The sequence below is a fragment of the Pseudonocardia sp. N23 genome, assembly GCF_002583555.1.
Lineage (GTDB): Bacteria > Actinomycetota > Actinomycetes > Mycobacteriales > Pseudonocardiaceae > Pseudonocardia.
This window is the reverse complement of the sequence record NZ_BEGX01000128.1, coordinates 57,672-111,938: the sequence shown is the minus strand read 5'-3', so window position 1 is coordinate 111,938 and position 54,267 is coordinate 57,672. Positions and strand designations below refer to the sequence as shown.

General features: G+C 71.4%; 51 protein-coding genes and 1 tRNA gene (1 of these 52 cut by a window edge). 31 read left to right on the top strand and 21 right to left on the bottom strand.

What is annotated here, in order from left to right; all coding sequences use genetic code 11:
- Window positions 1-155 precede the first annotated feature (155 nt).
- From TOK_RS28580 to TOK_RS28560, 6 genes are all read right to left on the bottom strand, one after another.
- Complete coding sequence (locus TOK_RS28580; protein WP_098961096.1) at window positions 156-371, bottom strand: hypothetical protein; 216 nt, start codon at window positions 369-371, stop codon at window positions 156-158.
- On the bottom strand, window positions 371-1,819 hold the full coding sequence (locus TOK_RS28575; protein WP_141566597.1) for an FtsK/SpoIIIE domain-containing protein: 1,449 nt from the start codon (window positions 1,817-1,819) through the stop codon (window positions 371-373). The genes TOK_RS28580 and TOK_RS28575 overlap by 1 nt, the downstream gene beginning before the upstream one ends.
- 3 nt (window positions 1,820-1,822) lie before the next feature.
- On the bottom strand, window positions 1,823-2,026 hold the full coding sequence (locus TOK_RS28570) for a hypothetical protein (RefSeq protein WP_098961095.1): 204 nt from the start codon (window positions 2,024-2,026) through the stop codon (window positions 1,823-1,825).
- A complete protein-coding gene (locus tag TOK_RS32120) occupies window positions 2,023-2,220 on the bottom strand; it encodes a hypothetical protein (RefSeq protein WP_141566596.1) in 198 nt (65 codons plus the stop codon). Before TOK_RS32120 ends, TOK_RS28570 begins: the two co-directional genes overlap by 4 nt.
- A 135-nt stretch (window positions 2,221-2,355) precedes the next feature.
- On the bottom strand, window positions 2,356-2,592 hold the full coding sequence (locus tag TOK_RS28565) for a hypothetical protein (RefSeq protein WP_098961094.1): 237 nt from the start codon (window positions 2,590-2,592) through the stop codon (window positions 2,356-2,358).
- Complete coding sequence (locus tag TOK_RS28560) at window positions 2,589-2,966, bottom strand: hypothetical protein (protein ID WP_098961093.1); 378 nt, start codon at window positions 2,964-2,966, stop codon at window positions 2,589-2,591. Before TOK_RS28560 ends, TOK_RS28565 begins: the two co-directional genes overlap by 4 nt.
- A gap of 113 nt (window positions 2,967-3,079) precedes the next feature.
- Here TOK_RS28560 and TOK_RS28555 point away from each other — a divergent pair, with 113 nt between their 5' ends.
- From TOK_RS28555 to TOK_RS28535, 5 genes are all read left to right on the top strand, one after another.
- Window positions 3,080-3,424, top strand: a complete 345-nt coding sequence (locus TOK_RS28555) for a GntR family transcriptional regulator (protein ID WP_098961092.1) — start codon at window positions 3,080-3,082, stop codon at window positions 3,422-3,424.
- A gap of 198 nt (window positions 3,425-3,622) precedes the next feature.
- The gene (locus TOK_RS28550) at window positions 3,623-5,098 is read left to right on the top strand and encodes a peptide deformylase (RefSeq protein ID WP_253258700.1); all 1,476 of its coding nucleotides are present in this window, start codon (window positions 3,623-3,625) and stop codon (window positions 5,096-5,098) included.
- Window positions 5,099-5,347: 249 nt separating this feature from the next.
- Window positions 5,348-7,627: a histone-like nucleoid-structuring protein Lsr2 gene (locus tag TOK_RS33615; RefSeq protein ID WP_216362134.1), complete on the top strand. Its 2,280-nt coding sequence runs from the start codon at window positions 5,348-5,350 to the stop codon at window positions 7,625-7,627.
- A gap of 542 nt (window positions 7,628-8,169) precedes the next feature.
- Window positions 8,170-9,090: a light-mediated development protein DET1 gene (locus tag TOK_RS28540; protein WP_098961090.1), complete on the top strand. Its 921-nt coding sequence runs from the start codon at window positions 8,170-8,172 to the stop codon at window positions 9,088-9,090.
- 150 nt (window positions 9,091-9,240) lie between these two features.
- Window positions 9,241-9,525 carry a hypothetical protein gene (locus TOK_RS28535; protein WP_098961089.1) on the top strand — a complete coding sequence of 95 codons (285 nt, stop codon included), beginning with the start codon at window positions 9,241-9,243 and terminating at the stop codon, window positions 9,523-9,525.
- A 1,619-nt stretch (window positions 9,526-11,144) separates the two neighbouring features.
- Here TOK_RS28535 and TOK_RS32115 read toward each other — a convergent pair.
- Both TOK_RS32115 and TOK_RS34550 read right to left on the bottom strand, forming a co-directional pair.
- Window positions 11,145-12,101 carry a DUF4175 domain-containing protein gene (locus TOK_RS32115; RefSeq protein WP_141566595.1) on the bottom strand — a complete coding sequence of 319 codons (957 nt, stop codon included), beginning with the start codon at window positions 12,099-12,101 and terminating at the stop codon, window positions 11,145-11,147.
- A 449-nt stretch (window positions 12,102-12,550) separates the two neighbouring features.
- Window positions 12,551-13,195, bottom strand: coding sequence for an EamA family transporter (locus TOK_RS34550; protein WP_253258723.1), 645 nt, complete (start codon window positions 13,193-13,195; stop codon window positions 12,551-12,553).
- A gap of 157 nt (window positions 13,196-13,352) precedes the next feature.
- On the opposite strand from TOK_RS34550, the gene TOK_RS28525 reads away from it, so the two are divergent.
- Window positions 13,353-13,616 (top strand): helix-turn-helix domain-containing protein, encoded by a 264-nt coding sequence (locus tag TOK_RS28525; RefSeq protein ID WP_216362133.1) that lies wholly within the window; start codon window positions 13,353-13,355, stop codon window positions 13,614-13,616.
- Here TOK_RS28525 and TOK_RS28520 read toward each other — a convergent pair.
- Window positions 13,586-14,284 (bottom strand): SGNH/GDSL hydrolase family protein, encoded by a 699-nt coding sequence (locus TOK_RS28520; RefSeq protein WP_098961088.1) that lies wholly within the window; start codon window positions 14,282-14,284, stop codon window positions 13,586-13,588. The two genes, TOK_RS28525 and TOK_RS28520, sit on opposite strands and share 31 nt — an antisense overlap.
- A 4-nt stretch (window positions 14,285-14,288) precedes the next feature.
- Window positions 14,289-15,431, bottom strand: coding sequence for a metallophosphoesterase (locus TOK_RS28515; RefSeq protein WP_253258699.1), 1,143 nt, complete (start codon window positions 15,429-15,431; stop codon window positions 14,289-14,291).
- A gap of 139 nt (window positions 15,432-15,570) precedes the next feature.
- Here TOK_RS28515 and TOK_RS28510 point away from each other — a divergent pair, with 139 nt between their 5' ends.
- From TOK_RS28510 to TOK_RS28490, 5 genes are all read left to right on the top strand, one after another.
- Window positions 15,571-16,470 carry an NAD(P)-dependent oxidoreductase gene (locus TOK_RS28510; protein ID WP_098961086.1) on the top strand — a complete coding sequence of 300 codons (900 nt, stop codon included), beginning with the start codon at window positions 15,571-15,573 and terminating at the stop codon, window positions 16,468-16,470.
- Between the two features lie 64 nt (window positions 16,471-16,534).
- Window positions 16,535-17,236 carry a response regulator transcription factor gene (locus TOK_RS28505; RefSeq protein WP_098961085.1) on the top strand — a complete coding sequence of 234 codons (702 nt, stop codon included), beginning with the start codon at window positions 16,535-16,537 and terminating at the stop codon, window positions 17,234-17,236.
- 53 nt (window positions 17,237-17,289) lie between these two features.
- Window positions 17,290-18,696: a HAMP domain-containing sensor histidine kinase gene (locus tag TOK_RS28500; protein WP_253258722.1), complete on the top strand. Its 1,407-nt coding sequence runs from the start codon at window positions 17,290-17,292 to the stop codon at window positions 18,694-18,696.
- Window positions 18,697-18,792: 96 nt separating this feature from the next.
- The gene (locus TOK_RS28495; protein ID WP_216362132.1) at window positions 18,793-20,814 is read left to right on the top strand and encodes a S1C family serine protease; all 2,022 of its coding nucleotides are present in this window, start codon (window positions 18,793-18,795) and stop codon (window positions 20,812-20,814) included.
- A gap of 77 nt (window positions 20,815-20,891) precedes the next feature.
- Window positions 20,892-21,392 carry a molybdenum cofactor biosynthesis protein B gene (locus TOK_RS28490; RefSeq protein ID WP_098961252.1) on the top strand — a complete coding sequence of 167 codons (501 nt, stop codon included), beginning with the start codon at window positions 20,892-20,894 and terminating at the stop codon, window positions 21,390-21,392.
- 207 nt (window positions 21,393-21,599) lie between these two features.
- On the opposite strand, the gene TOK_RS28485 is transcribed toward TOK_RS28490, so the two are convergent.
- Window positions 21,600-22,271 carry an Rv0909 family putative TA system antitoxin gene (locus TOK_RS28485; RefSeq protein ID WP_172457841.1) on the bottom strand — a complete coding sequence of 224 codons (672 nt, stop codon included), beginning with the start codon at window positions 22,269-22,271 and terminating at the stop codon, window positions 21,600-21,602.
- A gap of 118 nt (window positions 22,272-22,389) precedes the next feature.
- On the opposite strand from TOK_RS28485, the gene TOK_RS33060 reads away from it, so the two are divergent.
- The gene (locus TOK_RS33060) at window positions 22,390-22,554 is read left to right on the top strand and encodes a hypothetical protein (RefSeq protein ID WP_172457840.1); all 165 of its coding nucleotides are present in this window, start codon (window positions 22,390-22,392) and stop codon (window positions 22,552-22,554) included.
- A 26-nt stretch (window positions 22,555-22,580) separates the two neighbouring features.
- Here the strand turns inward: TOK_RS33060 and mscL are convergent, their stop codons facing one another.
- From mscL to TOK_RS28465, 4 genes are all read right to left on the bottom strand, one after another.
- Window positions 22,581-23,030 (bottom strand): large-conductance mechanosensitive channel protein MscL, encoded by a 450-nt coding sequence (gene mscL / locus TOK_RS28480; RefSeq protein ID WP_098961082.1) that lies wholly within the window; start codon window positions 23,028-23,030, stop codon window positions 22,581-22,583.
- A gap of 16 nt (window positions 23,031-23,046) precedes the next feature.
- The gene (locus TOK_RS28475) at window positions 23,047-23,721 is read right to left on the bottom strand and encodes an SAF domain-containing protein (RefSeq protein WP_098961081.1); all 675 of its coding nucleotides are present in this window, start codon (window positions 23,719-23,721) and stop codon (window positions 23,047-23,049) included.
- A 125-nt stretch (window positions 23,722-23,846) separates the two neighbouring features.
- Window positions 23,847-24,236, bottom strand: coding sequence for an FmdB family zinc ribbon protein (locus tag TOK_RS28470; protein ID WP_098961080.1), 390 nt, complete (start codon window positions 24,234-24,236; stop codon window positions 23,847-23,849).
- Window positions 24,237-24,292: 56 nt separating this feature from the next.
- Complete coding sequence (locus tag TOK_RS28465) at window positions 24,293-24,943, bottom strand: 5-formyltetrahydrofolate cyclo-ligase (RefSeq protein WP_098961079.1); 651 nt, start codon at window positions 24,941-24,943, stop codon at window positions 24,293-24,295.
- A 36-nt stretch (window positions 24,944-24,979) separates the two neighbouring features.
- Between TOK_RS28465 and TOK_RS28460 the strand changes: the two genes are divergently transcribed.
- From TOK_RS28460 to TOK_RS28440, 5 genes are all read left to right on the top strand, one after another.
- Window positions 24,980-25,867 carry a UTP--glucose-1-phosphate uridylyltransferase gene (locus tag TOK_RS28460; protein WP_098961078.1) on the top strand — a complete coding sequence of 296 codons (888 nt, stop codon included), beginning with the start codon at window positions 24,980-24,982 and terminating at the stop codon, window positions 25,865-25,867.
- 6 nt (window positions 25,868-25,873) lie between these two features.
- Entirely contained in the window at window positions 25,874-27,100 is a 1,227-nt protein-coding gene (gene glp / locus TOK_RS28455) for a gephyrin-like molybdotransferase Glp (protein WP_098961077.1), read from the top strand.
- Between the two features lie 9 nt (window positions 27,101-27,109).
- Window positions 27,110-27,784, top strand: a complete 675-nt coding sequence (locus tag TOK_RS28450; RefSeq protein WP_098961076.1) for a GNAT family N-acetyltransferase — start codon at window positions 27,110-27,112, stop codon at window positions 27,782-27,784.
- A 200-nt stretch (window positions 27,785-27,984) separates the two neighbouring features.
- Window positions 27,985-29,082, top strand: a complete 1,098-nt coding sequence (gene glpR, locus TOK_RS28445; protein ID WP_216362131.1) for a gephyrin-like molybdotransferase receptor GlpR — start codon at window positions 27,985-27,987, stop codon at window positions 29,080-29,082.
- A 42-nt stretch (window positions 29,083-29,124) separates the two neighbouring features.
- Window positions 29,125-29,197, top strand: a tRNA-Ala gene (locus TOK_RS28440).
- A gap of 283 nt (window positions 29,198-29,480) precedes the next feature.
- Here the strand turns inward: TOK_RS28440 and TOK_RS28435 are convergent.
- The 3 genes from TOK_RS28435 to TOK_RS28425 all read right to left on the bottom strand — a co-directional run bounded on the left by TOK_RS28435 (window position 29,481) and on the right by TOK_RS28425 (window position 33,650).
- Complete coding sequence (locus TOK_RS28435; protein WP_216362130.1) at window positions 29,481-30,755, bottom strand: aspartate aminotransferase family protein; 1,275 nt, start codon at window positions 30,753-30,755, stop codon at window positions 29,481-29,483.
- A 78-nt stretch (window positions 30,756-30,833) separates the two neighbouring features.
- The gene (locus TOK_RS28430) at window positions 30,834-32,423 is read right to left on the bottom strand and encodes an MFS transporter (protein ID WP_098961074.1); all 1,590 of its coding nucleotides are present in this window, start codon (window positions 32,421-32,423) and stop codon (window positions 30,834-30,836) included.
- 204 nt (window positions 32,424-32,627) lie between these two features.
- Entirely contained in the window at window positions 32,628-33,650 is a 1,023-nt protein-coding gene (locus TOK_RS28425; RefSeq protein ID WP_098961073.1) for a tryptophan--tRNA ligase, read from the bottom strand.
- 177 nt (window positions 33,651-33,827) lie between these two features.
- On the opposite strand from TOK_RS28425, the gene aspS reads away from it, so the two are divergent.
- The 3 genes from aspS to TOK_RS28410 all read left to right on the top strand — a co-directional run bounded on the left by aspS (window position 33,828) and on the right by TOK_RS28410 (window position 37,345).
- Window positions 33,828-35,603 carry an aspartate--tRNA ligase gene (gene aspS / locus TOK_RS28420; RefSeq protein WP_098961072.1) on the top strand — a complete coding sequence of 592 codons (1,776 nt, stop codon included), beginning with the start codon at window positions 33,828-33,830 and terminating at the stop codon, window positions 35,601-35,603.
- A gap of 143 nt (window positions 35,604-35,746) precedes the next feature.
- Window positions 35,747-36,271 carry a hypothetical protein gene (locus tag TOK_RS28415; RefSeq protein ID WP_141566594.1) on the top strand — a complete coding sequence of 175 codons (525 nt, stop codon included), beginning with the start codon at window positions 35,747-35,749 and terminating at the stop codon, window positions 36,269-36,271.
- 108 nt (window positions 36,272-36,379) lie between these two features.
- A complete protein-coding gene (locus tag TOK_RS28410; RefSeq protein WP_172457839.1) occupies window positions 36,380-37,345 on the top strand; it encodes an Lrp/AsnC family transcriptional regulator in 966 nt (321 codons plus the stop codon).
- A 5-nt stretch (window positions 37,346-37,350) separates the two neighbouring features.
- Here the strand turns inward: TOK_RS28410 and TOK_RS28405 are convergent, their stop codons facing one another.
- Window positions 37,351-38,835 (bottom strand): dolichyl-phosphate-mannose--protein mannosyltransferase, encoded by a 1,485-nt coding sequence (locus TOK_RS28405; RefSeq protein WP_098961251.1) that lies wholly within the window; start codon window positions 38,833-38,835, stop codon window positions 37,351-37,353.
- Window positions 38,836-38,952: 117 nt separating this feature from the next.
- Here TOK_RS28405 and rsmI point away from each other — a divergent pair, with 117 nt between their 5' ends.
- Window positions 38,953-39,804 carry a 16S rRNA (cytidine(1402)-2'-O)-methyltransferase gene (rsmI, locus tag TOK_RS28400; protein WP_098961069.1) on the top strand — a complete coding sequence of 284 codons (852 nt, stop codon included), beginning with the start codon at window positions 38,953-38,955 and terminating at the stop codon, window positions 39,802-39,804.
- A 127-nt stretch (window positions 39,805-39,931) separates the two neighbouring features.
- On the opposite strand, the gene TOK_RS28395 is transcribed toward rsmI, so the two are convergent.
- Together TOK_RS28395 and TOK_RS28390 are read right to left on the bottom strand one after the other, a co-directional pair.
- Entirely contained in the window at window positions 39,932-41,110 is a 1,179-nt protein-coding gene (locus tag TOK_RS28395) for a cation:proton antiporter (RefSeq protein ID WP_098961068.1), read from the bottom strand.
- The gene (locus TOK_RS28390; RefSeq protein ID WP_098961067.1) at window positions 41,110-41,592 is read right to left on the bottom strand and encodes a cation:proton antiporter regulatory subunit; all 483 of its coding nucleotides are present in this window, start codon (window positions 41,590-41,592) and stop codon (window positions 41,110-41,112) included. The genes TOK_RS28395 and TOK_RS28390 overlap by 1 nt, the downstream gene beginning before the upstream one ends.
- Window positions 41,593-41,648: 56 nt before the next feature.
- Between TOK_RS28390 and metG the strand changes: the two genes are divergently transcribed.
- The 10 genes from metG to TOK_RS28340 form a co-directional block, all read left to right on the top strand.
- Complete coding sequence (metG, locus tag TOK_RS28385; protein ID WP_172457838.1) at window positions 41,649-43,439, top strand: methionine--tRNA ligase; 1,791 nt, start codon at window positions 41,649-41,651, stop codon at window positions 43,437-43,439.
- Window positions 43,440-43,509: 70 nt separating this feature from the next.
- Entirely contained in the window at window positions 43,510-44,400 is an 891-nt protein-coding gene (locus TOK_RS28380; protein ID WP_098961250.1) for a TatD family hydrolase, read from the top strand.
- Window positions 44,401-44,556: 156 nt separating this feature from the next.
- Window positions 44,557-46,638: a transglycosylase family protein gene (locus TOK_RS34990; protein WP_141566593.1), complete on the top strand. Its 2,082-nt coding sequence runs from the start codon at window positions 44,557-44,559 to the stop codon at window positions 46,636-46,638.
- 33 nt (window positions 46,639-46,671) lie between these two features.
- Entirely contained in the window at window positions 46,672-47,526 is an 855-nt protein-coding gene (gene rsmA, locus TOK_RS28370; protein WP_172457837.1) for a 16S rRNA (adenine(1518)-N(6)/adenine(1519)-N(6))-dimethyltransferase RsmA, read from the top strand.
- A gap of 286 nt (window positions 47,527-47,812) precedes the next feature.
- The gene (locus TOK_RS28365) at window positions 47,813-48,379 is read left to right on the top strand and encodes a PadR family transcriptional regulator (protein WP_253258698.1); all 567 of its coding nucleotides are present in this window, start codon (window positions 47,813-47,815) and stop codon (window positions 48,377-48,379) included.
- On the top strand, window positions 48,355-49,887 hold the full coding sequence (locus TOK_RS28360; RefSeq protein WP_098961064.1) for a DHA2 family efflux MFS transporter permease subunit: 1,533 nt from the start codon (window positions 48,355-48,357) through the stop codon (window positions 49,885-49,887). Before TOK_RS28365 ends, TOK_RS28360 begins: the two co-directional genes overlap by 25 nt.
- Before the next feature lie 130 nt (window positions 49,888-50,017).
- On the top strand, window positions 50,018-51,001 hold the full coding sequence (locus TOK_RS28355) for a 4-(cytidine 5'-diphospho)-2-C-methyl-D-erythritol kinase (RefSeq protein ID WP_098961063.1): 984 nt from the start codon (window positions 50,018-50,020) through the stop codon (window positions 50,999-51,001).
- A complete protein-coding gene (locus TOK_RS28350; RefSeq protein ID WP_098961062.1) occupies window positions 51,001-52,800 on the top strand; it encodes an ABC-F family ATP-binding cassette domain-containing protein in 1,800 nt (599 codons plus the stop codon). The genes TOK_RS28355 and TOK_RS28350 overlap by 1 nt, the downstream gene beginning before the upstream one ends.
- A 308-nt stretch (window positions 52,801-53,108) precedes the next feature.
- Window positions 53,109-54,089, top strand: a complete 981-nt coding sequence (locus tag TOK_RS28345) for an ATP-binding cassette domain-containing protein (RefSeq protein ID WP_098961061.1) — start codon at window positions 53,109-53,111, stop codon at window positions 54,087-54,089.
- A protein-coding gene (locus TOK_RS28340; RefSeq protein WP_098961060.1) for an ABC transporter permease crosses the window boundary here: on the top strand, window positions 54,086-54,267 show its 5' end (the start). Its footprint extends 655 nt past the window's final position; 182 of the gene's 837 nt are visible here — the first part of the coding sequence; its start codon is at window positions 54,086-54,088; its stop codon lies off the right edge, out of view. Before TOK_RS28345 ends, TOK_RS28340 begins: the two co-directional genes overlap by 4 nt.

The window sequence follows — 54,267 nt, the reverse complement described above, 5'->3', positions numbered from 1 at the left end:
GGCGAACTCGGCGGCGCGGGTGCCGATCGCGCGGGTGTGGACCTTCTCGGCGATGCCGACCAGGACGTAGCCGGGGTCGCGGGCGTCGCGCAGGACGCGGTCGGTCAGGTCGTCGTCGAAGAGGAGGGCTTGGCCGGCGGATTCGGGGTGTCGGGTCATCGCTGCCACCACCACGAGCTACGGGCCGCGTAGGTCCACTCAGCGGCCAAGGCTCGCACCGCCCACACCTCGATCACTGCGGCGGTGATGAGGATCAGCGGGAACCAGCCCGAGCCGGTCGGCAGCAGCCACCACGCGGCGCCGACCGCGACAGCCAGGACCAGGGTGAGCTTGAGCCAGACCGCGAGTGCCCAGCCAGTGACGGTCCACATCAGACAGCCCTCCCAGAGTCGTCGGTCTCGTCCTGATCGCTCGGGGCGAGGGCGCGGAGCCGGGGAACCGGGGCGCAGCGGTCGACCAGCTCGTCGATCTCGGTGTCGCTGACGTAGGCGGCGCGGAACCGCACGGGTAGCCGTGAGCCTTGGTCGATGACGAACCCGATCCCGGCGTGGCGGGGGTCGCCGGGAATCTCATCGGCCAGCGCCCCGCGCTCGCGGGCTCCTTCGCCGAGCACCATGTCGACGTGGGAGGCGGCGGTGACGCCCAGGCACACCCGGGTGGGGAACAGCTCGCGGACGTCCACGACGTCTTTGGAGGGCTCCTGGACGTAGCCCATCACCGAGATCAGGCAGGCCCGGCCCTGGGTGAGCAGCTCGGCGAGCAGGCGGAGGGCGTCGCGGACGTCGGAGCGTTCGCCGTAGGCGGTGAGCATGGCCATCTCGTCGATCACCACGACGTCGAGTGGCCAGTCGGCGGAGACGTCGAGGCGGCGGAGGTTGTTGGCGCGCATGTGTTCCTGCCGCTGCTTGAGGACGTCGCGGACGTCGTGCAGGACGCGTAGGGCGTCGGTCATGGTGGGGGCGTGGCGGTGGAACAGCGGGGCGCCGCGGGAGGTCTCGGCGCCGCCTTTGAGGTCGATGACCCACAGCCGGATGAGGCCGTCGCGGATCGCGGGTCCCATGGCGCGCATCGGCGCCCACAGCAGCGAGCCTTTCCCGGACCCGGATGCCCCGGCGACGAGGACGTGGGTGCCAAGGACGCGCAGGGTGAACGGCTGGCCGTGCTCGTTGTCCCCGACGTCGAGCGCGGACAGGTCGACGTCAGCTGAGTCGCTGGGGATGTCGGGGGCGGGGATGACGTGGTCGAACGGCATCTCCCGCTCGACGACGATGGCGAGGACGCCGGGGCGGGTGCGGGTGATCGCGACCCGGTGCGCGGTCAGGGCGTCGGCGAGGGCGTCGGCGCGGTCGGTCCAGGTCCGCAGGTCCTGCCCCCTGGCAGGGCGGACGTAGAGGGTGTCGATCGACGGGGAGGACGAGCGGACCCGCAGCAGCCGGGGGACGACGAGACGGCCGGTGCGGCGGTTCTCCCGGGCCAGCTCGCAGTCGGCGAGTACGGCGGCCCAGCGACGGCCCCGGTAGGCGGTCCAGCGTCGCCATGCCGGGCGCAGCAGCGGGGCGGCCCAACGGTCGAACGTAGCCGGGTGGCAACGCCCCCACAGCCCCCCAATGAGGAGCAGACCGCCGAGGACGCAGCCGGTGACGAGCGGACCGGCAAGGACCAGCGCGCCGATCAGGGCGGCGAGGGCGAGCAGGAACAGGGGATGGCGGGCCAGCCAGCCGAGGGCACGCCACTCGGCGCCTGCGGAGCGCGACGACAGGCGGTGGTTGTGGGCACGGGGGTAGACGCGGGTGAAGGACTTCGTCGACGTCGGGGCCATTGGTCACGCCCCCTTGCGGATCGCGAGGGCGGCCAGACGGAGTCCTTCGGCGATGCCGGCGCGCCATGCCTGTTCGGTGGGCAGCTCCGGTCCGTCGGGCGCGATCCACTGGCGCCGCTCGCGCTCCAACCGGCGGACCAGACGCCCGACACCGAACGTCGTGGGGCGGGTGCGACCGCCGGGATGGGTCGTGGTGATCACGTTCATGACAGAACCTCCTGAGTTGCGGCGGGCGGGGTCGTGCAGGGGAGGGTGGTGCCGTGGCAGGTCGGGCAGACGCCCGTGGTGTCGCAGGCCGGGCAGTCGGTGCCGTCGTCGGCGCCGGGGTAGGTGTCGGGGGTGGTGCCATAGCCCTGGCAGCAGTCACAGGCATCGCTCCCGGAGCAGTCCGTGCAGGCCATCGCCGGGTCTCCTTTCTGCTGGTGGTGGCCGGTTTTGGGCATGGGGTAGCCACAGCCGAATTCGGCGAATTGCGGAACGGGTGCGCGGAATCGCGCGAAGTGGTTCGGGGTGGCTACCCCGCAGGCGGGAGGCGGTCAGGCGGCCGGGTTGTGGCGGGCAGTGTCGAGCTGGGCCACGACGTCGGCGAGGACGTCGCGCAGGCGGGCGAGGCCGTCGCGGGTGGCGTAGCGGGTGACCGAGCCACCCGAGCCCTCGGCTCGCACGGTGGCGCGCGCTTCCTGGTCGTAGAGGTGAGGGATCAGCCGGGCGGTCTCGTGGACGTGCACGTTCACGTCCACCGAGGTCGAGGGCAGCCAGTCCGGGCGGTTCACTTGTCGCCACCACCGCGCGGGGCGGGGGCGTGCTTGATGCCCATCGCCTTGAACGACAGCCCCGACGTGACCCGGCCCGCGCCGTTGTCGATCTGGTACTGACTCACCCGGGCATCGACCAGCTCCACCCGCACGTCCTCCCCGAACCCGTCACCGGGATCGGTCGCCAGGGTCACCTTGATCTCCTCGCCCTTCTGCGTCCGCTCACCAGGGTTGGTCCGCAGCTTCGCGAACAACGCGACCACGAACTGGGTGGCACCCGCCTTGTCGGTCACCGGGACCTGCGCGCCGTTGGCGTCCTCGCGCATTTTCGGTGCCGGGGGCTCGACGATCACGAGCTTGTAGCCGCCGAGGTTGACCGGGATGTCACGCATGTTGTCCTCCTTTGCCGAACTGACATGTATCAATCTATATCAGTGTGAGTCAGTTGTGGTCATCCGATCGAGTGATCTATGTCGGTGTGGGTCAGGCGGCCTAGACTGCTGCCATGAGTGCGACACCGGCTGGCCTTGCCGCCTACCAGCGCGTGGTGGAGGCGATCAAGGCGCAGATTCGGGCCGGGCAGCTCAAGCCGGGGGACCAGCTACCCGGCAACCGCCGCGTTGCCGAGGAGTACGACGTCTCGCTCGGGACCGCGCAGAAGGCACTACGCGTCCTGCAGGACGAGGGCTGGTTGATCGCGACCCCAGCCGTCGGTGTGTTCGTCAACGACCCGCAGGATCGCGAGCCCGACACGATGTCGGGCATCACCCGGCAGCTTGACGAGCTGCAGGCGACGGTTGCGGACCTGTCTCGTCGGCTGGATCGGCTGGAGGGTTCCGACCGGCCCTGAGCGGGTCGGTGTCAAGCGCCGCTGCGCGATCGACGAGCGCGACTAAAGAGAGTCCCAGCGTTCGCAGTCGCAAACGGATCACCCTGGCTTCCTGCGGTGTCAGCTCCATGGGGTCTAAGAAACCGCGGACGGCGGGGGTGGGAACAGGGTGCCCACCACTCACTCACCGTTCACGTCTGATCACAGGGGGAGAGCAGGGTGACGTCGGGAGACCGCGAAGCGTTCGTCGGGGAGCTTAAGCGGTGGCGTGACGTCCGAGGACTCTCACAGGCCCGCCTCGCCCGCGAGATGGGCTACGACCGCTCGTACATCTCAAAGATCGAGAGTGGCGCGGACTGGCCGGCCATCGACTTCGCTCGCCGCGCGGACGAGGTGCTGGCCGCCGGGGGAGCGCTGCGCCGTGCCTACACGAGCCAGGCCCCGTCACCGCGCAACAGCGGGGGAACGGCCTCCGCAGGGGTGGACGCCACGGAGCCGGCGGCCCTGATCGTCGACCACGACGAGGCGACGCTTCGTTACGAGGACGGCGTGTACCGAGCCTCGCAGCACCGCCGCATCGTCAACCACGGCTCGGCGCCTGTGTCTCGGTACCTCATCCGTATTTCGGTCGACCGTTACCCGGGGGCACCGGAGCGCTCCAACGAGCTATACCGCGCGAACCCGCTCACCTGGGAGGAATTGCGCCTCGACGCGTTCTGCGGCGACGAGCCGATGCGCTGGGCCGTCCAGCACGACCGCGACGCCTTCAAAGAGCTGTGGTTGTTGTTCGAGAACGACGACGCCCGCTTCCCGCTCTACCCCGGCCAGAGCGCAGACCTGCGCTACTCCTACAGCGTCGGCGCCGACAAGTGGGGCCAGTGGTTCCAGCGAGCCGTCCGGCTCCCCACCCGACACCTTGCCGTCGGCCTGGACTTCCCCGACGAGCTGCAGCCCACGGTCTGGGGCATGGAGACCTCGATGACCGCCGAAGCGCTGCCGTTCCGGAGCCCGATCGAGTCGACCCACGACGACGGCCGCACCCGCTTCGCGTGGAGCACCGACGACCCGCCCCTGCACGCCCGGTACCGCCTCGAATGGCGCTTCCGCGGGCGCGGGGATACTGCCGCCGTGCCCGAGTCGACGCCCAAGCCCAGCGAGCAGATGGCCGCCATCGGCATCGTGCAAGACGGCGACCCACTCCTGCGTGAGCCCGCCCGCCGATTCGAGCTGCCCACCGAGGCCGAGGATGCCCGCCGGGTCGTCGCGGAGCTGCACTCGGCGATGGAGCGTGCCGCGGACGTTCACGTCTTCAGCAAGGGCATGGGCATCGCAGCCCCACAGATCGGCATCTCACGCTCTGCCGCTGTCGTGCGCACTCCCGACGGAGAGACGATCACACTGCTCAACCCGACCGTCGTCGAGTACGCCGCCGACACCGACGAGCAGTACGAAGGCTGTCTCAGCTTCTTCGACGTCAGAGGCAAGGTCGCGCGACCGTTGCAGATCGTCGTTGAGCACGTCGACATCGACGGATCACTGCGGCTCACGACGTTCGAACGCGGCATCAGCCGTCTGGTCAGCCACGAGATCGACCACCTCGAAGGCAAGCTCTACACCGACCGCATGCCCGACCCTGCCGCAGTCATCCCGGTCGAGCAGTACCGAGGCACGGGCCGCACCTGGAACTACAAGTAACCGCAGGTCAGACCCTCGCGACGGGCGTGGCCGAAGCGCACGTGTTCACAATTTCAATTCCGTATCAAGGGCGCCCTTCGGGCGCTTGACAGCCGTCGATAGGCAGCCCCACGTGCCTCGTGGGGCGTGCGGCCTCCGGCCGGTCCCCGCGAGGCACACGACTGGCACATCTGGTCTATAGAACGCACCGCGACACGCGCGCGTTGAATGTGCTGGCAATGGCCGACAGTAGGTCGCTAACTTGAGTGCATGCCTCTTGCACCCCAGGATCCGGAACCGGCTGACTCTGACGACGTGGTTCACGCGCCTTTGAAGGCTTGGAGCCTACGAAGCGCCGCGATGCCTTGGATCCCCGGGTCGCCCGATCTGGTCCTCCCCAATCTAGAATTGCTGCTCCGCCAAATCGCCAAGTCGCCGGCGATTGATGAACGCTTCCAATGGGCGGACAGTGGAAGCGAAACAACAGTGCGCGCCGCTGTCAGAGCGTTCGGCCGATCCGGCCTCCTGGTACGGGAAGCATCGGGTGCTCTGCGGTTGTCTTCGGAGGCCGAGCACTGGCTCTCTAAGCCCGACAGCAGCTATTTGATGGCACTATTTCACAACAACGTGCGCTTCTTCGGTGAACTTCTTGCCTCGATACAAGTCGGCACGACACATGAGGATCTCCGGCAAGTCGCGGTCCAGGAGTTCAGTTTGCCCTGGGAGACGCTCGACCAGGTGCGTCGGCGAACGACGTGGTTTCGCGCTGTTGGCTTTGTTGAACTATGGTCGTCAAACGAGCTTGTCGTTACTGATGCGGGCAGGGCCTTCCTCGAACAGATCGAGCTGGCTGTTCCGCAGATCATTGCGAACGTGGACGGGATCTCTACCGAACTCGCCATAAGTGAGCCGGGGCCAATCATCTTGAGGGAGATCGAAAAACTCGATCAGGCAAGTCTGCGCAACCGTAAACGGGCAATCAGTTACATGCCAGGTGGGGACCCGATCGACGTAATTCAGCAGCTGGTCGCTCTCGCGGAAACGCCTATTTCCAGGGAGAAGTTTGAGCAGCTATGCTCGCAAGAGTTCAACATCGCAGAGACATCCGCCGCCGGCAGCCTCTATTCGCTCCGAGCTGCGAACCTCCTCGAACAGGTGGGTCCCACCCAGTTCCGTGTTAGTGAAGCGGCCAAAGAGTGGCTGGAGACTGACGACCCACTTGACCTTGTCAGGCTCTTTCATGTGAGCTTCGTGGGGGTTGGGGAACTCCTGACGCTGATGGACGATGTCATCGGCGCGGGCGAGCTTGCGCGCCGATTGGAGGAAGAATACGGTATTGAGCGATTAGCTACAAATGAGATCGCCCGCCGTCTGAGAATTCTCGAAGCCGCTGGGCTTGTTCAGCGTGTAACTCAGAGCTCATATCGGGTGCTGCCACTAGGGAAAGCCTTCAGTCCAACCATTCCCCTATTGCAACTGTTGCAGGAGCAAGAGTCGCATGATCTTGCCGAGGCGGACGGAGATGTAGGCGTCAGCGAACGGGTCGCGTCCCGGTTGACTGAGCTTGAACATGAACTAATGAGCTCCTCAACTGACGTCGCTAGTACGGCGAGATTCGAGCGGGCTATCGCAGAAGTTCTTGCGCATCTCGGCTTTTCGGCGACGCACATCGGCGGCCCAGGGAAGACCGATGTCTTGGTCGAGGCTTGGCTCGCCCCGGGAAGCACGCGAACGGTTGCAGTTGATGCCAAGACGGCCGCTAACGGATCGAAGGACTCGCTCGAATTCAACGTACTCCGCGAGCATCGGAAATTGCATAAGGCCTCGGTTTCTGTCGTCGTTGCGCCAGGATTCGACGGACGCCTTGTCAATTGGGCCAAGGAGGAGCAGGTAGTGCTTATCGCGGCAAGGACACTGTCGCAGGTATTGACGCTCCAGGCCTCCTATCCGTTACCGATGTCTGAACTCGCGCAGATCTTTAGTATTGATGGCGTCGATGCTCTGCGTGACAAGTGGGCGGCGGTTAAGCGGCAGCAAGATATTATGGCCGAGGTTGTTGCCGCCCTGTGGCGAAGTGCAAACAATACAGGTCACGTGAAAGCCAGCGGTGGCGCACTCACTGCCCGTGACCTGTGGCTTATGACCATGAATAGTGAGGACGCAGCATCGCAGGAGGAGATTGCTGAGGTTCTGGATTTCCTTGCCTCTCCTCTAATTTCTGCGGTCGATGTTCGAAAGAACGAGTCCAAGGTCAATGCCTACAGTGCGTTGTCGTCTCCTTCAACTGTGGCTGCGCGACTCGCAGCTATGCACTTGGCCATCCGCGGTGGTTCGCGTCCGGCCCTTGACAGCCCGATACCTGAGCTGAGTGAGCCTCAGGCGGCCGCATCTAGGCCGCCGAAGAGGACGTCGGCTCCGGTCGACGGCCCTGATCCAGGCGCTGTTCGTCAGTGGGCCCAGACGCAGGGGATACAGGTATCGCTCCGAGGCCGGCTTCCGAGCCATCTAATTGAGAAGTACCGCCGGGCTCACCGAGATGAAGGCAGGTAGGGGAAGCGGCTCGTAGCCGCGCCCCGCCCAGCTCCACTGAGAAGGGGTAGCCGGGCAGTCCATTGGCAGTTGGGCCGAGCGGTGGCCGACAACCTCCACACGCCCTCGCCGGGCGGGCAGATCAACAGGATGGCGGCCCGTGCCATCCCGACGACCTCCTGAGGGCTACCACGCGGCCACCCGTGGGCGGAGCTTCTGTAGATCGGCCGGCGGTTGCGTCGAGGGCCGCCCACGAGCGTCCGCGCGGTCGGGCTGCGCCAGGTCGACGGGATGGCACTCAGGAACCGGGTGCGGCGTAGTCGGACAGTCGAGCATTCGCGCCGCGTGCAGGGATGAAAGTGGAGTGTAGACGAAAGCGGCAATTCGAGGATGTCGTCGCACGTAGCAGTGCCAGTTCTGAGTCTCTCCTACATTATCCGGGCGGAGATGTCGGGTCACTTGGCTACCTTCCGTCTACGACTCATGACCCGTCCCAGCCGTTGCCCGCACCCGAGCCTGTCTGCTGGCTTGGGCACGTGACCCTGGCGGGTACCGACGCACCGGTGGCCGTCGTCCTCGACGGCCGCGAGGGGAACCAGGTGTTTGTGCGGCAAGCCGATCCGGCGGACGGCGAACCGCCCCGAATCCCCATATTTGAGGGCGAGCAGCTCGTGATGATGACGGCCATCGCGGCCGTGAGTGTGAATCAGACCGCAGAGGTCGGCCGGGTCGATGACCTAGTGACGTGGGCGCGTGCCGTGCCAGTACGACGTGAGGGCAACACGGTCTTCGCCCGCACGCTGGCGCATGGGGAGCCTGACGAGGGCCATCGTGTGCATGTGCGACCAGGTGACCAGCTTTCGTTCGAGCAGGGGGCCATCGTCATCGAGCTAGATGCGATCGACGAGAAGGAAGCGGCCGGTGTCGCTGAGGGGGAATACGTGCCGATCACCCCAGTGCTGTGGACGTGGATGTCGGTGGGCGGAGGGCATGATCAAGCGAAGGTGCGGTACCTGCTGGCAGCTGCGCGCCGGCTCGATGCGGCCAACGTGCTCCTGGTCGATGTGGAGAAGCGGCGGCAGGAGCTCGCCCAGGAAGGCCTGACGGGCCCCGTCATTCGCCGCGGGCTGTTCGGACTTGTCGCGGCGGTCGAGCTCGCCGTGGTCGCCGTCGGACGAGTGTGCGACATGATCGATAAGGCGGGGACGTTGCTCGGATCAGTAGTGTCGGTGCCGCCGACGGTCGCCGCGAAGCGAGCAGCGGTGAACGACATCCGGAACGCCTACGAGCACATCGAAGACCGGGCGCTGGGAACGGTCTTCGGCAGGCCTCACCCTGACGCGCTGACGATCTTCAATCGCGCCGATCTCCTAGAGTGCGATCGCATCAGCTACGGGGCCTCGTCGCTCGACCTGAAGGTCGAAATGGCCAACTTGATCAGCGAGGCACGCCAATTTCTCAAGGACGTGGCGGCCAACGCCTGAGGGACCTCGCGACGGCCGGACGCTGAATGTGGCCTGGATACTAGTTCTCGGTGCCGTACGCGGCGGCCAGAGGGGGCGCGACGCTAGGTCCGTAGGGTCCACGGCTGCCTGTCCGCACGTAGAGCAACGATCCGAAGGGTTATCGGCGCGATGCAGCAAGAAGATGCCCGACGCTACAAGCGGGACCTGCGCTACAAGCGGGACCTGCGCTGGCCGACCGGGTGTTTCGTCACGGCCGTTGGCGCCGCCATCGTCCTACTTGTCCGCTGGGCTCGGGGTGACACCTGGAGCGAGTTCGGTGGTATCGCCGTGTACAGCGTCGGCTGGGCGCTGATCACATTCGCGATGCTCTACGTGTTGAGCGGTGTCCTCGACTCATGGAAGTGGGGACGAAAAGATCATGACCTCACCAAGAAGTTTGAGGACGGCCTCTAGCGTTCAGCCGTAGATCGCGGTCATGTCTTGCGCTGCGTCGGTGGTGGCTGCGGGTCCGTGGCGCGGAGCATTTCCGGAGCGAGGCCGGTGAGCGCTGCCGACACCGGACGGCACGGGGCGACACGAACGCCCAGCTCAGACAGCACACGGCGACACTGGATCGCTAGCGCGGACCGTCCACGTCCGGGTTCACACCGAAGCGCTCGCGTTGCCGCGCGGCACCCCCTGTGGCGGTCGAGTGGGGCGCTCTGCGCGCTCGGAATTACCGACTGCAGATGAATGGTCAGTCATCCAAGACTAGGGCGCGGGCTTCCAGCAGGGCTGGGTGAACCTCATCAAAGAACGCCTTCGTGGGACGAAACCATGATCGGGCGGGATGAATCACCGATACGAATCCTACGGGGCCATACGCGGTGTCAACGGCCGTACACGTTCCCCGACTCGGGGTCGGAATCCTCAGTGCCCGAGCCACTGACTGGGACGGCGACTGGCCCGATTTACTCCATCCCTGCGCGACTATGACTGTGGGTTCAAGGATTCGGATAACCTCACGAAGATGTACCACGCACATCTCGTACATCTCGCGGCTCCCGCCTCCTGCGGCGGATCCACTTAGGCGCGAACAGAGTGTTGCATTGCTCATCGCGAAACAGTCAAAGACATGTGCTAGTCGATTACCGATCATCAGATCATCGGGCGCGTCGACCCCGCGTCCAAGGAGCGACTTAAGTGCTAGCGCAGTGCCGTCCATATGCTGGGTTCTAGGCATCGGTCTGGCCGAAATCGGCTTACTGGCCTCAACTTGGGCGGCTCGCTGCTCGATTGTCACATGCTGATCAGGTCGCCCAGTCTGCATCGGTACCACTAAAATGCGGAGAGATTTGCCGGAATCTTGAAGCTCATAATGGGCGCCAATGTGCGAAAGCTGGCCCTCGGCTAAGTCCATACTTCCCGCGGATGACCGGCATCGATTAGCAAACATGCAAACAAGTTGACCACCATTGTCAACCGACTTTGAAAAGTAGGCTTGCAGTGTTGTCCGTCGGTCAACTCCGCGACTCAGATTGGATTGGAGGCCTTGCGTCAATGCCATCCGCCGAGCGTACTCCTGCGCCTGCGTTTTGCGCTGATAACAGGTGCCCTCTGTATCGAATGTCCACCCCATTCGGGGCTGGCGTGGCCCGCGCCATCGACACGATGCGGCAGGTTGATGAGCGTGGTTCGGAAGGCTCCTGCGCGCCGAAAGGGCATGGCTGTGGGCGATCGTTGGCGGACAGCCCTGAGTGACTAGCTGAGCGACAACCGCGGCGGGCGAGTAGACACGGTGCCGGACACTCGCGGACGCCGGGGGGCGTGGTCACGCGGGTCTCTAAGACGTGAGCGAGCCGCCGGAAGTGCCTGGGGGTCGAGTGCTCGGCCGCATGTCGATGCGCTTCGGCGTGCCGGTCGGCGGATGCCGCACAGTTCCCAGCGCAGAGACGGGCGCGGTGGCCCGTTGTGCAAATAGCGCCCGGCTAATCGGGGTCACCCCGGTTCACGTCGCGCCGGCCGCTTGGGTCAGAGCTCAGCTCAGGGTGGGAGCGACCCTCTGCATAGACGTCGAACTGGGGTTCCCGGCTTCAGTTCGTCAGCGCCCATTCCCATCCCGCGGTAGTGGCGACCGCCCGATAGATCAGCGCCCCGTCTTGCTCGGGGACGTCCACGACGACCCGGAACTCGTACACTCGGTTGGGCCCGAGGGTCGACGGTGCGTCGTACGAACAGCTAGCCGCCGCTGTGGTCGATGCCTTAACTGAGCGCCCGTCAGAGCCAACGAACTCCCAGCCAGCCCCGAAAGGGACAAAGGTGAGACGCTTTTCTGGATCGTCGTGCGTTGTGGCGACGATCGGCAGCTCGACGAACTTTCCGTTCGCAGGCTGCGAAGCGAAGGAGTTGCATTTTGCTGCCCGCGGTTCACTGACAATAAAGTCCAGCGGCGAGTGGTCGCCGACAACTCCATAGCTGGCCGTCTCGCCGAACTTCTTTGGGACGTTGCCGAGTGGGGTAAGTTTCTGGTCGGAGGTCGTGCTTGATCCGGTCGGCCGCTCCGCGCTCGATGCGGCAGGGGATGGGCTCTTTGGTGTGGTAGAGGCAGATGTCGGCGCCGCAACGAATAGGGCTCCGAGGGTCGCAAGCGCCGCGACGGCGCTCCCAAGAACGACCACGCCGGTCGAGCCGGGGCGAGGTGAAGCCGTAGCAAGGCTCTGCGCGCTGAGTCGCTGCACCTCCGCGCGCCAGTAGGCGGCTGAGGTCGGCATCCCCTCGATCTCAGCTTGCTTGGCGAACGCCTCCGCTTCGTCGACCTGTGCCTTGGTCTGCGCGACAGTCGACACCGTCGAGGACCTCCGCCTGTTGGTCGCTCGGTTGAGGAGCAACGCACCAACGGCGACCCAGAGAGTCACGGGCCAGAGCACACCGCCGATTGCTCCGACCGCGACGCCGACACCGAGGCGTCCTTCACGCCGGACGTTGATCCAGACCAGGGCGATGACTGCTGCGGTGAGGACCCATCCACAGACCAGCGCGAACCAGAACATCAGCTTCCTCGCGTACGTGCCGACCCTTTGGCGGTCGACGGTGCTGATCTTCCTTCGCTCCCATATGACCGATTGTTACCTGCGGCGTGCCAACGGGGTGCGTCCGTCCAGGCGGGGCACATTTGGGGCACATGACGGGCAGAACGGCCCGACACTAGGTGGCACGAGCGGCTACCAAGTGACCTGGTGATCATGGTCGTCGAGGTCGACGCGCAGGCAGTGATCATGCCTGGTTCGCGTTAGGAGAGCGGTGCTCTATCCCCTGAGCTACGAGGGCGTGCAGAAAGCCTACCCGGTGCTGTGGGCGGGTTCGACGGTGATCCGGTTGGCGTCGTCGACTGCACCAACGCAGCCCGAGGAGCAGGGTGGCGGCGCCGAGGAGCTGGGCGGCGCCGAGGGTCTGGCCCAGCAGTACTCACGCGAGTGCGGCGGCGACGACGGTGAGGACGCTAGCGGGGGCCGGCGGCAGGCCGCGCCGCGGATGCAGGCCGGCGAGGTAGGGCAGGACGGTGGCGAGCACGGTGAGGGCGAGGAGCACGACCCAGGTGGGGACGGGTGTGCCCGCGAGCGTCGTGGGGGCGTCGAGAGTCCGCAGGGGTGGCGTCCATGGCGGGCCGACGGCGAGTCCGGCGGCGGTGACGCCGCGGGTCCTGCCGGTGGGCGGCGTGTTCGCCGACCAGGAAGTACGCGGCGGAACAGGCTGCCGATCCGAGGCCGGCGGCGACGCCGAGCAGGTCGAGCCGAGTGCCCTGCCACACCTGCGCGACGACGGCGAGGCCCGCGACGGCGAGTCCGATGCCGAGCCACGCGGCGCGGGGGAGCTGGGCGTGGCGCACGACGCGCACCCAGAGCGCGACGAGGGCGGACGCGAGGTCGAGGAGCACCATCGCGCCGTCGACCGACACCCGGGCGACGGCGATGAGGAACAGCAGCTGCACCCCGGCGACGCCGAGGAGGCTGTAGGACAGCAGCAATGGCAGGTCGCGGCGGCGGAAGCGCAGGGCGTCCGGACGGATGGCGGCGACGGGGAGCAGCAGCACGGCGGCGAGGATGCGCGCGGACGTGACGGCTGCGGGGGACCAGCCGGCGTCCATGAGCGCGTTGCCGAGTGGCCCGGAGCACCGTCGCGGCGTACGGCGAGTACGACCTGCCTGGTCGGTGGCGACGGCGGCCGCGCGTTCCGCCGGATCCTCGATCGCATCGGCGACAAGTGGACCCTGCTCGTGGTCGCCAACCCTGCACGGCGAGCGCATGCGGTTCACCGAGCTGCTGCAGCGTGTTCCCGGTGTGTCACAACGGATGTTGAGGTTGACGCTACGTCATCTGGAGCGGGACGGGCTCGTCGAGCGCACCGTCCATGCGGAGGTGCGGCCGCGGGTGGAGTACGAGCTGACGTCCATGGGACGCACCCTGATCGGCCCGGCCGTGACGCTGGCGGAGTGGGCGGTCGAGCACGATGCGGAGATCGAGCGCAGCCAGGACGCCTACAACTCGCGCGACCCCCGGAGGGACTGATCGATCGCGTCGCCGAACACGGCGGCGATCGCCGCGTAGCCGGCCTCGTTGGGGTGGAAGTGGTCGGCGGCGAGCCGGCCGCGCCAGGACGCGGTGCGGGGGCCGCGCATGTCGGCGAGGACGAGGCCGCGGTCGCGGACGGCGTCGGCGATCAGCGTGTTGACCCCGAGCGCAGCGGGCGAGTTCCCCGGCTGGTCGGAGACGACGGACCCGGCAGGCAGGGCGTCGAGGAGCCTGCGCATGCCGTCGGGGAGCCGGAGCCGGTGCTCGCGGTTCATGAGGTCGTTTGAGCCGATCATCAACGTCACGAGCGCGGCCTCGCCGAGCGAGCGCAGGGCCGGGATCTGGCGTTCGAGGACGTCGGGGACGCGAGCACCGCTCATCGCGAGGTTGACCACACGCATCGGCAGGGTGGCGGCGACCTGCCCGACCCAGCCGCGGTCGTGGCTCGGCGCGCCGAGGCCGACGGTCATGGAGTCGCCGAGCGCCACCCACAGCGGGCCGTCGGCGGCGATCGCGGCGCGGTTGTGCTGCTGCCACGCCAGCGCGAACGGGACGGTCTGGTCCTGGACCTCGCGCACTCCCGGCAGGATCCGGGAGGCGACGGACACGAGCCTGCCGGGCGGTCGGCCGGTCAGGTTGTCGTACTCGAACTCCTGCAGCGCCACCCTGTCACGGTGCCACAGCCCGGGCCCGCAACGTCAGCAACGTGATCTCCGGCGGCGACCCGACACGCACCGGCGGCCCCCAGAACCCGACGCCGCGGGTGACGTAGAGCCAGGTCCCGCCGATGCGGGTGAGGCCGGCGAGGACGGGTTGATCGACGAGCGCGACGGTCGTCAGCGGCCAGAGCTGGCCGCCGTGGGTGTGCCCGGAGATCTGCAGGTCGACGTCGGCGCGGGAGGCCTCGTCGACCATGACGGGCTGGTGGGTGAGCAGCACGACGGGCTCGTCGGGGCCGCGGCCCGCCAGCGCTGCGTCCAGGTCGAAGCCGTGGCCGGGGACGCCGGAGCGGGCGGCGGTGCGGTCGTCGCAGCCCGCGAGGTGCAGGACGGCGTCGCCGCGTCGCATCGTCACGCGTTCGTTGCGCAGCACCCGGACGCCGAGCGTCGGCAGGTGCTCGACCCATTGCGCCGCACCGGAGTAGTACTCGTGGTTGCCGGTGACGAAGTAGGCGGGCGCGCGCAGGTCGCGCAGCGGTTCCGCGTACGGGCCGAGTGTCGCGACGTCGCCGTCGACGAGGTCGCCGACGACGGCGACGGCGTCGGGCGCGGCGTCGTTGATCGTCGCGACGAACCCGGCGAGGTCGGCCCGGTTCACCAGCGGCCCGAGGTGGATGTCGCTGATCGCGGCGACGGTCCAGCCGTCGAAGGCGGGGGCGAGGCGGTCGAGCAGTACCTCGCGGCGCTCGACGCGGATGTGGCGGGCGGCGACCGCGCCGTAGGTGACGGTGCCGGCCGCGGCGACGACGGCGGTCCCGGCGACCACCCGCGACAGGAATCGTCGCCGCTCGGGGTCGGCGGAGCGGCCGACCGCGCGCAGCCCGAGCCGGACCAGCTCACCGACGAGCAGCAGCAGCGACGAGTAGAGCGCGACGGCCAGCCACAGGTAGCCGGTGAGCGCGAGCGGCCGGGCGGTGTCGGGCGGCAGCATCCGCTGTGTGGTGAACGCGGCCGCGGCGACGAGCCCGAGCACGACGACCACCGCCGCTCCGGCGCGCCGGGCCCGCCTGGCGACGAACACGTCGTGCACCGCGCGCTTGTACAGATAGAGGTGCGTCACGAGCAGCAGGACCAGCGACAGCACGGCGAACACCCGACGATCATCACCTGCCGGGAACCGGTCGCGCGCGGCGGCCGGCGCCCGATCCGTCACACGTCGAGTGACAACCGGGGGATGACCTCGCGATCCGGGTGCCGGGCCGCGCCCGGAGGGCACGACTAGCCTCGGCGCCATGACGACAGTGGCGTTGCTGGGCACCGGGATCATGGGCGCGGGCATGGGGCACAACATGCTCGCCGCCGGACTCGACCTGCGGGTCTGGAACCGTACCGCCTCGAAGGCGGCACCACTCGTCGACGCCGGCGCCCACGGGGTCGACGACCCGGCCGACGCCGTACGCGGCGCGGACGTCGTCGTCACGATGCTCGGTGATGCCGGCGACGTGCTGGCCGTCATGGAGCGCGCGGCACCCGGGCTCGCCCGGGGCCAGGTGTGGGCGCAGATGACGACGGTCGGCGTCGCCCCGCTCGCGGATCTCGCCGCGCTGGCCCGCACCCACGGGCTCGTGTTCGTCGACGCACCCGTCCTCGGGACCCGCGCGCCCGCGGAGAGCGGGCAGCTGCAGGTCTTCGCGGCCGGCCCGGCCGACGTCCGCGAGCGGGTGGCGCCGGTGTTCGACGCGGTCGGCCGCGAGACGGTGTGGCTCGGTGAGGACGGCGCCGACGCGGCCGCGAGCCGGTTCAAGCTGGTCGCCAACAGCTGGGTGATGGCGGTGACCGCGGCCACCGGCGAGACCATGGCGCTCGCGAAGGGCCTGGGGGTGGACCCGGCGGTGTTCCTCGGCGCGATCGAGGGTGGCCCGCTCGACCTGCCCTACCTGCGGGTCAAGTCCACGGCGATCCTCGACGAGGACTGGACGCCCGCCTTCTCCGCTGCCAACGCCGCCAAGGACTGCGGGCTGATCGTCGACGCCGGGGCCGCCGCCGGGGTCCGCCTCGACGTCGCCGCCGCCGCCCGCGACCGGCTCCGCCGCGTCTGCGACGCCGGGCACGCCGACGACGACATGGCCGCCTCGTACCTCGCCTCCTTCCTGCGCGAGGACGCCTCCTTCCTGCGCGAGGACGAGGACTGAATACGAGGACCAGCGCACAGCGGCCTCTCAGGCGCCTCTCAGACGTCGGGGACAGACTGGGCACATGCGAATCCTCGTCGTGGACGACGACCGGGCGGTCCGCGAGTCGTTGCGGCGCTCGCTGGCGTTCAACGGCTACACCGTCGAGCTCGCCGGCGACGGCCAGGCCGCACTCGACGCGCTGGAGACGTCGCGTCCCGACGCGATGGTCCTCGACGTGATGATGCCTCGCCTCGACGGTCTCGAGGTGTGCCGACGCATGCGCGCCGCGGGCGACGACCTGCCGGTCCTCGTGCTCACCGCCCGCGACGCCGTGTCCGACCGGGTCGCCGGCCTCGACGCGGGCGCCGACGACTACCTGCCCAAGCCGTTCGCCCTCGAGGAGCTGCTGGCGCGGCTGCGCGCGCTCCTGCGGCGGCGCACCCCCGACGAGATCGCCGCCGCGGCGGCGGGGGCGAGCAAGCCGTTGGAGTTCGCCGACCTCTCACTCGACCCCGATACCCGTGACGTCCGCCGTGGCGAACGCCGGATCAGCCTGACCCGCACCGAGTTCTCGCTGCTGGAGCTGCTGATCGCGCACCCGCGCCGGGTGCTCACCCGCGCGCAGATCCTCGAACAGGTCTGGGGCTACGACTTCCCGACGACCGGCAACGCCCTCGAGGTCTACATCGGATATCTGCGTCGCAAGACCGAGGCCGACGGCGAGGCACGCCTCATCCACACGGTCCGCGGCGTCGGGTACGTCCTGCGCGAGTCGCCGCCGTGAGCCGCGCCGGGGTCACCGACAGGGTCGCCCCGGCCGCCAGGAATGCTGAGTCGGTGCGCTCCCGGCTGCCGGCGCTCCGACACATCTCGCTGCGTGCGCGCATCGGGATCCTCGCCGCGCTCGTCGCCGCCGTGGCCGTCGTCCTGGTGTCCGTCGCGGCGTTCGTCATCGTGCGCGCCAACATCCTCGCCACCCTCGACGACAACCTCCTGCAGCGCGCCTCGGCGGCTGCGCAGAGCGAGCTGTCCGATCCCGCGTCGCTGGCCGGCATCCCGCCGGAGGTGCTCGGCGCCGCCGACATCCGCATCGCCCTGCTCCAGGCCGGGCCCACCGGCCCGCCGCGCGCGTTGTCGGCAGAGGGTCCCGCGTCGGCACCCCCGCTCGGTGACGAGGAGGTCTCCGTCGCCCGCGGCACGCAGGACTACTCCGTGCGCACCGCCGGGTCCGCCGACGGCGCCTACCGCGTCGTCGCGGTGCAGGCCGGCGAGGGACGGGCCCTGGTCATCGGGCAACGGCTCGCGCCGACGCAGGAGGTCCTCACCAAGCTCGGCGTCGCGTTGCCGATCATCGGCGGCATCGGTGTGGCCCTCGCCGCGATCGCCGGGGTCGCCGTGGCCCGCGCCGGTCTGCGGCCCGTGCAGCGGCTCACCACCGCCACCGAACGCATCGCGACGACCGGGCAGCTCGACCCGATCCCCGTCTCCGGTTCCGACGAGCTCGCCCGCCTCACCCACAGCTTCAACGAGATGCTCGGCGGCCTCGCGGCCTCCCAGGAACAGCAACGCAGGCTCGTCGCCGACGCCGGCCACGAGCTGCGGACACCCCTGACCTCGTTGCGCACCAACCTCGAACTGCTCGCGGCCGCCGACCGGCCGGGCGCCCCGTTGCTGCCCGAGTCCGACCGCGCCGAGATCCTCGACGACGTCCGCGCGCAGGTCGAGGAGCTGTCCCAGCTGGTCGGCGACCTCGTCGAGCTGGCCCGCGACGACGCGCCCCGGATGATGGCCGAACCCGTCGAGCTGACCGACGTCGTCGACCGCGCGCTGGAACGGGCCCGCCGCCGGGCCGGGGACATCGAGTTCGAGGTGCACCTCGTGCCGTGGACGCTCGTCGGCGACTCGACCGCGCTCGAGCGTGCCGTGCTCAACCTGCTCGACAACGCCGCGAAGTGGAGCCCGCCGGACGGGCGCGTCCGCGTCGAGGCGAAGGTGCTCGACGAGTGGACCGTGGTCCTCGAGGTGGCCGACCAGGGCCCCGGCATCGCCGACGAGGACCTGCCGCACGTGTTCGACCGCTTCTACCGCGCCGACCAGGCCCGCACCATGCCCGGATCGGGGCTGGGCCTGGCGATCGTGCGGCAGGTAGCCGGGCGGCACGGTGGCGCGGTGTGGGCGCAGCGCGCCCCCGAGGGCGGTGCGCTGCTGGTCCTGCGGCTCCCCGGGCGTCGCCCGACCGAGTGAACTCCGGCGCCGTCGCGGAACCGGATGGTGACGGCGCGCGCCTGCACCATTGCTCCTAGGCTGTGCCGAGGGGTTCGCGACGTGGGGGCGGCAGACATGGCGAATGACGGGTCCGGCACGCCCGGGCGCGCCGACGACGGCACCGCGGTCGATCGGGCCGAACCCGATCGGTCGATGGTGTCGACGCCACCGGGCGGGCTGCAGACCGGCTCGCACGAGGCTGTCGAACCGGTTGTGGCGCAGCATGATCCGGCTGCTCAGCCGGCCGACGAGGGCGGGGCCGAGCACGCGCCCGCCCACGCGATGGGGGTGCCGCGGCCCGACACCGACCCGGTGACGCCGCCGTCGGGCACCTCGGTCGATCCGGTGGCGCCGTCCGTCCCGGGCCCGTCGGTCCCGGTCCTCTCGGAGGACGTTCCCGCGGCCGCTGCCGACACCGACCCGGCCGACACCGACCCGGCCGACACCGACCCGGCCGTCGTCGACCCGGCCGTCGTCGACCCGGCCGTCGTCGACCCGGCCGCCGTCGACCCGGCCGCCGTCGCCGAGACCGCACTCGACACGCCCGTCGACCTGCCCGCCCCGGCTGCCGCACCGGCCGGCCCGACGCTCCCCGCGACCGTGCATCCGGGCGACGGGCAGCGGGCCGAGGGCACGCCGGCAGGCGGCATTCCCGCCGCCGCGGCCGCCCAGGCGCCGCCGCACCAGCCCGGGCGGCACCAGCCGGGTCAGCAGTCCGGCCAGTGGCGGGTCCCACCGCCCCAGCAGCAGCCGCCCCAGACGCCGCCCGGGTGGCGTCCCGCGCCTCCCGGGCCGTGGGCAGGGGCGCGTGACACCGTCCACCTTCCCTCCGGCCCGCCGCAGCAGGCGCCTGCGGGCCGGCAGTCGACGGGGCAGCACGCCCTCGGCCCGCAACCGACCAGCCGGCAGCAGACGGCCCGGCAGCGGACGGCCCAGTACGGGGCCGGGCAGCAGGACTGGTCGCAGGCGGGCGGGCCGCCCGGCGACCACACCGCCGTCGCCGCCGGGGACGGGTCCGGGACGCCGCGCCGCCGCCGGGGGCTCGCCGCCGCCATGGTCGCGCTCGCGCTCGTCGCCGCACTCGTCGGTGGCGGCGTCGGCGGCTATCTCGGCTACCGGCTCGCCGACCGCGGCCAGACACCGGCGTCGCAAGGCAACGTGCTCGACCAGCCGCTACCCGACGTCGACCAGAACCCCGCCGCCCAGGGCCCGGTCGAGGCCGTCGCGACGCGGGTGCTCCCCAGCACCGTCCAGCTCCGCGTGACCGGCCCCCGCAGCGAGGGCGAGGGCTCCGGCATGATCCTGTCCGCCGACGGGCTCATCCTCACGAACAACCACGTCGTCGCCGACGCCGCGAACGGCGGCAACGTCACCGCCGTCTTCCAGGACGGGCGCAGCGTCCCGGCCACCATCGTCGGCCGCGATCCCAGCTCCGACCTCGCCGTCGTCCGTGCCTCCAACGTCACCGGCCTCGTCCCGATCGAGCTCGGCAACTCCGACGGCGTCCGCGTCGGCCAGCCCGTCGTCGCGTTCGGCTCGCCCCTCGGGCTCGGCGGCACCGTGACCACCGGCATCATCAGCGCACTCAACCGCGCCGTCGGCGTCGGCGACGAGCTCGCAGGCTCCGACCCCACCGTCTTCAGTGCCCTGCAGACCGACGCCGCGATCAACCCCGGCAACTCCGGCGGCCCGCTCGTCGACATGCAGGGCCGCGTCGTCGGCATCAACTCCGCGATCGCGACGACCGGCGCCCAGGGCGGGTCCATCGGCGTGGGCTTCGCCATCCCGATCAACTCGGCCAAGCGCATCGCCCAGGAGCTCGAGACGACGGGGCGCGCCACCCGGGCGGTGCTCGGAGTCGGTGTCGCCGACGACCAGACGATCACGGGTGCCCGCATCCAGAGCGTCATCCCCGGCGGGCCCGCCGACGTGGCGGGGATCAAGGCCAACGACGTCGTCCTCAAGTTCGGCGACAAGCAGATCACCACGGGTCTCGACCTGCAGGCACAGATCCGGTCCACAGCACCCGGGGCGACCATCCCGGTCCAGCTCGCCGACAGAACGGTGCAGGTCACACTGGGTTCGGCGACCGGATGACCGCCACCGGACCGCGTCCCAGGATCGTGCGCGCCGCCGGGTCCGGGGCGTCGCGGCCCCCCCGCTACGGTGACGGTATGGAGATGGCGCCACCCAAGATCGGCCGGGCCCTCGTCGTGATCGTCGACGACCGCGCGAGCCACGGTGAGCGGGCGGACGCGAGCGGGCCGCTCGTCACCGAGCTGCTCGAGGAAGCGAACTTCGTCGTCGACGCGGTCGTGATCGTTCCCGGCGAGTCCGTCGCCATCCGCAACGCGCTCAACACGGCGGTCATCGGTGGGGTCGATCTCGTCATCACCGTCGGTGGCACGGGTGTCTCACCGCGCGACGTCACCGCCGACGCGACGGCCGGCGTCCTCGACCGACCGATCCCGGGCATCGCAGAGGCCCTGCGCGCCTCCGGCCTCGCCGCCGGTGCCGTCGACGCGGGCCTGTCCCGCGGGCTGGTCGGTGTCTCGGGCAGCACGCTGGTCGTGAACCTTGCGTCGTCGCGGGCGGCGGTGCGCGACGGCATGGCGACGCTGACCCCGCTCGTCACCCACGTCATCTCGCAGCTCTCGGACCTCGACCCCGACTGAGCCTGCCCGACTGAGCACTCCGGGCCCGGCCGGACGCGGCCGCACCCGCCGAGTTCGACGTCAGGCGGGTTCAGGTCATGATCGAACCAGCCCCACGTCGAGTTCGGCGGAGTTGTTGCGGGCGCCGGCGCAGGTGTCGAGGACCGCCGCGGCGGAGTTCCGGGCCGCGGTCCGGCGTCCGCAACGGCACGCGGGGCCGCTCCGCGATCAGGCGCCCGAGGCGCCCGGATCCTTCCTGGTCGTGCTCGGCTCCCTGGGGCTGCTGCTCTCGCTCGCGCCGTGCGCCGGGCCCGGTTCGGCGGCAGCGCCGGGGCTCGTGGGCGCGGCTCCGGACGGGGTCCCGGTGGTCCCGGGCGTCGGCGCCGCCGAGCTCGTCGGCGTTGCCGTGCCTGTCGGCGTTGCCGTGCCTGTCGACGCCGGCGTGCCCGTCGGACCTGCGGGACCCGCCGGACCTGCGGTGGCCGTCGGCGCGGCCGGACCCGGCGTCGTCGTGACCGTCGGCGCATCGGCGGGGTGCAGGCCGGTGGTGTGAGTGCCGCCGCTGGGAGCGTCGTCTCCCGGGTCTCGGCGCGCGGCCGCTGCCGTCCGGTCGATCACGTCGCCGACGGCGCTGCTCACCGTGTCGAGCTGGTCGTGGAACCGGCCGCCGGTCGCCTTGTCGACCTTCTGCTTCGCCTGGTCCAGCACCGGGCCGGCCTTCTTGCTCGCCTGGTCGAGGTAGGGCGACGCCTTCTCCCGGGCCTGCTCCAGGTACGGCCCGGCCTTGCGCTTCGCGTTCTCGACGTGCGGTGCCGCCTTCTCGGCGGCCCCCTTCGCGTACGGTGTGGCGCGTTCGATGACGTCCTCGACGATCTCGACGGCCTTGTCCAGCAGTCCCATGTCGTCCCCCGATCCCTGACCGGGCGCGACCGACGCCCGGTCCGTCCATGGTGGCACTGCGGAGGCCGTTTCAGCAGGGGACGGCGTCGATCCACCGCTGCGGTGGCACGATGGAGGCATGGCGGAGCTGTCCGAGCAGATGCGGCGTCGGATCGAGGAGGTCTTCGGCGACGTCCTGCCCGTCACGACCAGTGACGAACGTGGGGACGACGAGCCGCGTACCGACGCGTCGGGCGACGAGTGGCTGCGCGCCAACCGCCCCCCGCACCACGACCAGGACTGAGCGGTCCCGGGCGTCGTCCCCGGGGACTACCTGTCGTCGGTCGGGGATTGCTTGCCGTCGGTCGGGGAGTGCTTGCCGTCGGAGGCGCCGGCCTGCGCGGCGAGCAGGTCGCGGATCTCCGAGAGCAGCTGGACGTCGGTGGGCTCGGCCGGACCGGCCTCCTCGCCACGCTTGCGACGCTCCTTGAGGGCCTTGAGCGGCAGCACGATGACGAAGTAGACGACTGCGGCGACGATCAGGAAGTTGATCGCCGCGGTGATGACGGCGGCGAAGTCGATGTAGGTGCTCGGCTTGTCGGCGATGATGTTGATACCGAGGCCGGTCGCGGTCGGTGGGGTGATCGCGTTGAGCAACGGCTTGATGATCTTCTCGGTGAACGACGTGACGATCGCACCGAATGCGGCACCGATGACGACGGCGACCGCGAGGTCGACGACGTTGCCGCGCAGAATGAAGTCCTTGAAGCCCTTGAGCATTGGTCCCCCCGTTGGATCACCGGTTCTGCTGCCGGAGGGTAACCGCGACCTGCTGCGTCAGCGCGGCGGCGGCGAGGCGCGTCGCCTGTGTCGGCGGCAACGCGACCAGCACGATCCGCCCCCGCGAACCGGTGGCGACCCCTCCCGAATCGGCCGGCAGCACAGCGGTGACGACCGCGCCCTCGGCGAGGACGACGGCCTCGTCGGCACCGGCTCCGGGGGTGACGACGTCGACGACGTTGCCCGCGACGAGCAGGCCCGCGACGCCGGGATCGGTCAGCCGGACGGGGACGGCGACGGCGTCGGGCAGGCCCGACGCGGCGGCGGCCAGGGCAGGCCCGGCCAGCCGGAGGTCGGTCACGGGTTCGCCGGCACGGACGGGGCCTGCGAGGACACGGCCGGTCGCGTCGGCAGTGGCGCGCAACACGCCCGTCGGCACCAGCGCGTCCGGCCACGGGCGGACGGCGAGGTCGGCGGGGCCGAGGACGACACCGGCGGGGAGGTCGCGGACGGCGACGAGGACGGGCTCGCCCGCGCCCGCCGCGGGGCGGAACGCCAGCACCGCGGCGGCGACGACGAGCGCACCCGCCAGGACGCGGCGCGCGAGGACGCCGCGCCGCCAGCGGGTGGCGGGCAGCCGGGCGAGCAGGACGTCCCACGGACGGGACGGTGCTGTGGAGGAGGCGGGCATGCGGACCTCTCGTCGGAACCGTGATCGGCTCCGACGCTAGGTGCGCGGACGGACGTGGGACCGGGTTCCCGGCGGGCCTGTGGACGGTTTCCGCGGGATGTGGACAACCCCGGAGGGACGGCCTGTCAGGCGGCGGGCGTCGATCCCGGGCTGGACGACCCCGACGACGAGGACGAGCTGCTGCTCGACGGGCCCGACGTCTTGACCAGCTCGCCGTGCTTCGGCGGTTTGCCGGACACGGTCTGCGGGGTGGACCCGGAGTCGGACGAGGTCGAGGAGTCGGACTTCGAGTCCGACGAGGACGACGACGAGTCGGTGGAGGCGGCCACACCGCTGCTGCCACGGCTGTCGGTGCGGTAGAACCCGCTGCCCTTGAAGACGATCCCCACCGAGGAGAAGACCTTGCGGAGGGCGCCGCCACATTCGGGGCACACCGTCAGCGAGTCGTCGGAGAAGGACTGCACTGCCTCGAACCGGTGGTCACAGGCGGTGCAGGCGTACTGGTAGGTCGGCAAGGGATCCTCCGGAGCTGGCACTCCCATACAGGGACTGCCAAGTTTAACCTGCGCGATCAACCCGCTGTTCCGAGCGTCGTCACACCGCTGCCCGGGCGCAGGGCTCCGGCGACGCGCATGTCGTGCGGGTCCACGGGAACGACATCGAGCAGCTCGTCGTCGTCGACCACGGCGATGACCAGTGCGTCCGCGCCGACGAGGGGCAGGGTCCGGTCGTAGTAGCCGCCGCCGCGGCCGAGGCGGTTCCCGGCCAGGTCGACGGCGAGCGCGGGGACGAGGACGACGTCGGCGGCAGTGATACCTGCCACACCGAGCCGTGGACCAGTGGGTTCACGCAGTCCGAGCGGTCCGTCGGCGAGCGAGCCCGGGCCGTCGTAGGCGGCCCAGTCGAGGCTGCCGGGCTCGTCCGGGACGACCGGGAGCCGGACGACGTGGCCGGCGGCGCGCAGTGCGTCGAGCATCGCGATCGACCCCGGCTCGCTCCCGACGGGCAGGTAGGCGCACACGACGAGCCCGGCACCGCGGCCCGCGGCGACCGCGACGACACCGTCGGCGAGAGCCGCGTCCCGCGCGACCCGGCGGTCCGGCGTGACGGCGCGGCGCGCGGCCAGCAGCCGCCGTCGCAACCCGGCCTTCCCGGAGCCGTCGGCGCCGGGATCGTCGGGATGTGCCCGCGGTGAAGCCTGATGTTCTCCGTGTGCCGTCACGCGGGCACGTTACCGGCGCCGATAGGCTCGCCGACCATGAGCGAGTCCCGCGCGTTCCGCTCCGCTGTCGTCCCCGCCGCCGGTCTCGGCACCAGGTTCCTGCCGACGACGAAGACGGTTCCCAAGGAGCTGCTGCCCGTCGTCGACACCCCTGGCATCGAGCTCGTGGCCGCCGAGGCGGCCGAAGCGGGCGCCGAGCGGCTCTTGATCGTCACCTCGCCGGGCAAGGACGCGATCGCCGCCCACTTCGCGCCGCAGCCCGAGCTGGAGGAGACGCTCAAGGAGCGCGGCAAGGACGCGTTGCTGGCCAAGGTGCGCAGGGCCGCCGAGCTGATCGCGGTGCAGACGGTCACCCAGCACCAGCCCAAGGGTCTCGGACACGCGGTGGGGTGCGTCGCCGACGTGCTCGGCGACGACGAGGACGCCGTCGCGGTGCTGCTGCCCGACGACATCGTGCTGCCCACCGGTGTGCTCGACCGGATGGCCGCCGTGCGTGCGCAGCACGGCGGAACCGTGCTGTGCGCCTTCGACATCCCGGGCCCGGAGATCTCCGCCTACGGCGTGTTCGACGTCGCCGACACCGCCGACGACGACGTGAAGCGCGTGCACGGGATGGTCGAGAAGCCGCCGGCCGACGAGGCGCCGTCGTCGTTCGCCGCCGCCGGCCGCTACCTGCTCGACCGGGCGATCTTCGACGCCCTGGGCCGCATCACCCCCGGCGCGGGCGGTGAGCTGCAGCTCACCGACGCCGTGGCGCTGCTGATCGCCGAGGGTCACCCCGTGCACGTGGTGGTGCACCGCGGCGGCCGGCACGACCTGGGCAACCCGGGTGGTTACGCGAAGGCGTTCGTCGACTTCGCGCTCCAGCACCCCGACTACGGCGACGACCTGCGCAGCTGGCTGGCCGCGCGGCTGGAGGGTTAGGCGACGGTGCGGTCGGTCGACGAGCAGCTCGAGAGGATCCTCGCGGCGGCGGTGCGCCCGGCGCCGGTCCGTGTCGCGATCGCCGACGCCCACGGGCTGCGGTCCGCGGAGTCGGTGAGCACGTCACGTCCGTTGCCCGGCTTCGACCAGGCGGCGATCGACGGCTACGCGGTCCGCAGCATCGACCTCGTCGGTGCGTCCGACGCGGGGCCGGTGTCGCTGCCGGTCGTGGGGGAGATCCCGGCCGGGTCGCGCCAGCCCTTGCGGCTGCAGCCCGGGCAGGCGGTGCGGGTGGTCGCCGGTGCGCCGTTGCCGACGCTGGCCGACGCAGTCCTGCCGTCGGACCACACCGATTCCGGGTCGGCCCGCATCTCGGTGCACCGCGCCGTGCCCTCGGCGGTGTTCGTGCGCCGCATCGGTGAGGACGTCCAGCCCGGCGACGTCGCCGTGAACCGCGACGAGATCGTCGGCACCGCGCAGGTCGCGATGCTCGCCGCGGCGGGTCGCGGGCAGGTCCTCGTGCACCCGAAGCCGCGGGTGTCGGTGCTCGCGGTCGGCGACGAGCTCGTCGACGTCTCGCGCGGTGCCGGCGCCGGGCAGGTTCCCGACGTCTGCACCCACGCCATCGCGGCGGCCGCCCGGGAGGCCGGTGCGGCGGTGTCGCGGCTGCGCCTGGTCCGGGCCGACGTCCGCGAGGTGCGGTCGGCGCTGGAGGACATGCTGCCGTTCACCGAGGTCCTCGTGGTGTGCGGTGCGGTCGCGGGACGCCCCGGCGCGGAGCTGCGATCGGCCTTCGACGGCATCGGCGAGATCGACGACACCCGCGTCGCCATGCATCCGGGCTCGTCGCAGGGCTTCGGGGTCGTCGGCCGCGACGCGGTGCCGACGTTCCTGTTCCCCTCGCACCCGGCCACCGCGCTGCTGCTGTTCGAGGTGCTCGCCCGCCCGCTCGTCCGGCTCGGGCTCGGCCTGGAGGACCCGCACCGCCGGGTGCTGCAGGCCCGGCTGACGTCGCCGGTCGTGTCGCGCAAGGGCCGCCGTGGGTACGTGCGCGGGCGGCTGCTGCGCGAGCAGGACAGCGGCGACTACCTGCTGCAGCCCCTGGGCCTCTCCGGCACCCACCTGCTGACCTCACTCGCCGAGGCCAACGGGATGCTGATCGTGCCCGAGGACCAGGAGGACCTGACCGTCGACGAGCACGTGTCGGTCGCGTTCCTGTCCAACCGGCGCTGACCGGCCGCGATGTCGCATGCGGTACCCGAGCGCCTCGGCCGCCATCCGGGCTGGCCCGCCCGGACGGGTGGGCTGCGCACCGGGGCGGGTGTCGTCGCGCTGCGCCCGGTCCGGCTGCGTGACGCCACCGCGTGGTCGGCGATCAGGGTTCGCGACGAGGAGCACCTCGCCCCCTGGGAGCCCACCGCCCCCGGCACGTGGGCGCAGCGCCACTCCGCCGCGGAGTGGCCGGCCCGCTGGATGCTGCTGCGGTCCGCGGCCCGGCGCGGGGCCGCGCTGCCGTTCGTGATCACCGTCGACGACCGGTTCGCGGGCCAGGTCATGGTGGGCAACGTCGTGCGGGAGCCGCTGCTGTCGGCCTACATCGGCTACTGGTGCGATGCCGCCGTCACCGGCAAGGGCGTCACGACGGCGGCCGTCGCGCTGGCACTGGACCACTGCTTCGACGCGGTCGGTCTGCACCGCGTGGAGGCCACGGTCCGGCCGGAGAACGTCGGGAGCCTGCGGGTGCTGGCCAAGCTCGGGTTCCGGCACGAGGGGCTGTTCCGTCGCTACCTCGACGTCGACGGCGACTGGCGTGACCACCTCTGCTTCGCCCTGACCGCCGAGGACCTTCCTGCGGGCGGGATGGCCGCCGCGCTCGTGCGGCACGGTCTGGCGCACCCCGTCGATCACATGGAGTGAACAGAGCACTGCACGCTGTGACCCTCCGAATTCACATTCGTCACACCCGCACCGGAGGAAACGTTCCTCGATATGGGTGGCGACGGCGCGTCGCTTCCGGGATCCCACGATCGCGCTGGATACCGTGATCGAGGGCGCGATCTTGCTCGGGGGAGTGGGAGCCGTGCCCGACTGCGCCGATCGGGGGAGAGGAGCGGCCGTTGCCCAGCTCGATGATCTTCGTGAGCCTGGTGGCCATCTGGCTGCTGATCCTCGTACCGACGGTCGCGCGGCGACGGCAGGAGGTGGCGCGGCCCTCGGCGGCATCGCTGTCCGGCCGGGTGCTCGCCCGACCGGGCCAGGACCGCCGTACCCAGGAGGTGGCACTGATGGACCGGACCGACGAACGCGTCACGACCACGGTCGAGGCGGCCGACGTGGAGGCCGAGGAGAGCGCCCCCGAGGCGCGGCCGTCGGAGGAGCCCGCCGACGTGCACGTCGACGACGACCCCGGCCGCCTCGCGGACTGGGCCGAGGAGGACGAGGAGGGCTGGGAGCGGCCGCCCGCGCGCTTCCGCCCCGGCCGCGGCGGGTTCGACGCCGAGGCCGCCGCGCTGTCCGCGCGCGCCCGCTACGCCGCCCGCCAGCGGATCGTCCTCGGCCTGCTCGGCGCCATCGTCGTGACGGCGGCGCTCGCGCTGTTCCTGTCCGCAGGGATCTGGTGGCTCACCGGGCTCGTCGCCGCCGGGCTGACCGGCTACCTCGTGTACCTGCGCCGCCAGGTCCGCCTCGAGGACGCCATCCGGGCCCGCCGCGCCGCCCGCGCCGCAGGCACCCGCCGCACCCCCGCCGCCGACGACCCCGCCCTCGACGAATGGGCTGCCCGCGGCCGCGAGGTCGGCCGCCGCGACGGCGAGGACCGGGACGGCGACCGCGACCTCGACGAGAACGACCACGATCTCGACGAGACCGGCGCTGCGCTGGACGGCCACGACGACGGTTGGGTCGACGCCTCCCGCGACGACGCCGACGGCGGCGCGTCGGGCAAGGGTCTCGACGACGACGGCGACCCCAGCCGGGTCAAGGGCGTCGGCGAGCCGCTGGGCATCCTGCCCGCCAAGCGCCGCACCGTCCGCGCCGACGATGAGGAGGCCGACGAGGACGCCGAGCCCGAGACGGCCCTGCCTCGCCTCACGCCCACTCCGCCGCCCCCGCTGCCTGCCGGGACCAGCCTCGTCGAGGTCGACGAGGAGGAGCTCGAACTGGGCGAGCTCGACCGCCGGGCCCGACCCGGGTACCGCCGTGCGGCGGGTCAGTGAGCCCCTGCTAGGGTTTTCACGTCCCGCCGGAGACGGCGGTACGGGGCTGTGGCGCAATTGGTAGCGCGTCTCGTTCGCATCGAGAAGGTCAGGGGTTCGATTCCCCTCAGCTCCACTCGCAGGTCATCCTTGCTCGCGGAATCCGCTCGCTTGGCGAGCTCCGGGTGTTTCCGGGGGCGCAGCCCCTGGGCCCCGCCCGGCGGGGATTCGCTCCCCGGACCCCCTCCGGTGGTCGGCTCGGTCGGTGGCGTCCGGTTGGTCACGGAGCTCGGACCCGGACTTTCGTCCTCGTCCTGCGTGGACCACGTCAGCGCGAGGCCCTCGGCCCTGTGGGCGACCGCCGATTCCGGGGACATGGGCGCCACCCGTGACGCTCGTGTCCCGCGAACCCCGCAGGGTCAGCCCGCTTCCTTCTCGGCCAGGACGTGGTCGATCGCGTCGACGAAGGCCACGAGCTCGGCGTCGGTGGTGATGAACGGCGGGCTGATCTGCAGGTTGTTGCCGCGCAGGGGGCGTGAGACGAACCCCAGGTCGAGCAGGCCGTCGACGACGTCCTCGGCCTTGATCTCGTCGACGACGGTCACGCCGCCCAGGAAACCGCCGACGCGGACGTCGGCCACGCTCGGGCGGTCGGCGGCCAGCTGCGCCAGCCGGGTGCCCAACAGTGTCTCGAGCTCGGCGGCGCGCGGCACCAGGCCGTCGGCCTCCAGCACGTCGATGTTGGCCTGGGCGACCGCACAGGCGGTCGCGTGCCCCGCGTAGGTGGCGCCGTGGCGGAAGATCGGCGTCGACGGGTCGTCGACGTAGAACGGCTGCCAGATCCGGGGTGCGACGAGGACGCCGCCGAGCGGTGCGTACCCGGAGGTGACGCCCTTGGCGAAGGTGATCATGTCGGGCCGGACGCCGTAGCGTTCGGCGGCGAACATGGTGCCGGTGCGGCCGAAGCCGGTGATGACCTCGTCGAGGACGAGCAGGATGTCGTTCTCGCGGCACAGCTGCTCGACGGCGGCCAGGTACCCCGGCTCGGGCGGGTTGACGCCGCCGGTGCCCTGGACGGGCTCGGTCACGAAGGCAGCGACCCGCTCGGCGCCGAGGTCGGCGATCGTCTTCGCGAGGGCGTCGGCGTCGTGGACCGGGACGCGCGCCGTCTCCGGGACGAGCGACTCGGTGCCGTAGCCCTCCCGGTTGAACTCCAGGCCCGCGATGCTGGTGCCGTAGGCGTGCAGGCCGTGGTAGGCGTGCTCGCGGCTGATGATCACGGTCTTCCCGGGCCTGCCGTCGCGCTGCCAGTGCCGGCGGGCGAGCTTGCAGGCCACGTCGATGGCGTCGGAGCCACCGGAGTTGAGGATGACCTTCGGGTCGGGGATCGGCGACAGGCTCGCGAGCCGCTCCGCCAGGGAGATCGCCTGGTCGTTCACGAACCGGGCGAAGATGTGGTAGGTCTCCAGCGTCAGCATCTGGGCGCGGGCGGCCTCGGCGAGCGCGGGGTGCGAGTGGCCGATGTTGGCGTGCCACAGACCCGCGGTGCCGTCGAAGAGCCGCTGTCCGTCGGCGGTGTGCAGGTAGGAGCCCTCGCCCCGTTCGATGACGAGCTGCCGTCCGAGGACGGAGGGCAGGTGCGCCTGGGCGGGCCACAGGGCGGGGCCGTCGAGGATCGTGGGAGTGCCGGACACGGGTGCCGTCCTTTCGTTCGGTGGCGCCCAGTGCAACAAGGACCGGACGATCCCGCACATCGTGGGCCCGGAGCAGGGTCAGGCCGCGGGTTCCGCCGCCGGCTCGGTGACGACCTCGTCGGTGACCCGGCCGCCGGGGTGCAGCAGCGCCGCCACCAGCGAGATCGCCAGGGCGATCGCCATGCCGACGAGGACGGCGCGCGTCGCGATCGCGAAGTCCGTCGCGACGGCGGCCTCGATCCGGCCGCGCAGCTGCGCGGGGACGTTCGCCAGTGCCGGGGACGAGTCCCCGCCACCCGACGCGGCCAGCGACGCCGCGGTCGACGGGGGCACCCCGAAGCCGGCGAGGGTCGTCTCCATGCGGGCGGCGAAGACGTTGCCCAGCACCGTGCCCAGCACGGCGAGGCCGAGCGCGGAGCCGTAGTTGCGGATGGTCTGGGTGATGCCGGTGACCTCGCCGTAGGAGGCGTCGATGGCGCGGTTGGTGGCGTCGGTGCTGGCCGGGCCGAGCAGCAGGCCGATCCCCGCGCCCGACAGGACGATGCACCACCACTGCGCGCCCAGGTCCAGGTCGGTGATCTTCCAGGCCCAGCACAGGAACCCCACCATGGCCAGGACACAGCCCGCGACGACCGACGGCTTCGCACCCCGCTTGTCGAGGATGCGCCCGCCGATCTGGGCGGCCGGGGCGAAGCCCGCGAAGAACACCAGCAGGTAGAGCCCTGCGCTGCTGGCGCTGTAGCCGAGCGAGACCTGCGAGTAGATGCTCGCGAAGAAGAACACCGGGACGAACGCGACCATGGAGAAGAACAGCACCAGGTTGTCGGACATGAATGCCCGCCCGCGGAAGATGCCGATCTTGATCAGCGGCATCTCGGTGCGCTGCTCCAGGAACACGAACAGCACCAGCGCCACGAGACCGCCGACGATGCACACCCAGGTCAGCGGGCTGTCCCAGCCCCAGCTCCGGGCCTGCTCGAAGCCCAGCACCGACAGCCCCATCCCGACGGCGACGACCGCGGCGCCCCGCCAGTCGATCCGTTCCCGCCGCATCGAGGGCGCGATGCCGGCCATGAGCGTGAGGACGACGGCGACGACCGCGACCGGGATGTTGATCCAGAAGATCGCCCGCCACGTCCACTGCGTGAGATAGCCGCCGGCGATCGGGCCGATCGCGGTCAGGCCCCCGCTGACACCGAAGAAGATCGCCAGCGCCTTGCCCCGCTCACGCAGCGGGAACGACGCCACGACGACGGCGAGCGCGGCCGGGATCATGAGCGCCGCGGACAGGCCCTGCATCGCCCGGAAGACGATGATCCAGGCCTCGGCGAGCGAGCTCTTCGGGGTGAACCCGCAGAGCGTGGACGACACGGCGAAGCCGATGATCCCGATCAGTACGATGCGCCGCGACCCCAGGACGTCGGCGAGCCGCCCGCCCAGCGCGAACCCGGCGGCGAGGGCGAGCAGGTAGCTGTTCACCGTCCACGTGACGCCGCTGCTCGACAGCGACAGCTCGGTCTGGATGTTCGGGGCGGCGATGGCGACGATCGTCTGGTCGATGAACGTCATCGCGACGGCGAACATCATCGCGGTGAGGGCGAGCCATTTCGACGTCGCAGCGAGGCGTGTCGTACCCGCCGGACCGCCCGCGACCGCTCTCTCCGACATACCGCTCTCCGATCGTCGTCGACGACGCGAGGTGCGCGTTCGGCGATGATGTCGCTCGGAGGAGCCGAGACGTGACACTCCGGGGCGCCCCGACTGCCGACGGCAGGCGCCCGATCGTCGCCAGGGATGCGCGCAGAGCCTCCCGCGCGACCCCACGGTCGTCGGAGTACCTCCGGAGAGCGACGAGGTTGCGGCCGGTCCGGGCTACTGGATGCCCGTCGCCTCGCGCACCCGGCCCAGCACCTCGCGGGCGCGGACGCGGGCCTTGTCCGCGCCGGTGGCCAGCAGCGCGGTGAGCTCGCTGTCGGGGGCCATCAGCTCGTCGTAGCGCGCGCGGAGCGGGCCGAGCTTCTCGTCGAGCACGTCGAACAGCGCGTTCTTCAGCTCGCCCCAGCCCGTCCCGCCGGCCTCGAGCCGCTTGCGCACGTCGGCCGTGACGTCGGCGGACGCGAACTGTTCCAGGATCTGGAACACCGACGAGCTGTCCGGGTCCTTCGGGTCCTCGACCGGCGTGCTGTCGGTCGGGATGCGCCGCACCAGTTTCTTGAGCTTCGCGCCCTCGAGGAAGAGCGGGATCGTGTTGTCGTAGCTCTTGCTCATCTTGCGGCCGTCGGTGCCGGGCAGGGTCTTGCCGGTGTCGGCTTCCGGGACGACCAGCTGCGGGACCTTGAGCACCGGCTTGCCGCCCCCGAAGAGGTGGTTGAAGGAGCCGGCGATGTCGGCGGCGTACTCGACGTGCTGGGACTGGTCCTTGCCGACGGGCACGACGTCGGAGTCCATCAGCAGGATGTCGGCGGCCATCAGCACCGGGTAGTTGTAGGTGCCCATGTTGATGCCGGCGTCGAGGTCGTCCTTGCCCGCCTCGGCGTTGCGGTCGCGCGCGGCCTTGTAGGCGTGCGCCCGGTTCATCATCCCCTTGGCGGTGACGCAGGACAGGATCCAGCTCAGCTCGAACGTCTCCGGCACGTCGGACTGCAGGTACATCGTGATGCGCTCGGGGTCGAGGCCCGCGGCGATCCAGGTGGCGGCGACCGAGCGCGAGTAGTGGCGCAGCAGCTCGGGATCGCGCACCGTCGTCAGCGCGTGGTAGTCGGCGATGAAGTACATCGCCTCGTACTGCTCGGCCAGCTCGAGGGCGGGCTTGATCGCACCGATGTAGTTGCCGATGTGCGGCTCGCCGGTCGGCTTGATGCCGGTGAGGGAGACCTTCCGCCCGGGCGTCGTCATCCGGCGATCCTAGGCCCGCAGGTGGAAGGCGCTTTTCCGGCCCCGAGGGGAGCGGAGAGCGCCCGGACCGTCGCGGTACGCTGCGGGAGCCCCTGGTCAGAGGGGGTTGGCGCCGCGATGGCGGCCGACGAGCGGCCCCGACCCGGGCCGACCCCCAGTCGACGACATGGACGGAAGATGCATCGATACCGGTCTCACACCTGCGGCGAGCTGCGCGCGACGGACGTCGACACCGACGTCCGGCTGTCGGGCTGGCTGCACAACCGGCGGGACCTGGGCGGTGTCGTCTTCGTCGACCTTCGGGACAACTCCGGGGTCGTCCAGCTCGTCGTCCGCTCCGACTCGCCCGCCTACGAGGCGCTCGGCAGCCTGCCGCGGGAGACGGTGCTGCGGGCCGACGGCCGTGTCCTGCGTCGTGACGCGGAGAACGTCAACCCCGACCTGCCGACCGGTGAGATCGAGGTCCAGGTCGGCGAGATCGAGGTGCTCGGCACCTGCGACCCGTTGCCGTTCAGCGTGTTCCCCGAGGAGAAGGTCAACGAGGAGACCCGGCTGACCTACCGCTTCCTCGACCTGCGCCGCGCCCGGATGCACCGCAACATCCAGCTGCGCTCCGCGGTCGTCGCGAGCATCCGCCGCAAGATGACCGAGCGTGGCTTCCTCGACCTGCAGACGCCGATCCTGTCGGCCACCAGCCCCGAGGGCGCGCGCGACTTCCTGGTCCCCTCGCGCATCCACGCCGGCAAGTTCTACGCGCTGCCGCAGGCGCCGCAGCAGTTCAAGCAGCTGCTGATGGTGTCGGGCTTCGACCGCTACTTCCAGATCGCGCCCTGCTTCCGCGACGAGGACAGCCGCGCCGACCGCTCGCCCGGCGAGTTCTACCAGCTCGACGTCGAGATGAGCTTCGCCGAGCAGGAGGACGTCTTCGGGGTCATCGAGGGCGTCATGACCGAGCTCTTCACCGAGTTCGCGCCCGAGCGGCAGACCACGTCGCCGTTCCCGCGCATCGCCTACCGCGACGCGCTGGCCCGTTACGGCACCGACAAGCCCGACCTGCGCTCGCCGCTCGAGCTCGTCGACGTCACACACCTGTTCGCCGACAGCGACTTCCGGGCGTTCGCGGGCAAGCACGTCCGCGCGCTGCCGGTTCCCGGCTGCGGCGGCCGGCCCCGTTCGTTCTTCGACCAGATGGGCGCCTTCGCCATCGAGAAGGGCGCGCAGGGCCTGGCCTGGGTGCGCATCGCCGACGACGGCACGCTCACCGGCCCGATCGCCAAGTTCCTCACCGAGGACGTCGTCTCCCGGCTCGTCGCCGACGTCAAGGGCGAGCCCGGCACCGCGATCTTCTTCGGCGCGGGCGAGGAGTCCGAGGTCGGCAAGATCATGGCCGAGGTCCGCGTCGAGGCGGCCAAGCGCGCCGACCTGTTCGAGGAGGCGCCGTTCCGGTTCTGCTGGATCGTCGACTTCCCGATGTACGAGCTCGACGACGACGGCAAGGTCGAGTTCAGCCACAACCCGTTCTCGATGCCGCAGGGCGGCATGGAGGCGCTGCAGACCAAGGACCCGCTCGACATCCTGGCCTGGCAGTACGACATCGTCTGCAACGGCGTGGAGCTGTCCTCGGGCGCGGTCCGGAACCACAGCCCGGAGGTCATGTACGAGGCCTTCCGGATCGCCGGCTACGCCAAGGAGCGCGTCGACGAGGAGTTCGGCGGCATGGTGCGCGCCTTCCACTACGGCGCCCCGCCGCACGCCGGGATCGCCCCCGGTGTCGACCGCATCGTGATGCTCCTGGCCGACGAGCCCAACATCCGCGAGACGATCGCGTTCCCGCTCAACGGCAACGCCCAGGACCTGCTCATGGGCGCGCCGTCAGAGGTCGACGAGGCGCGGCTGCGTGAGCTGCACCTGAGCGTCCGCAAGCCCCCGGCCAAGGCCCCGAAGACGAGCTGACGCCGGCCGGACCCGTTGCGTCGCAGCGGGTCCGGCCGGGTATACGGTCGCCGGGCGGCGCCGGGGGCGTCGTCAGCACGTGGGGGGTGTTCGCGGTCCGTCGGCGGTCTGTGGTGTGTGCGGCCTGCGCCCTCGTGGCGGCGGTGCTCGCTGCGTTCACGGCGCTCAACCCGTTCCACCTGGCGTGGGGCGGCCCCGCGACAGCGGTTCTCGTCGGTGTGACGATCGCGCTGATCACAGCGGCCGCGGCCGTCGTCCCGCGGCGGCGCGCCAACCGCGTCTTCACCGCCCTGCTGGGCGTGGTGCTGCTCGCGGGCTGGTGCGCGATCGCGATCGTCGGCCTGCGGTTCTCCGGCCCGCAACGCGACCTGACCGTCGTCGAGGGTGGGGCGTACCGGCTGGTCGTCGTCGAGGGACACGCGTTCGCCGACATCGCGTACTCGGTCCACCTGCGGCGCGGCTCCGGCCCGCTGGCCCAGGACACGCTGGTCTGGCAGGGGCTCGCCGAGGGCTCCCCGCCCACCCTGGTGCGGTTCCACGGCGACCCGGCCACCGACCGTCAGGTGGAGGTCGTCGCCGGTCCCGGGTGCGGCTACCGGTCGACCTTCGATTCCCTTACTCTCGGCGTCGATCCGGTACACAGACCGTTGCGGCTCGACGGCTGCTGACCCGTCGGGGCTACCCTGGGTGGGCGACACCGGCCAGGCAGTACCGACAGCCCGTGATCAGCCAGAATGATCACGGCGAACGGGCACGACGAACGGCGGGGTGTGCACGTGGGAGGCACCCTGACAGGGCTGGAACGCCGCATCGTCGGAGCGCTGCAGGTGGACGGCCGGGCCTCCTGGCCGCGGATCGCCGCCGCCCTCGGTGAGCCCGACGGCGTCGTCGAACGCCACGGCACCGAGCTCCTCGCCGGCGGGTCCGTCCGGGTGACGGGTGCCGCGGCCCCCTCGGCGGGCGCGATCGTCGCCCTGCGCTGTGAACCCGGCAAGGAACGCATCGGGGCGCTGGCCCTGGCCAACCGCCGCGACACGCGCAACGCCCACGTCCTCGCCGGCCCCTACGGATGCCTCGCCGAGATCGACTGCGACCCCGCCCGGCTCGCCGCCTTCACCCTCGACGAGCTGCCGCTGCTGCCCGCGCTCGCCGGCTCCGGGGTCTGGACGGTCCTGCGCTACGTCCGCACCTCCGCGCACTGGCGGCCCGGCCTGATCGGCGACGCCGAGCACGACGCCCTCGTCGACGTCGAGCCCCCACCCGAGTACGCGCCCTTCGGCGAGGCCAAGGACGTCAACCGGCCCGACGCCCTGCTCCTCGCCGCGCTGGCCCACGACGGCCGCCGCGACGTCGACGAGCTCGCGGGCGTCACCGGGCTGTCGGCGTCCGCGGTGCGCAGGCGCGTCGAACGGCTGCGCCGCGAGGGCGGCCTGCGGCTGCGCGTCGTCGTCGACCCGGCCCTGCTCGGTTTCACCGTCCGCGCCGTGGTCTCGGTGCGCTGCGCCCCGCGCGACGTGCCCGCCGTAGCCACCGCGCTCTCCCGCGAACCCTCGGTCCGCCACGCCGCGTGCGTCACCGGCGACCGGCAGATCGTCGCCGAGGTCGCGCTCCCGACCGTCGACGCCCTGCACGACCTGCTCACGTCCGCGGCCTGGCTCGACCGGGTCACCGAGGCCGAGGCGTCACCGGTCGTCGGCACCCTCAAACGCGACGGCCTGTTCACCCTCGCGTCGGAGCACTGAACGCGCTACCGCCACGACGGCAGCCACAGCTCCGCCTGCCAGTGCTGCTGCGTGATCGAGACGCCGTTGAGGACCGGCCACAACCAGGCGAAGTTCGCGACGATCAGCCCCACCCACAACGCCACGACCAGCAACCCCGTCTGCCTGCGCTCCGGATGCGCACGGGCCCGGCCCAGGATCTCGCCCATCACCAGCACCGTCCCGATCACCAGGAACGGCACCACCGGCGCCATGTAGAAGAAGTACATCTGCCGGTTCAGGTTCAGGAACCACGGCAGGAAGCCCGCCCCGTAGCCGACCAGCACGGCCGCATAGCGCCAGTCGAACCGCGTGCACGTCCGCCACAACGCCCAGCCCAGCACCAGCGGCGCCGGCCACCACAACGCGGGAGTGCCGACGAGCATCACCGCCGACACACAGTCACCCGTGCCGCAGCCGCTGACGTCGCTGCCACCCGCGTAGTAGTAGAGCATCGGGCGCAGCCCCATCGGCCACGTCCACGGCTTCGACTCCCACGGGTGCGGGTTGCCCGGCGGGGTGTCGAGCCCCTCGTGGAACGCCAGCACGTGGCCGCTGTAGTACCAGAGCGAGCGCACCGCGTCGGGCACGAACGAGAACGGTCCGCCCGACCCCACCATGATCCCCACGGCGTGCCGGTCCACCGACGTCTCGCTGCCGAACCACGCCCACCACGCCGACAGATAGGCCAGCACCGGGACCACGGCCAGCGCCCAGACCCCCGGCAGCAGGTCCCGCCTGACGGTCCCGGCCCAGGGCCGGCGGACGCCTGCCGCCCGGCGGGCCATCACGTCCCAGAGGATCGTCAACGCCGCGAACGCGACGACCCAGTAGATGCCCGACCACTTCACCGCACAGCCCAGGCCCAGCAGCACCCCGGTACCGAACCGCCACCAGCGGACACCCAGCCGCGGCCCGTACGGCGTGTCGTCGACGCGACCCTCCGCCATCACGACGGCCATCCGCTCCCGGACGTCGTCGCGGTCACGCACCAGCGTCGTGAACGCCGCCAGCACGAACAACGCCGCGAACACGTCGAGCATCCCGATCCGCGACTGCACGTGGGAGAGCCCGTCGCAGATCAGCACCAGCCCCGCGACCGCACCCAGCAGCGACGACCGCGTCAACCGCCGCGTCACCCGGATGATCAGGACGATGCACAACGTCCCCGCCGCTGCGGCCGCCACCCGCCAGCCGATGGCGTCGTAGCCGAACAGCCACTCGCCCAGCGCGATCAGCTGCTTGCCCAGCGGCGGGTGCACCACCAGCTCGTAGCCGGGGTTGTCCTCGACACCACCGTTGCGCAGCATCTGCCACGCCTGCGGGACGTAGTGCTTCTCGTCGAAGACGGGGGTGCCCTGGTCGGTGGGGAAGCGCAGCCCGGCGAACCGCAGCACCCCGCCCAGCAGGCCCACCACGATCGTGAGGACCCAGCCGCGGAGCCTGTCGTCGAGACCGGCGACGCCGAGCATGCGGCGCGGGTCGAGCGTCACGGGCGGGCGCAGCGGCGGCGGCGTGCCCACGACCTCCGCGCCGGGCGTCAACACTTCCCCGCGAACCCCCACGCGGGCCGATCGTAGGCTCCCGGCATGAGCACCGACTCCCCGGCGGGCCGACTGGTCCTCGCCGCGACCCCGCTGGGCGACGCCCGCGACGCCTCGGTGCGACTGCGCGAGGCGCTCGCCGAGGCCGACATCGTCGCCGCCGAGGACACCCGACGGCTGCGCTCCCTCGTCGCGGCGCTGGGCGTGACCGTGAGCGGGAAGGTCGTCAGCCACTACGACTCCGTCGAGGCCGCGCGGCTACCCGGCCTGCTCGATGCCATCCGGTCCGGGGCGACCGTCCTCGTCGTCACCGACGCCGGGATGCCCGCCGTCTCCGACCCCGGTTACCGCCTCGTCGCCGCCGCCGCGGCCGAGGAGCTGCCGATCACCTGCCTGCCCGGCCCCTCCGCGGTCACGACCGCCCTCGTCCTGTCGGGCCTGCCCTGCGAACGCTTCTGCTTCGAGGGCTTCCCGCCGCGGCGCTCCGGCGAGCGCAGGCGCTGGCTCGCCGAGCTGGCCACCGAACGCCGTGCCACCGTGTTCTTCGAGTCCCCGCACCGGCTGGTCGACACCCTGCGCGAGGCCGCCGAGGTGCTCGGCGGCGACCGCGCCGCCGCGGTCTGCCGGGAGCTCACCAAGAAGTACGAGGAGGTCGTCCGCGGCTCGCTCACCGAGCTGGCGGAGTGGGCCACCGGCGAGGTGCGCGGCGAGATCACCGTCGTCCTCGCGGGCGCCGCCCCCTCGGAGGCTCCGTCGATCGAGAGCCTGCTGCCGGAGGTGGAAGCGCGCGTGGCCGAGGGCGAACGCTTGAAGGACGCGGTGGCAGTGGTCGCCGGCGCGACGGGAGTCCCGAAACGCGACCTCTACAACGCCGCCCTCGCCGCCCGCCCCTCCTAGCGTCCCCCGCTCGAATGCACGCCCACCCCCTCGCCGAGCTCGACGTGAGACCGGTTCCGACCATGATCGAACCAGTCTGAGGTCGAACTCGGTCGAGGGTGGCGGTCGCATCTTGCTGGGCGGGCGGTCAGGTGGCAGGGGCCGCGGGGGTGCGGACGAGCCTTCTCGTGATCGGCTCCACGTAGCGGGCGGCGATCGGGCCGAGGACGGCCATGATCAGGACATAGGCGGTCGCCAGGGCGGCCAGTTCCGCCGGGACGGCCGCGTAGCCGACGGCCAGGCCCGCAATGACGATCGAGAACTCTCCGCGGGCGACGAGGGCGGCGCCCGCTCGGGCCCGGCCGAGCTTCCCGATGCCCTGGCGGCGTGCTGCCCACCAGCCGGTGGCGATCTTGGTCACCGTCGTCACCACGGCGAGCCCGACGGCGAAGGCGAGAACGGGCGGGACGGAGCGGGGATCGGTGTTGAGGCCGAACACGACGAAGAAGACCGCGGCGAACAGGTCGCGCAGCGGCTCGAGGAGCTTGGTGGCGTTCTCGGCGGTGGACCCGGAGATCGCGATGCCCAGCAGGAACGCGCCGACGGCGGCGGAGACCTGCATCGCGGAGGCGAACCCGGCGACCAGCAGCGCCGCGCCGAGGACCTTGAGCAGGAAGACCTCGCGGTCGGGGCTGTCGACGACCGCGGAGACGTAGCGTCCGAACCTCAGGGCGACCACGAGCACGACGGTGATCACCAGCAGCGAGATGCCGACCGCGGTGAGGCCGCCCAGGAAGCTCACCCCGGCCAGGAGCGCGGTGAGGATCGGCAGGTAGAGCGCCATGACGAGGTCCTCGAACACCAGGATCGACAGCACGACCGGTGTCTCGCGGTTACCGATGCGGCCGAGGTCGGACAGGACCTTGGCGACGATCCCCGACGAGCTGATGTAGGTCACGCCGGCCATCACGATGGCGCCGACGGGTCCCCAGCCGAGGATCAGCGCGACCGCGACCCCGGGGGCGGCGTTGAGGACGATGTCGAGCAGGCCCGCGGTCCAGGACCGTCGCAGCCCGGTGATGAGCTCGGAGGCGGAGTACTCCAGCCCGAGCAGCAGGAGCAGCAGGACGACGCCGACCTCGCTGGCGAGGGAGGTGAAGTCGCCGATGTCGCCGAGCGGGACGAGGCCGCCCTCGCCGAAGGCGAGGCCGCCGAGGAGGTAGAGGGGGATCGGGGAGAGGCCGATGCGTCCGGCGAGCCGGCCGAGCAGGCCGAGCCCGAAGAAGATCGCACCGAGTTCGAGCAGTTCGAGTGCGGTGTGGTTCATCAGCCCCGCTTGAGGATCTTGACCGCGTTCTCCAGTCCCTCGGAGGTCCCGACGGTGACGAGCAGGTCGCCGGCGGTGAGGGTGAAGTCGGGGGTGGGGGAGGCGTGGACCTGGCCGGCGCGCATGACGGCGACGACGGAGACGCCGGTGCGGGTGCGCAGTGCGGTGTCGCCGAGGGTGCGGCCGTCGAAGGGGCAGCCCTGGTTGATCGGGAGCTGGCGGGTGTGGATGCCCGGCATGTCGCGGTGCTCCTCGGTGAGCTGCGCGACGAGCTGCGGGGCGCCGAGGAGGTTGGAGAGCGCGCTGGCCTCCTCCATCGTCAGCGGCAGGGAGGCGAGGGCGGCGTCGGGGTCGTCGGACTTGGAGACGATCAGCTCGATCTTGCCGTCCCGGTGCGTGACGACGCCGATGCGCCGCCCGGCTCGCGTGGCGAAGTCCTTCCGGACACCGATTCCGGGCAAAGGGGTCACCTCGACGTTCACCCCGCCACCGTAACGCCGCGCACAGTCGGGATCCGGGCGGGGAATACGCTGGCCACATGAGCTCCCGCGTGCTGACCGCCGTTGCGTGGCCCTACGCCAACGGCCCGCGGCACATCGGCCACGTCTCCGGTTTCGGTGTGCCCTCCGACGTCTTCTCCCGCTACCGGCGAATGGTCGGCGACCAGGTGCTCATGGTGTCGGGCACCGACGAGCACGGCACCCCGATCCAGGTGCAGGCCGACGCGGAGGGGCTCACCCCGCGCCAGCTCGCGGACAAGTACAACGAGGTCATCACCGGCGACCTGCAGGGCCTCGGCCTGTCGTACGACCTGTTCACCAGGACGACGACGTCGAACCACTACGAGGTCGTGCAGAACCTGTTCCTGGCGCTGCACAAGAACGGCTACGTCGTCTCGAAGACGGCGATGGGCGCGATCAGCCCGTCGACGGGCCGGACGCTGCCCGACCGCTACGTGGAGGGCACCTGCCCGATCTGCGGGTACGACGGCGCGCGCGGCGACCAGTGCGACAACTGCGGCAACCAGCTCGACCCCGCCGACCTGATCAACCCGCGGTCGAAGATCAACGGCGAGGTCCCGAAGTTCGTCGAGACCGAGCACTTCTTCCTCGACCTGCCGGCGTTCGCGGAGTCGCTCGGGTCGTGGCTGTCCACGCGCACCGACTGGCGGCCCAACGTCCTGAAGTTCTCGGCCAACCTCGTCGAGGACCTCAAGCCGCGCGCCATCACCCGCGACCTCGACTGGGGCGTCCCGATCCCGCTCGACGGCTGGAGCGACCAGCCGATGAAGCGCCTCTACGTCTGGTTCGACGCGGTGATCGGCTACCTGTCCGCGTCGGTCGAGTGGGCGCGGCGCGGCCCGGACGCCGATGCCTGGAAGCAGTGGTGGACCGACCCGTCGGCCCAGGCCTACTACTTCATGGGCAAGGACAACATCGTCTTCCACTCCGTGATCTGGCCGGCGCTGCTGCTCGGCCAGAACGGGGCGGGCGACCGCGGGGGCGAGCCCGGCGTGTTCGGGACGCTGGACCTGCCGAGCGAGATCGTGTCGTCGGAGTACCTGACGATGAGCGGCTCCAAGTTCTCGACGAGCCGCGGCCGGGTCATCTACGTCGGTGACTTCCTGCGCGAGTTCGGCCCCGACGCGCTGCGCTACTTCATCGCCGTCGCGGGCCCGGAGAACCAGGACACCGACTTCACCTGGGACGAGTTCGTCCGCCGCACCAACTTCGAGCTGGCCAACGAGTGGGGCAACCTCGTCAACCGGTCGATCTCGATGGCGCACAAGAACGTCGGGGCCATCCCGAAGCCGCTCGCGCCGGCCGACGCCGACCACGAGCTGCTGGCGATCTCCAAGGCCGGCTTCGACACCGTCGGCGGGCTGCTGGCGCGCAACCGGTTCAAGCAGGCGGCGGGCGAGGCGATGCGCGTCGTCACCGCGGCGAACCGGTACCTGTCCGACCAGGAGCCGTGGAAGCGCAAGGACGACCCGGAGCGCCGGGACACGATCCTGCACACCGCGCTGCAGGTCGTGCAGGACGCCAACACGCTGCTGACGCCGTTCCTGCCGCACGCGGCGCAGCAGGTCCACGAGGCGCTGGGCGGTACGGGCGTGTGGGCCGCGCAGCCGGAGATCCGCGACGTCGACGACCTCGGCGACGGCCCGGCCTACAAGGTCCTGACCGGCGACTACGAGACGCAGTCGGCCCGCTGGGAGTCGACGCCCATCGAGGCCGGCAGGCCGCTGGCCAAGCCGTCGCCGATCTTCGCGAAGCTCGACCCGGAGCTCGGCGAGACCGGCCCGGAGTGGGCCCCGATCGAGAAGTGAGCACGTCCCCTGTGAGTGGCAACAGTCGCTGCAGCGACTGTTGCCACTCACGACCTCGGTGGGCGGCGCGATGACGGAGACGGGCGCGTACGGGCGCAGGCCCCGGCCAGAGCCGCCGGAGCCGTTGCCGGCGCCGACCGTGGACGCCCACACCCATCTCGACGCGTGCGGCTGCGTCACGGCCGACGACGTCGCCGCGGCGCTGGACCGGGCGGAGGCGGTCGGGGTCACGCGCGTCGTCACGATCGCCGACGACCTCGACGCCGCGCGCTGGGCCGTCGCCGCGGCGAACTCCGACCCGCGGGTCGCCGCGGCCGTCGCGTTGCACCCCACCCGCACGGCGTCGGTGGGCGAGGACGACTTCGCCGAGATCGAAAGCCTCGCCGCCGACCCGCGCGTCGTCGCGGTGGGGGAGACCGGCCTGGACTTCTACTGGGACCACTCGCCGCCCGCCGCGCAGGAGACCTGGTTCCGCCGCCACGTCGACCTGGCCAAACGCCTCGGCAAGCCGTTGATGATCCACGACCGCGACGCCCACGCCGACGTGCTCCGCGTGCTGCGGGAGGAGGGCGCGCCGGAGACGGTGGTCTTCCACTGCTTCTCCGGTGACGCCGCGATGGCGCGTGAGTGCGCCGACGCCGGGTACGTGCTGTCGTTCGCCGGACCGGTGACGTTCAAGAACTCCCACGACCTCCGCGAGGCCGCCGCGCTGGTCCCGGAGGAGCAGCTGCTCGTCGAGACCGACGCCCCGTTCCTCACCCCGCACCCGCACCGCGGCCGTGCGAACGAGTCCTACTGCCTGCCCTGGACCGTCCGCGCTCTGGCCGCCGTCCGGGGCGTGTCCGACGAACGGTTGGCCACCGTCGCCGGGCGCAACGCCGAACGGGTCTTCCGGCTCGGTGAACTGCCGCCGATCGTGCCGCGCCTCGCTCTCGACGCGAACGATCGTCGCTCGCCGTAGCCGGGAGGCCGTTCGGCGCTCACAGCGTGTCGTGACGCGAAGTGGATCACCTGTGCCCGTTACGGTTCCGTGATCGCCGGGATGGGGTGACGCTCCCCAGCACAAGCGGTAACGGTGGCTCGGGGCGCTCCCTGAACCATTCGCCCTCGGGCCACCGTGACCGCAGCAGCTCCTGCCCGGTCCGTCGAGGTCTGGATCGCAGTGGTCGACGTCTCCTCGCATCTGCAACGGCGCGCCGCCCGCGCGCGTCTCGGGTACGCCTCCGACGACGCCGTCGTCGACCGTTTCCCCGCCCCCGACGGTCCGTTCGACGACGAGCTGGACCCACGCGCCCGCGCCGACGCGCTGTTGGCGCGCCTGACCGCGACCGATTCCCCGGCCACCGGTGGCTGGTTCGCCGAGCCGCGCCGCGAGCCCTACCTGGGCTACCTCGACGACGAGGACGACGACGAGGCGGACGGGCCCGCGTCGCTCTCCGACTGGTCCGACTACGGCTCCCACCCGGGCGGCGACGGCGCCGGCGCGCGTCCGCACCGGGTCGACGGTGACCCCCTCGGCCTCTCCGGCTCGACCCCGGTCGAGGAACGGCCCGACTACGACCCCGACGAGCCCGCCACCCGGTGGTTCCCCGTCGTCAGCTCCGGACCGTCGACGCTGTCCGCGCTCGACGCCGGTCACGCCGCGTACCGGACCGACTGGTTCGCCGTACCCGCGCAGCCCGGCCCGGTCGACGACCAGCCCCGCACGGACCGGTTCCCGGCGGTCCCGCCGCGCCGCCAGGTCGACCCGCCGACCCTCGACGGGCTCTCGGCCCTCGCCGGTGAGCCGCCCGTCAGCCGTTCGGCCGACACCGTCACCCATGAGCCGGTTCGTGAGGCCGCCACCGGCACCGAGGCCGACGACGCCGGCCTGTGGGACGCCGAGCTGCGCGCGGCTGCCGCTGCTCCCGCTGTCGACGAGCCCACGGTCGACGAGCCCGTAGCCGACGAGCCCGTAGCCGATGAGCCCGTAGCCGACGACGAGCCCGCAGCCGAGGCACCCGCCCCGCAGACACGGGCGCCGCGGCGCACCACCGCCCCCGCCGGCCTCACCGAGGCCGACGTCGTCGAGCTCGACGAGGCCACCCGCGGCCGCAGCCGCACCGTCGCCCGCGCGACGGCCCTGGCCGCGCTGGTCACGCTCACCGCGGGCAGCGGCACCGCGCTGGCCATGGACAAGACCGTGACGATCACTGTCGACGGCGAGTCCCAGGTCGTGCACACCTTCTCCGGCGACGTCGCGGGCGCGCTCGAAGCCGCAGGCATCGCCACCAACCCGCAGGACCGCGTCGCCCCCGGCCTCGGGAGCGACGTCTCCAGCGGCGACGAGATCGTCGTCGACCGGGCCCGGCAGATCACCCTCATCGAGGGCAACGAGCGTCGCCAGGTGTGGACCACCTCCGACGTCGTCTCCGAGGCCCTCGCGGGCATGGGGCTGAACGCGAAGCCCATCCAGATGTCGGCGTCGCCGGACTCGGAGATTCCGCTGTCGGGCATGCAGCTCGTCGTCAATGTGCAGCGCACCGTCTCGCTCGTCGACGGCTCCGGCGCGCCCACCCAGGTCACGACGATGTCCGGCACCGTCGGCGGCCTGCTCGCCGAGCGCGGCGTGCAGCTCGGCTCCGACGACGTCGCCGCCCCCGGCCTCGACGCCCCGCTGACCGACGGCATGGAGATCCGCGTCGTCCGCAATGCGGTCAACGACATCGTCGTCACGCGCAAGATCCCGCCGCCCGAGCAGACCGTCGACGACCCGACGATGGCCGTGGGCAAGAAGGTCGTCGTCGACCCCGGTACGGCGGGCGAGCAGTCCTCGGTCATGCGGGTGTTCACCGAGAACGGCAAGGAGGTCCGGCGCGAGCAGGTCAGCGCTGGATCGACGGTGCCGCCCAAGCCGAAGATCGTGAAGGTCGGCACCAACAAGGACATCCCCGCCGCGCCGGCCGTCTCCTCGGGCGGCTCGTGGGACGCGCTGGCCAAGTGCGAGGCCGGCGGCAACTGGGCCATCAACACCGGCAACGGCTACTACGGCGGCCTGCAGTTCGACGCGCAGACCTGGCGGGCCTACGGCGGAACGCAGTACGCCCCGCTGCCGCACCAGGCCACCCGGGAGCAGCAGATCGCCGTCGCCACCAAGGTGCGCGACGCGCGTGGCGGCTACGGCGCGTGGCCCGCCTGCTCGCGCAAGCTGGGTCTGTGAGGCCCGGCCGATCCGGCTGGGCATGATCTGCGGGTGAACGACGCGCGGCTGCTGGGCCCTGCCGAGGTCCGCGGCCTCGCCGAGGACCTGGGGATACGGCCGACCAAGAAGCTCGGGCAGAACTTCGTGCACGACCCGAACACGGTGCGGCGCATCGTGAAATCGGCCGACCTCACCCCCGACGACGTGGTCGTCGAGGTCGGGCCCGGCCTCGGCTCGCTCACGCTCGCGTTGCTGCCCGCGGTGGCAGCGGTGCACGCCGTCGAGATCGACCCCGTCCTCGCCCAGCGGTTGCCGGCCACGGTCGCGGAGTTCGCGCCGGCTCTCGCCGACCGGCTCACCGTCACCACCGCCGACGCCATGCGCATCCGCGCGGCCGACCTGCACGGCCCGGTGCCGACGGCGATCGTCGCCAACCTGCCCTACAACGTCGGTGTCCCGGTGCTGCTGCACCTGCTGGCCGAGCTGCCCGGGATCCGTCGCGGGCTGGTCATGGTGCAGGCCGAGGTGGCCGACCGGCTCGCCGCCCCTCCGGGCTCCAAGACCTACGGCGTGCCCAGTGCGAAGCTGGCCTGGTTCGCCGCCGCCCGACGCGCCGGCCCGGTGCCGCGCGCGGTGTTCTGGCCGGTGCCCAACGTCGACTCCGGGCTGTTGTCGTTCACGGCCCGGGAGGCGCCGTCGGACCTTCCGCGCGCCGACGTGTTCGCCGTGATCGACGCCGCGTTCGCCCACCGCCGCAAGGCGTTGCGATCGGCGCTCTCCGGCTGGGCGGGGTCGCCCACGGCGGCTGAGGCCGCGTTGCGGGCCGCGGGCATCGATCCGCTGACGCGCGCCGAGCAGCTCGGCATCGCCGACTTCGCCCGGATCGCCGCCGCCCGCCCCGCCTGACGCCCGCCCCGCCTGACGCCGCCCCGCCTGACGAGGCCGGCGGGTCGTGCTGCGGCTCGCCCTTGTCGGGGTGCGTGGGCCGGGGGCGGTGCGGACTGTCCGAACTCGGCGACCGGGCTCGCCGACGTGTGTGTCCGGTTCGTCTGCAATGCCCGTGACCTGCGAGAACGTGGCCGGAAACTGTCGGGGTCGCGTGACACCGTCGGGTGACGGAGCGGACGGCTCGTAGCTATATTCCACACGGAATAGTTCAGCTGGAACGATCGGAACGGACGGAGTGAGTGCGATGGCGATGACGGCACTCGGGACCTCCGTGCTCGCGCTGCTCTGCGAGAAGCCGATGCACCCCTACGAGATGTACCGGTTGATGCTCGACCGGCACGAGGACCGGATCGTCAAGGTCCGGCCCGGGTCGCTGTACCACACGGTCGCCCGGCTGGCCGACGCGTCGCTGGTCGAGGCCGTGGGCACGGACCGCGAGGGCGGGCGACCCGAGCGCACCACCTACCGGGTCACCCGGGCCGGGCGCGAGGCGTTGCGCGACTGGATCGCCGAGAACCTCGGCGCACCTGTCAACGAGTACCCGCGGTTCCCGCTGGCGCTCGGCGAGGCGCACAACCTGCCCCGCGCGGAGGCGGTCGCGCTGCTGCGCACGCGGATCGACACCCTGCAGGCCGACCTCGACGCCGCCGAGTCGCTGGTCTCGCACGCGATGACCGAGGTGCTCGAGGTCCACCTGCTCGATTCCCACTATCTGATGGAAATGGCGCGGGCCGAGATCCGCTGGCTGACCCGGCTGGTCGAACGGCTCGAGACGAAGGAGTTGACATGGCCGTCGGAGGACAGGCTGTGAACGAGGGGAAGGCTCTGCCGGCGAGCCCGTGGCCCGCCCTGTGGGCGATGGTCATCGGGTTCTTCATGATCCTGGTGGACTCGACGATCGTCTCGGTCGCGACGCCGGCGATCCAGGAGAACCTGCACGCGAGCGTCGACTCGGTGGTCTGGGTGACGAGCGCGTACCTGCTGGCCTACGCGGTACCGCTGCTGATCACCGGCCGCCTCGGCGACAGGCTGGGCCCGGGCCGGGTCTACCTGGTCGGGCTGACGATCTTCACGATGGCGTCGCTGTGGTGCGGGTTCACCGACTCGATCGGCGCGCTGGTCGCGGCCCGGGTCGTGCAGGGCTTCGGCGCGTCCCTGATGACACCGCAGACGATGGCCGTCATCACCCGCACGTTCCCGGCGGAGAGCCGTGGCCGGGCGATGAGCCTGTGGGGTGCCACGGCGGGCGTCGCGACGCTGGTCGGCCCGATCCTCGGCGGCGTGCTCGTCGACAGTCTGGGCTGGGAGTGGATCTTCTTCATCAACGTGCCTGTCGGCATCGTCGCGTTCGTGATGGCCTACCGCCTGGTCCCGGCGCTGGAGACCCACGTCCGCAAGTTCGACCTGCTCGGCGTGGCGCTGAGCGCGGTCGGGATGTTCCTGCTGGTCTTCGGCATCCAGGAGGGCCAGACCTACCACTGGGGCACGATCACGGGCCCGGTCTCGGTGTGGTCGCTGATCATCGCGGGCATCGTGGTCATGGCTGCGTTCCTGTGGTGGCAGGCCCGCAACCGTGGTGAGCCGCTGGTCTCGCTCGCCCTGTTCCGCGACCGGAACTTCAGCCTCGCCAACGTCGCGATCACCACTGTCGGGTTCGGGATCACCGCGATGACGTTCCCGCTGACGTTCTACGCGCAGGGCGTGATGGGCCTGTCGCCGACGCGCTCGGCGCTGCTGTTCGTCCCGATGGCCGTGATCTCGGGCGGTCTTGCGCCGTGGGTCGGCAAGATCACCGACACGGTGCACCCCCGCTGGATCGCCGGCTTCGGGATGCTCTGCTTCTCTGCGTCGCTGTTCTGGATCGGCGCGATCCTGCGGCCGGGTCTGCCGGTGTGGGAGCTGCTGCTGCCCATCGCCCTGCTCGGCGTGGCCAACGGATTCATCTGGGCGCCCATCGCCACAACGGCCACCCGGAACCTGCCGATGGCCAGCGCCGGCAGCGGCGCGGGCGTCTACAACACGACACGCCAGATCGGTGCCGTCCTCGGGTCCGCGGCGATCGCGACGCTGATGGCCTCGCGGATCGCGGCGAACCTGCCCGCGGGTGGTTCCGGCGGCAGCGGCGACGCCACTATCGCGACGCTGCCCCCGTTCCTGTACGAGGGCTTCGCGACCGCCATGGGCCAGGCGATGTACCTGCCGGCCGCGGTGTTGTTGCTCGGGTTCGTCGCGGTCGCGGCGTTCGCCGTGCCACGGCACCTGGCCGCGCGGGGGGCCGCGGCAGTCGAGCCCATCGAGCCGTCGCCCACGTCGGCCTGAGCGGTCCGCACCATCGAACCGACTTCGACCCGGGACTGCGGTGATCATGACCGCGAGCAGCCCTGTGTCGAAGTCGGCGGGAGGGGGCCGTCCACGGACGGTCGTGCGCCCGGGCACGTAGTGTTGTCAGGTGCTCGCCGCCGTCCCCGTCCCGGTCACCGTGCGTGTCCCCGGGAAGATCAACCTGCATCTCGCCGTCGGCGACGTGCGCGACGACGGGTACCACGAACTGGTCACCGTGTTCCACGCCGTGAGCCTGTTCGACGAGGTCACGGTCGCAGCGTCGGACGCCCCGGGTGTCGAGGTCACCGGTGACGCCATCGCCGACGTGCCGACCGATGGCAGCAACCTCGCGTGGAAGGCCGTCGAGCTGCTGGGCCGCCGCGCGGACCGCGACACCGACGTGCGGGTGGTGCTGCGCAAGGGCATCCCCGTCGCAGGCGGGATGGCGGGCGGCAGCGCCGACGCCGCGGGCACCCTCGTCGCGCTCGCCGGGATGTGGAAGCTCGACCTGACGCGCGAGGAGCTCGCCGTCATGGCCGCCGAGCTGGGCAGCGACGTCACGTTCGCGCTGCACGGCGGCACGGCCGTCGGCACCGGGCGCGGCGAGCGGATCGTCCCCGTCCTGTCCCGGCACCCGCAGCACTGGGTGATCGCGCTGGCCCGCCAGGGCCTCTCCACACCGACCGTGTTCGCCGAACTCGACCGGCTCCGCGCCGCGTCGGCATCGGCGTCGGCGGAGGAGGCGCCGATGCGCGCGGTCGAACCCGTGCTCGAGGCGCTCGCCGGCGGCGACCCCCGCCACCTCGCGCTCTCCCTGGGCAACGACCTGCAGGCCGCCGCTGTGAGCCTCGCCCCCGACCTGCGCCGCACCCTGCGCGCGGGTGTCTCCGCCGGTGCACTGGCCGGGCTGGTGTCCGGGTCGGGACCGACGTGCGCCTTCCTGTGCGAGAGTGCCGACTCCGCTGTGGAGGTCGCCGCCGAGCTGGCCGGCGCCGGTGTGTGCCGAACCGTCCGTGTCGCCCACGGGCCCGTCCCCGGGGCCCGGATCGTCGACGAGAACGAGCCGCCGTCGGGTCCCCCGACCGGCTCCTGGCCGAAAGTGCGTGCCTGATGCCCCCGGTTCGGCAGAACCTGGTCAACCTCGAGTCCGTCACCGCGCACGTCCCCGGTGATGCGTCGCGGGTCCTGCTCGACTCCGTGTCGCTGGGGGTGGAGCGCGGCGAGCGGATCGGCGTCGTCGGCCTCAACGGTGGCGGCAAGACCACGTTGCTCGACATCCTCGCCGGCCGTCGGCAGCCGCAGTCCGGGCGGATCAGCCGCGTCGGCGGGCTCAAGCTGTCGCACCTCGCGCAGGGCGACCCGCTCCCCGCCGGGGCGAAGATCCGTGACGTCGTCCTGGCCGAGTACGACGCCGAGCACGAGTGGGCGTCGGACCCGCGGGTGCGCGACGTCCTCACCGGGCTCGGTGTCACCGACCTCGACCGCACGGTCGACGGGCTCTCCGGCGGCGAGAAGCGCCGCGTCGGGCTGGCCGCGACGCTGATCGGCGAGCCCGACCTCGTCGTCCTCGACGAGCCGACCAACCACCTCGACCTCGAGGGCATCGGCTGGCTCGCGCAGCACCTGCTCGGCCGCCGGTGCGGGGTCGTGGTCGTCACGCACGACCGCTGGTTCCTCGACGCCGTCTGTACCCGGACGTGGGAGGTCGCGGGCGGTCGCGTCGAGAGCTACCTCGGTGGCTACGCGGACTGGGTGTACGCCCGCGCAGAGCGCAGCCGCCAGGCCGACGCCGCAGAGGCCCGGCGGCGCAACCTGGCCCGGAAGGAGCTGGCCTGGCTGCGGCGCGGCCCGCCCGCGCGCACGGCGAAGCCGCGGTACCGGATCGAGGCGGCCGAGGCGCTGATCGCCGACGTCCCGCCGCCGCGTAACACCGTCGAGCTGCTCGGTTTCGCGACGAACCGGCTGGGCCGCACCGTCCTCGAACTGGAGGACGCGACCGTCAGGATCGGCGAGCGCACCCTGCTCGACGACGTGACGTGGCGGCTCGGGCCGGGCGACCGGATCGGCATCGTCGGCATCAACGGCTCGGGCAAGACGACCCTGCTGCGCTCGCTGACCGGCGAGCGGCCCCTCGACAGCGGCCGCCGGATCCAGGGCACCACGGTGCAGCTGGCGCAGCTCACCCAGGAGCTCATCGACCTGCCGCGCGACATGCGCGTGCTGGAGGCGACCGAGGACGTCGCGAAGTTCGTGCGGCTCGGGAAGCTCGAGCTCACGGCGTCGTCGGTGCTCGAACGGCTCGGCTTCCCGGCCTCCCGGCAGTGGACGCCGGTCGGGCAGCTCTCCGGCGGTGAGCGGCGCCGGCTGCAGCTGACGCGGCTGCTGATGGCCGAGCCCAACGTGCTGCTCCTCGACGAGCCCACCAACGACCTGGACGTCGACACCCTGTCCAACCTCGAGGACCTGCTCGACGGCTGGCCGGGCACGCTGATCGTCGTCAGCCACGACCGGTACCTGGTCGAACGGGTCTGTGACACGGTCGTCGCGCTGTTCGGCGACGGCGCGATCACCCACCTGCCCGGCGGCATCGACGAGTACCTGCGGCGTCGTGCCGAGGCGGGCGACCCGGTCGCGACGATCGCGATGGCCGGCTCTGGTTCCGGGTCGGCCAAGGCCGCTCCGACGATGTCGGCTGCCGAGCAGCGTGCCGCCCGCAAGGAGATGTCGCGGCTGGAACGGCGGATGACGGCGTTGACGGCCAAGCAGTCCGACCTGCACGCGAAGCTCGCGGAGGCCTCGACCGACCCGGGCAGGCTGATGGAGCTGGGCGCGGAGCTCAAGGCGGTGACGGCCGAGAGCGAGGCCGTCGAGCTGGAGTGGATGGCGGCCGCGGAGCTCGCCGAGTCGTGACGAGCCGGGAGCTGGCGAACGGCCCCGCCGCAGCGCGGCGGGGCCGGCCGCGTCGTCACCGGATGTAGAGCATCTCCCAGGTAGGACGGCACCGGCCACAGGTCGTCGGCCACGACGGCTTCCAGGGCGTCGGCAGCCTCGCGGACCGCGGTCATGGTCGGCAGCGGCCGGTGCGCGGCGTGCTCGGTCGTCGTCGACGGGCTGCGCGCACGTCGCTGAGTTGACGCCACGGTGACGTCACTGCTGCGCTGAGATGGTGTCAGCGTCGTGACAGCGGCGCATCAGCGGCGAGGGTCAGAGTCGTCCTCATGGACACCGTCATCCACGTCGAGGGACTCGAGAAGTCCTTCGGCACCACGAAGGCCCTCGCCGGGGTCGACCTCAGTGCCCGGCAGGGCACGGTGCTCGGACTGCTCGGCCCGAACGGTTCGGGCAAGACCACGACCGTGCGCGTCCTCGCCACCCTGCTGCGCCCCGACGCGGGACGCGCCACGGTCCTCGGCCACGACGTCGTCGCCGAACCCGCCGCAGTCCGCGCCCGCATCGGCCTCACCGGCCAGTACGCGGCCGTCGACGAGGCCCTCTCCGGCACCGACAACCTGATGCTCATCGCCCGGCTGCTCGACATGCCGCGCCGCGCCGCCCGCGTGCGGGCCGCGGAGCTCATCGAGCGGTTCGGGCTGGCCGACGCGGCCAAGCGCCGCGTCCGCACCTACTCCGGCGGCATGCGCCGCCGCCTCGACCTCGCGGCAAGCCTCATCGGCCGCCCCGACGTCCTGTTCCTCGACGAACCGACCACCGGCCTCGACCCACGGCACCGCAACGAGGTGCTCGACCAGGTCCGGGCGCTCGCTGCCGACGGCGTGACCGTGCTCCTCACCACCCAGTACCTCGAGGAGGCCGACCAGCTGGCCGACGACCTCGTCGTCATCGACCGGGGCAGTGCGATCGCCTCGGGCACCCCGGCGTCGCTCAAGGCCGACGTCGGCGGCCAGCGGCTGCACGTGCGGCCCCTGCACCGCACCGACATCCCGACCGTCTCGACGATCCTGGGCGGCCTCACCGACGAGCCCCCGGCCGTCGACGCCTCGGGCGAGCTCACCGTCGCCGCCCACGAGCCCGGCCTGCTGCACGTCGCGGGAGCCCGGTTCGACGAGGCCGGCCTCGCGATCGCCGAGCTCGGGCTGCGCCTGCCGAGCCTCGACGACGTCTTCATGACCCTGACCGGCCGCACGGCGGAGGACGCCGAGAAGCGGGCCGACCCGACCGACGAGGAGGTGGCGGCATGACCACGACCGCCGTCGCACCCGGAACGACGCCCCGCCCGCCGATGCCGATACCCGACATCGAACGCGGCAGACACGGACCCTCGACGCTGCGGCACGGGTTCACACTCGCGTGGCGCGGCGTCGTCAAGACGATCCACTCGCCCGAGGCACTCATCGACGTGACGCTGCAGCCGGTCAT

Coding starts and splice junctions, on each gene's coding strand:
- TOK_RS28580 (WP_098961096.1), bottom strand. CDS start 371: ATGTGGACCGTCACTGGCTGGGCACTCGCGGTCTGGCTCAAGCTCACC.
- TOK_RS28575 (WP_141566597.1), bottom strand. CDS start 1,819: ATGGCCCCGACGTCGACGAAGTCCTTCACCCGCGTCTACCCCCGTGCC.
- TOK_RS28570 (WP_098961095.1), bottom strand. CDS start 2,026: ATGAACGTGATCACCACGACCCATCCCGGCGGTCGCACCCGCCCCACG.
- TOK_RS32120 (WP_141566596.1), bottom strand. CDS start 2,220: ATGGCCTGCACGGACTGCTCCGGGAGCGATGCCTGTGACTGCTGCCAG.
- TOK_RS28560 (WP_098961093.1), bottom strand. CDS start 2,966: ATGCGTGACATCCCGGTCAACCTCGGCGGCTACAAGCTCGTGATCGTC.
- TOK_RS28555 (WP_098961092.1), top strand. CDS start 3,080: ATGAGTGCGACACCGGCTGGCCTTGCCGCCTACCAGCGCGTGGTGGAG.
- TOK_RS33615 (WP_216362134.1), top strand. CDS start 5,348: ATGCCTCTTGCACCCCAGGATCCGGAACCGGCTGACTCTGACGACGTG.
- TOK_RS28535 (WP_098961089.1), top strand. CDS start 9,241: ATGCAGCAAGAAGATGCCCGACGCTACAAGCGGGACCTGCGCTACAAG.
- TOK_RS32115 (WP_141566595.1), bottom strand. CDS start 12,101: ATGTTCTGGTTCGCGCTGGTCTGTGGATGGGTCCTCACCGCAGCAGTC.
- TOK_RS34550 (WP_253258723.1), bottom strand. CDS start 13,195: ATGGACGCCGGCTGGTCCCCCGCAGCCGTCACGTCCGCGCGCATCCTC.
- TOK_RS28525 (WP_216362133.1), top strand. CDS start 13,353: ATGCGGTTCACCGAGCTGCTGCAGCGTGTTCCCGGTGTGTCACAACGG.
- TOK_RS28510 (WP_098961086.1), top strand. CDS start 15,571: ATGACGACAGTGGCGTTGCTGGGCACCGGGATCATGGGCGCGGGCATG.
- TOK_RS28505 (WP_098961085.1), top strand. CDS start 16,535: ATGCGAATCCTCGTCGTGGACGACGACCGGGCGGTCCGCGAGTCGTTG.
- TOK_RS28495 (WP_216362132.1), top strand. CDS start 18,793: ATGGCGAATGACGGGTCCGGCACGCCCGGGCGCGCCGACGACGGCACC.
- TOK_RS28490 (WP_098961252.1), top strand. CDS start 20,892: ATGGAGATGGCGCCACCCAAGATCGGCCGGGCCCTCGTCGTGATCGTC.
- TOK_RS28485 (WP_172457841.1), bottom strand. CDS start 22,271: ATGGGACTGCTGGACAAGGCCGTCGAGATCGTCGAGGACGTCATCGAA.
- TOK_RS33060 (WP_172457840.1), top strand. CDS start 22,390: ATGGCGGAGCTGTCCGAGCAGATGCGGCGTCGGATCGAGGAGGTCTTC.
- mscL (WP_098961082.1), bottom strand. CDS start 23,030: ATGCTCAAGGGCTTCAAGGACTTCATTCTGCGCGGCAACGTCGTCGAC.
- TOK_RS28475 (WP_098961081.1), bottom strand. CDS start 23,721: ATGCCCGCCTCCTCCACAGCACCGTCCCGTCCGTGGGACGTCCTGCTC.
- TOK_RS28460 (WP_098961078.1), top strand. CDS start 24,980: ATGAGCGAGTCCCGCGCGTTCCGCTCCGCTGTCGTCCCCGCCGCCGGT.
- TOK_RS28450 (WP_098961076.1), top strand. CDS start 27,110: ATGTCGCATGCGGTACCCGAGCGCCTCGGCCGCCATCCGGGCTGGCCC.
- TOK_RS28430 (WP_098961074.1), bottom strand. CDS start 32,423: ATGTCGGAGAGAGCGGTCGCGGGCGGTCCGGCGGGTACGACACGCCTC.
- TOK_RS28425 (WP_098961073.1), bottom strand. CDS start 33,650: ATGACGACGCCCGGGCGGAAGGTCTCCCTCACCGGCATCAAGCCGACC.
- aspS (WP_098961072.1), top strand. CDS start 33,828: ATGCATCGATACCGGTCTCACACCTGCGGCGAGCTGCGCGCGACGGAC.
- TOK_RS28405 (WP_098961251.1), bottom strand. CDS start 38,835: ATGCTCGGCGTCGCCGGTCTCGACGACAGGCTCCGCGGCTGGGTCCTC.
- rsmI (WP_098961069.1), top strand. CDS start 38,953: ATGAGCACCGACTCCCCGGCGGGCCGACTGGTCCTCGCCGCGACCCCG.
- TOK_RS28395 (WP_098961068.1), bottom strand. CDS start 41,110: ATGAACCACACCGCACTCGAACTGCTCGAACTCGGTGCGATCTTCTTC.
- metG (WP_172457838.1), top strand. CDS start 41,649: ATGAGCTCCCGCGTGCTGACCGCCGTTGCGTGGCCCTACGCCAACGGC.
- TOK_RS28380 (WP_098961250.1), top strand. CDS start 43,510: ATGACGGAGACGGGCGCGTACGGGCGCAGGCCCCGGCCAGAGCCGCCG.
- TOK_RS28365 (WP_253258698.1), top strand. CDS start 47,813: ATGGCGATGACGGCACTCGGGACCTCCGTGCTCGCGCTGCTCTGCGAG.
- TOK_RS28360 (WP_098961064.1), top strand. CDS start 48,355: ATGGCCGTCGGAGGACAGGCTGTGAACGAGGGGAAGGCTCTGCCGGCG.
- TOK_RS28350 (WP_098961062.1), top strand. CDS start 51,001: ATGCCCCCGGTTCGGCAGAACCTGGTCAACCTCGAGTCCGTCACCGCG.
- TOK_RS28345 (WP_098961061.1), top strand. CDS start 53,109: ATGGACACCGTCATCCACGTCGAGGGACTCGAGAAGTCCTTCGGCACC.